At 50.6% G+C, this 57,435-nt stretch carries 60 protein-coding genes (2 of these 60 running past the window's edge); 41 read left to right on the top strand and 19 right to left on the bottom strand.

All coding sequences use genetic code 11. The annotated features are described in order from the left end of the window. Together GUC46_RS19080 and fadE are read right to left on the bottom strand one after the other, a co-directional pair. Positions 1–662: the 5' portion of an amidohydrolase gene (locus tag GUC46_RS19080; RefSeq protein ID WP_160180616.1), read on the bottom strand. The gene continues 106 nt to the left of window position 1, outside the view; the window shows 662 of its 768 coding nt (coding positions 1–662); the start codon lies at positions 660–662; the stop codon falls past the left edge of the window. 110 nt (positions 663–772) lie between these two features. Continuing rightward, the gene (gene fadE / locus GUC46_RS19075) at positions 773–3,217 is read right to left on the bottom strand and encodes an acyl-CoA dehydrogenase FadE (protein ID WP_003031392.1); all 2,445 of its coding nucleotides are present in this window, start codon (positions 3,215–3,217) and stop codon (positions 773–775) included. Positions 3,218–3,456: 239 nt separating this feature from the next. On the opposite strand from fadE, the gene lpcA reads away from it, so the two are divergent. Then, a complete protein-coding gene (gene lpcA, locus GUC46_RS19070) occupies positions 3,457–4,038 on the top strand; it encodes a D-sedoheptulose 7-phosphate isomerase (protein ID WP_003031390.1) in 582 nt (193 codons plus the stop codon). 111 nt (positions 4,039–4,149) lie between these two features. Next, positions 4,150–4,917: a class II glutamine amidotransferase gene (locus tag GUC46_RS19065; RefSeq protein ID WP_003031388.1), complete on the top strand. Its 768-nt coding sequence runs from the start codon at positions 4,150–4,152 to the stop codon at positions 4,915–4,917. Here GUC46_RS19065 and dpaA read toward each other — a convergent pair. Then, positions 4,888–5,628 carry a peptidoglycan meso-diaminopimelic acid protein amidase gene (gene dpaA, locus GUC46_RS19060; RefSeq protein ID WP_003843847.1) on the bottom strand — a complete coding sequence of 247 codons (741 nt, stop codon included), beginning with the start codon at positions 5,626–5,628 and terminating at the stop codon, positions 4,888–4,890. The two genes, GUC46_RS19065 and dpaA, sit on opposite strands and share 30 nt — an antisense overlap. Positions 5,629–5,976: 348 nt before the next feature. Here dpaA and GUC46_RS19055 point away from each other — a divergent pair, with 348 nt between their 5' ends. Next, positions 5,977–6,738, top strand: a complete 762-nt coding sequence (locus GUC46_RS19055) for a C40 family peptidase (protein WP_032948591.1) — start codon at positions 5,977–5,979, stop codon at positions 6,736–6,738. Between the two features lie 37 nt (positions 6,739–6,775). Here GUC46_RS19055 and flhA read toward each other — a convergent pair whose 3' ends face one another. Genes flhA through GUC46_RS19020 form a run of 7 tightly spaced genes read right to left on the bottom strand, consistent with a single transcriptional unit; the run spans position 6,776 to position 13,033 of the window. Then, positions 6,776–8,869 (bottom strand): flagellar biosynthesis protein FlhA, encoded by a 2,094-nt coding sequence (gene flhA / locus GUC46_RS19050; RefSeq protein ID WP_160180614.1) that lies wholly within the window; start codon positions 8,867–8,869, stop codon positions 6,776–6,778. Then, the gene (flhB, locus tag GUC46_RS19045) at positions 8,853–9,992 is read right to left on the bottom strand and encodes a flagellar biosynthesis protein FlhB (RefSeq protein WP_044714316.1); all 1,140 of its coding nucleotides are present in this window, start codon (positions 9,990–9,992) and stop codon (positions 8,853–8,855) included. The genes flhA and flhB overlap by 17 nt, the downstream gene beginning before the upstream one ends. Further along, positions 9,982–10,764 (bottom strand): flagellar biosynthetic protein FliR, encoded by a 783-nt coding sequence (locus tag GUC46_RS19040; protein ID WP_130714968.1) that lies wholly within the window; start codon positions 10,762–10,764, stop codon positions 9,982–9,984. Before GUC46_RS19040 ends, flhB begins: the two co-directional genes overlap by 11 nt. A 1-nt stretch (position 10,765) precedes the next feature. After that, a complete protein-coding gene (locus GUC46_RS19035; RefSeq protein WP_003838859.1) occupies positions 10,766–11,038 on the bottom strand; it encodes a flagellar biosynthetic protein FliQ in 273 nt (90 codons plus the stop codon). 12 nt (positions 11,039–11,050) lie between these two features. Then, complete coding sequence (gene fliP / locus GUC46_RS19030; RefSeq protein WP_049001917.1) at positions 11,051–11,809, bottom strand: flagellar type III secretion system pore protein FliP; 759 nt, start codon at positions 11,807–11,809, stop codon at positions 11,051–11,053. Continuing rightward, a complete protein-coding gene (locus GUC46_RS19025) occupies positions 11,806–12,177 on the bottom strand; it encodes a FliM/FliN family flagellar motor switch protein (protein ID WP_003838856.1) in 372 nt (123 codons plus the stop codon). Before GUC46_RS19025 ends, fliP begins: the two co-directional genes overlap by 4 nt. Further along, complete coding sequence (locus tag GUC46_RS19020) at positions 12,170–13,033, bottom strand: FliM/FliN family flagellar motor switch protein (RefSeq protein WP_003838855.1); 864 nt, start codon at positions 13,031–13,033, stop codon at positions 12,170–12,172. The genes GUC46_RS19025 and GUC46_RS19020 overlap by 8 nt, the downstream gene beginning before the upstream one ends. Before the next feature lie 593 nt (positions 13,034–13,626). Here GUC46_RS19020 and GUC46_RS19015 point away from each other — a divergent pair. From GUC46_RS19015 to GUC46_RS23965, 10 genes are read left to right on the top strand one after another with little or no spacing between them, the layout of a single operon-like run. Continuing rightward, the gene (locus GUC46_RS19015) at positions 13,627–14,613 is read left to right on the top strand and encodes a sigma-54-dependent Fis family transcriptional regulator (protein WP_160180612.1); all 987 of its coding nucleotides are present in this window, start codon (positions 13,627–13,629) and stop codon (positions 14,611–14,613) included. A gap of 47 nt (positions 14,614–14,660) precedes the next feature. Continuing rightward, positions 14,661–15,023 (top strand): flagellar hook-basal body complex protein FliE, encoded by a 363-nt coding sequence (locus GUC46_RS19010; protein WP_032939102.1) that lies wholly within the window; start codon positions 14,661–14,663, stop codon positions 15,021–15,023. A 4-nt stretch (positions 15,024–15,027) separates the two neighbouring features. Beyond that, positions 15,028–16,707 (top strand): flagellar basal-body MS-ring/collar protein FliF, encoded by a 1,680-nt coding sequence (gene fliF / locus GUC46_RS19005; RefSeq protein WP_160180610.1) that lies wholly within the window; start codon positions 15,028–15,030, stop codon positions 16,705–16,707. Then, positions 16,685–17,701, top strand: a complete 1,017-nt coding sequence (locus GUC46_RS19000) for a flagellar motor switch protein FliG (RefSeq protein ID WP_003838846.1) — start codon at positions 16,685–16,687, stop codon at positions 17,699–17,701. Before fliF ends, GUC46_RS19000 begins: the two co-directional genes overlap by 23 nt. A 3-nt stretch (positions 17,702–17,704) precedes the next feature. Then, entirely contained in the window at positions 17,705–18,415 is a 711-nt protein-coding gene (gene fliH, locus GUC46_RS18995; RefSeq protein ID WP_088902706.1) for a flagellar assembly protein FliH, read from the top strand. Then, the gene (gene fliI / locus GUC46_RS18990; RefSeq protein WP_003843825.1) at positions 18,408–19,748 is read left to right on the top strand and encodes a flagellar protein export ATPase FliI; all 1,341 of its coding nucleotides are present in this window, start codon (positions 18,408–18,410) and stop codon (positions 19,746–19,748) included. The genes fliH and fliI overlap by 8 nt, the downstream gene beginning before the upstream one ends. Before the next feature lie 2 nt (positions 19,749–19,750). Next, entirely contained in the window at positions 19,751–20,194 is a 444-nt protein-coding gene (gene fliJ, locus GUC46_RS18985; RefSeq protein ID WP_003838841.1) for a flagellar export protein FliJ, read from the top strand. Next, positions 20,191–20,595: an adenylyltransferase/cytidyltransferase family protein gene (locus GUC46_RS18980; protein ID WP_003838838.1), complete on the top strand. Its 405-nt coding sequence runs from the start codon at positions 20,191–20,193 to the stop codon at positions 20,593–20,595. The genes fliJ and GUC46_RS18980 overlap by 4 nt, the downstream gene beginning before the upstream one ends. Before the next feature lie 6 nt (positions 20,596–20,601). After that, positions 20,602–22,692, top strand: coding sequence for a glycosyltransferase family 9 protein (locus GUC46_RS18975; protein WP_236654158.1), 2,091 nt, complete (start codon positions 20,602–20,604; stop codon positions 22,690–22,692). A 32-nt stretch (positions 22,693–22,724) separates the two neighbouring features. Then, on the top strand, positions 22,725–23,981 hold the full coding sequence (locus GUC46_RS23965) for a class I SAM-dependent methyltransferase (RefSeq protein ID WP_003843821.1): 1,257 nt from the start codon (positions 22,725–22,727) through the stop codon (positions 23,979–23,981). A gap of 53 nt (positions 23,982–24,034) precedes the next feature. On the opposite strand, the gene GUC46_RS18965 is transcribed toward GUC46_RS23965, so the two are convergent. The 5 genes from GUC46_RS18965 to flgA form a co-directional block, all read right to left on the bottom strand. Further along, a complete protein-coding gene (locus GUC46_RS18965) occupies positions 24,035–26,596 on the bottom strand; it encodes a glycosyltransferase (RefSeq protein ID WP_130714965.1) in 2,562 nt (853 codons plus the stop codon). A gap of 56 nt (positions 26,597–26,652) precedes the next feature. Next, the gene (locus GUC46_RS18960; protein WP_061549357.1) at positions 26,653–27,597 is read right to left on the bottom strand and encodes a hypothetical protein; all 945 of its coding nucleotides are present in this window, start codon (positions 27,595–27,597) and stop codon (positions 26,653–26,655) included. Between the two features lie 134 nt (positions 27,598–27,731). Beyond that, complete coding sequence (gene flgN, locus GUC46_RS18955; protein WP_061549358.1) at positions 27,732–28,160, bottom strand: flagellar protein FlgN; 429 nt, start codon at positions 28,158–28,160, stop codon at positions 27,732–27,734. 12 nt (positions 28,161–28,172) lie between these two features. Continuing rightward, on the bottom strand, positions 28,173–28,460 hold the full coding sequence (gene flgM / locus GUC46_RS18950; protein ID WP_003838827.1) for a flagellar biosynthesis anti-sigma factor FlgM: 288 nt from the start codon (positions 28,458–28,460) through the stop codon (positions 28,173–28,175). Positions 28,461–28,556: 96 nt separating this feature from the next. Further along, positions 28,557–29,327 (bottom strand): flagellar basal body P-ring formation chaperone FlgA, encoded by a 771-nt coding sequence (flgA, locus tag GUC46_RS18945; protein ID WP_130714964.1) that lies wholly within the window; start codon positions 29,325–29,327, stop codon positions 28,557–28,559. 82 nt (positions 29,328–29,409) lie between these two features. Between flgA and flgB the strand changes: the two genes are divergently transcribed. From flgB to GUC46_RS18885, 12 genes are all read left to right on the top strand, one after another. Beyond that, complete coding sequence (flgB, locus tag GUC46_RS18940; protein ID WP_003838822.1) at positions 29,410–29,757, top strand: flagellar basal body rod protein FlgB; 348 nt, start codon at positions 29,410–29,412, stop codon at positions 29,755–29,757. Positions 29,758–29,759: 2 nt separating this feature from the next. Continuing rightward, the gene (gene flgC / locus GUC46_RS18935; RefSeq protein ID WP_003843812.1) at positions 29,760–30,191 is read left to right on the top strand and encodes a flagellar basal body rod protein FlgC; all 432 of its coding nucleotides are present in this window, start codon (positions 29,760–29,762) and stop codon (positions 30,189–30,191) included. Next, positions 30,191–31,057, top strand: a complete 867-nt coding sequence (locus tag GUC46_RS18930) for a flagellar hook capping FlgD N-terminal domain-containing protein (RefSeq protein ID WP_061549360.1) — start codon at positions 30,191–30,193, stop codon at positions 31,055–31,057. Before flgC ends, GUC46_RS18930 begins: the two co-directional genes overlap by 1 nt. A 26-nt stretch (positions 31,058–31,083) precedes the next feature. Then, positions 31,084–32,286, top strand: a complete 1,203-nt coding sequence (flgE, locus tag GUC46_RS18925; protein WP_044714333.1) for a flagellar hook protein FlgE — start codon at positions 31,084–31,086, stop codon at positions 32,284–32,286. Between the two features lie 9 nt (positions 32,287–32,295). Then, positions 32,296–33,033, top strand: a complete 738-nt coding sequence (locus tag GUC46_RS18920; RefSeq protein WP_003838815.1) for a flagellar basal body rod protein FlgF — start codon at positions 32,296–32,298, stop codon at positions 33,031–33,033. Between the two features lie 30 nt (positions 33,034–33,063). Beyond that, positions 33,064–33,849 (top strand): flagellar basal-body rod protein FlgG, encoded by a 786-nt coding sequence (flgG, locus tag GUC46_RS18915; protein WP_003838810.1) that lies wholly within the window; start codon positions 33,064–33,066, stop codon positions 33,847–33,849. 56 nt (positions 33,850–33,905) lie between these two features. Further along, entirely contained in the window at positions 33,906–34,571 is a 666-nt protein-coding gene (flgH, locus tag GUC46_RS18910; RefSeq protein WP_003838808.1) for a flagellar basal body L-ring protein FlgH, read from the top strand. Between the two features lie 14 nt (positions 34,572–34,585). Next, positions 34,586–35,707, top strand: a complete 1,122-nt coding sequence (locus tag GUC46_RS18905) for a flagellar basal body P-ring protein FlgI (protein WP_003843806.1) — start codon at positions 34,586–34,588, stop codon at positions 35,705–35,707. A gap of 8 nt (positions 35,708–35,715) precedes the next feature. Beyond that, the gene (locus tag GUC46_RS18900) at positions 35,716–36,018 is read left to right on the top strand and encodes a rod-binding protein (RefSeq protein WP_029139422.1); all 303 of its coding nucleotides are present in this window, start codon (positions 35,716–35,718) and stop codon (positions 36,016–36,018) included. A 98-nt stretch (positions 36,019–36,116) separates the two neighbouring features. Beyond that, entirely contained in the window at positions 36,117–37,493 is a 1,377-nt protein-coding gene (gene flgK / locus GUC46_RS18895) for a flagellar hook-associated protein FlgK (protein WP_046669755.1), read from the top strand. Between the two features lie 17 nt (positions 37,494–37,510). Then, a complete protein-coding gene (gene flgL / locus GUC46_RS18890; protein ID WP_003843804.1) occupies positions 37,511–38,440 on the top strand; it encodes a flagellar hook-associated protein FlgL in 930 nt (309 codons plus the stop codon). A gap of 25 nt (positions 38,441–38,465) precedes the next feature. Further along, positions 38,466–39,467 carry a flagellar hook-associated protein gene (locus GUC46_RS18885; protein ID WP_130714962.1) on the top strand — a complete coding sequence of 334 codons (1,002 nt, stop codon included), beginning with the start codon at positions 38,466–38,468 and terminating at the stop codon, positions 39,465–39,467. Here GUC46_RS18885 and GUC46_RS18880 read toward each other — a convergent pair. Together GUC46_RS18880 and GUC46_RS18875 are read right to left on the bottom strand one after the other, a co-directional pair. Continuing rightward, a complete protein-coding gene (locus GUC46_RS18880) occupies positions 39,464–39,943 on the bottom strand; it encodes a hypothetical protein (RefSeq protein WP_057101172.1) in 480 nt (159 codons plus the stop codon). The two genes, GUC46_RS18885 and GUC46_RS18880, sit on opposite strands and share 4 nt — an antisense overlap. Further along, entirely contained in the window at positions 39,921–40,871 is a 951-nt protein-coding gene (locus GUC46_RS18875) for a transcriptional regulator (protein ID WP_049001958.1), read from the bottom strand. Before GUC46_RS18875 ends, GUC46_RS18880 begins: the two co-directional genes overlap by 23 nt. 553 nt (positions 40,872–41,424) lie before the next feature. Between GUC46_RS18875 and lafA the strand changes: the two genes are divergently transcribed. The 11 genes from lafA (at position 41,425) to dinB (ending at position 50,676) form a co-directional block, all read left to right on the top strand. Continuing rightward, entirely contained in the window at positions 41,425–42,327 is a 903-nt protein-coding gene (lafA, locus tag GUC46_RS18870; protein WP_003843798.1) for a lateral flagellin LafA, read from the top strand. Between the two features lie 201 nt (positions 42,328–42,528). Continuing rightward, positions 42,529–43,830: a flagellar filament capping protein FliD gene (gene fliD / locus GUC46_RS18865; protein WP_160180607.1), complete on the top strand. Its 1,302-nt coding sequence runs from the start codon at positions 42,529–42,531 to the stop codon at positions 43,828–43,830. Positions 43,831–43,863: 33 nt separating this feature from the next. After that, the gene (gene fliS / locus GUC46_RS18860) at positions 43,864–44,256 is read left to right on the top strand and encodes a flagellar export chaperone FliS (protein ID WP_003843794.1); all 393 of its coding nucleotides are present in this window, start codon (positions 43,864–43,866) and stop codon (positions 44,254–44,256) included. Between the two features lie 4 nt (positions 44,257–44,260). Continuing rightward, positions 44,261–44,578 carry a hypothetical protein gene (locus tag GUC46_RS18855; protein ID WP_003843792.1) on the top strand — a complete coding sequence of 106 codons (318 nt, stop codon included), beginning with the start codon at positions 44,261–44,263 and terminating at the stop codon, positions 44,576–44,578. Continuing rightward, positions 44,575–45,747 carry a flagellar hook-length control protein FliK gene (locus tag GUC46_RS18850; RefSeq protein WP_160180605.1) on the top strand — a complete coding sequence of 391 codons (1,173 nt, stop codon included), beginning with the start codon at positions 44,575–44,577 and terminating at the stop codon, positions 45,745–45,747. The genes GUC46_RS18855 and GUC46_RS18850 overlap by 4 nt, the downstream gene beginning before the upstream one ends. Before the next feature lie 7 nt (positions 45,748–45,754). Then, positions 45,755–46,225, top strand: a complete 471-nt coding sequence (gene fliL, locus GUC46_RS18845; protein WP_003843790.1) for a flagellar basal body-associated protein FliL — start codon at positions 45,755–45,757, stop codon at positions 46,223–46,225. A 20-nt stretch (positions 46,226–46,245) separates the two neighbouring features. Further along, positions 46,246–46,962 carry a FliA/WhiG family RNA polymerase sigma factor gene (locus GUC46_RS18840; RefSeq protein WP_016149617.1) on the top strand — a complete coding sequence of 239 codons (717 nt, stop codon included), beginning with the start codon at positions 46,246–46,248 and terminating at the stop codon, positions 46,960–46,962. Positions 46,963–46,991: 29 nt separating this feature from the next. Then, positions 46,992–47,855: a flagellar motor stator protein MotA gene (motA, locus tag GUC46_RS18835; RefSeq protein WP_003843786.1), complete on the top strand. Its 864-nt coding sequence runs from the start codon at positions 46,992–46,994 to the stop codon at positions 47,853–47,855. 2 nt (positions 47,856–47,857) lie between these two features. Then, positions 47,858–48,856, top strand: a complete 999-nt coding sequence (gene lafU, locus GUC46_RS18830) for a putative lateral flagellar export/assembly protein LafU (RefSeq protein ID WP_044714350.1) — start codon at positions 47,858–47,860, stop codon at positions 48,854–48,856. Positions 48,857–48,912: 56 nt separating this feature from the next. Continuing rightward, positions 48,913–49,554: a hypothetical protein gene (locus tag GUC46_RS18825; RefSeq protein WP_003838789.1), complete on the top strand. Its 642-nt coding sequence runs from the start codon at positions 48,913–48,915 to the stop codon at positions 49,552–49,554. A gap of 66 nt (positions 49,555–49,620) precedes the next feature. Beyond that, positions 49,621–50,676 (top strand): DNA polymerase IV, encoded by a 1,056-nt coding sequence (dinB, locus tag GUC46_RS18820; protein ID WP_130714956.1) that lies wholly within the window; start codon positions 49,621–49,623, stop codon positions 50,674–50,676. A 100-nt stretch (positions 50,677–50,776) separates the two neighbouring features. Here dinB and pepD read toward each other — a convergent pair whose 3' ends face one another. After that, on the bottom strand, positions 50,777–52,234 hold the full coding sequence (gene pepD, locus GUC46_RS18815) for a cytosol nonspecific dipeptidase (RefSeq protein ID WP_003031381.1): 1,458 nt from the start codon (positions 52,232–52,234) through the stop codon (positions 50,777–50,779). Between the two features lie 261 nt (positions 52,235–52,495). Between pepD and gpt the strand changes: the two genes are divergently transcribed. The 3 genes from gpt (at position 52,496) to crl (ending at position 54,758) form a co-directional block, all read left to right on the top strand. Continuing rightward, positions 52,496–52,954, top strand: coding sequence for a xanthine phosphoribosyltransferase (gene gpt / locus GUC46_RS18810; protein WP_003031380.1), 459 nt, complete (start codon positions 52,496–52,498; stop codon positions 52,952–52,954). Between the two features lie 100 nt (positions 52,955–53,054). Further along, positions 53,055–54,299, top strand: coding sequence for an esterase FrsA (frsA, locus tag GUC46_RS18805; RefSeq protein WP_044702502.1), 1,245 nt, complete (start codon positions 53,055–53,057; stop codon positions 54,297–54,299). Positions 54,300–54,356: 57 nt separating this feature from the next. Continuing rightward, positions 54,357–54,758: a sigma factor-binding protein Crl gene (crl, locus tag GUC46_RS18800; RefSeq protein WP_003031376.1), complete on the top strand. Its 402-nt coding sequence runs from the start codon at positions 54,357–54,359 to the stop codon at positions 54,756–54,758. Positions 54,759–54,814: 56 nt separating this feature from the next. On the opposite strand, the gene phoE is transcribed toward crl, so the two are convergent. After that, positions 54,815–55,870, bottom strand: a complete 1,056-nt coding sequence (phoE, locus tag GUC46_RS18795; protein ID WP_003843783.1) for a phosphoporin PhoE — start codon at positions 55,868–55,870, stop codon at positions 54,815–54,817. Between the two features lie 289 nt (positions 55,871–56,159). On the opposite strand from phoE, the gene proB reads away from it, so the two are divergent. Further along, positions 56,160–57,263, top strand: coding sequence for a glutamate 5-kinase (gene proB, locus GUC46_RS18790; protein ID WP_003031373.1), 1,104 nt, complete (start codon positions 56,160–56,162; stop codon positions 57,261–57,263). Positions 57,264–57,274: 11 nt separating this feature from the next. After that, positions 57,275–57,435, top strand: the beginning of a protein-coding gene (gene proA, locus GUC46_RS18785) for a glutamate-5-semialdehyde dehydrogenase (protein ID WP_003031370.1). 1,093 nt of this gene lie beyond the right edge of the window; the window shows 161 of its 1,254 coding nt (coding positions 1–161); the start codon lies at positions 57,275–57,277; the stop codon falls past the right edge of the window.

Here is a 57,435-nt window from a genome sequence, read left to right as displayed (position 1 = left end):
TCGGCGGTGGCAATAATCTCACCCTGCGGATTAATCACCCGGCTGTCACCGCGATAATGATGCCCGTTACCGTCAGTGCCCACGCGGTTACATCCTGCTACATAAGCCTGGTTCTCAATCGCCCGTGCGGCAAGCAGAACCTGCCAGTGCAGAGAACGCGGCGCAGGCCAATTGGCAACATACAACGCAAGGTCGTAATCGTTGCGATTGCGCGACCATACCGGAAAACGCAGGTCATAACAGACCAACGGCAGAATGCGCCAGTCGCGCCATTCAACAATAACGCGCGCGTCACCCGCCTGGTAATGCTGGTGCTCATCCGCCATGCGGAACAGATGGCGCTTGTCGTAGAAATGCACATTACCTTCGGGTTCAACCAGCAAAAAACGATTCACCGGCCCCCGTTCAGACTGTATCGCCGCGCTACCTGCTATCAGGGCATTTGTCTGCTGCGCTTTGCTACGCATCCAGCTTACAACTTCTTCTTGCGGCAACGATTTATTTGCCGCTTCCATGGCAAATCCGCTGGTAAACATCTCAGGCAATACAATGACATCACGTCCGGCGACGGTTTCCAGTTGTCGGTCAAAATGGCGCAGGTTGGCCGGACCATCCATCCAGATCAATGGTTGTTGCAGCAGAGTAATTTTCAAACCAGGCACGATCGAGGCTCCTCGTTGAACAATATTTTGACACTGTAGCATGAGCATTAATGAAAATGTGGCAATAAAAAGCCCCGCATTAAGCGGGGCTAAACGTCGTGCGAGTGTCGTTATGCGGCTTCGACTTTACGCACTTTCTCTGGCAGCTTTACCGGCTGAGTCGCCAGCTCCTCGGGTTCAAAGTCATCCACGTTGATACTGCGCAGGCGGCTCGCTTCGGCTTTCACCAGAATCGCGGCTTCATCTTTATCAATCAGCCCTTTCGCCAGCGCATTGTGCGCCAGTTCGTCGAGACGGGTAAATGGCAGGTTTTTACCCAACTCTTTACAGATCCGCTGGTGGATTGGGTCGGCTGCAATCACGTCCAGCAGCGCCTCTTCCAGCAAACCAACCGGGTTATGCTCGCTTGGCGTCAGATATTGACCGCGACCAATACGAGAACGAGTAGCGCTCGGAACCTGCAAAATCTTCGCGACTTTATGATCCAATTTGTCAGACGGTGCATGGTAGTGGCGACCGGTAGGGAAGATAACCACATTCAGCAAGCCCGCGACCAGACGGTTCGGGAAGTTCTTCAGCAGATCGTCCATCGCCTGTTCCGCTTTGTACAACGCATCCTGAACGCCCCAGTGAACCAACGGCAGGTCCGCTTCATGACGGCCTTCGTCGTCATAACGCTTCAGCACCGCGGAGGCCAGATACAGCTGACTTAACACATCGCCCAGACGTGCGGAGATACGTTCACGACGCTTCAGACTACCGCCCAGTACAGCCATCGACACATCTGAAAGTAGGGCCAGGTTGGCGCTCAGACGGTTCAGGTGCTGGTAGTAACGTTTGGTCGCATCGCCAGTTGGCGTGCTGCTGGTTAAACCACGCGTCAGGCCAAGCCAGAAGCTACGCACTTTGTTACTGCCGACGTGACCGATGTGTTTGAACAGCAGCTTGTCGAACGCATTCACATCGTTACTCTGTGCCGCAGCCATCTCTTCCAGAACATACGGATGGCAGCGAATCGCACCCTGACCGAAGATCATCATGCTACGGGTCAGAATGTTGGCACCTTCAACGGTAATAGCGATTGGCGCACCTTGATAAGCACGGGCGAGGAAGTTGCTTTCGCCAAGCATAATGCCTTTACCGCCAGTGATATCCATCGCATCGATGATTGACTGCTGTCCGCGGTGGGTGCAGTGATATTTCACGATGGCCGACAACACCGCCGGTTTTTCACCCAGCATAATGCCGTAGGTAATCAGTGATGCTGCAGCGTCCATCACGTAGGCGTTACCGGCAATACGTGCCAACGGCTCTTCAATACCTTCCATCTTGCCGATAGAGATTTTGAACTGGCGACGAATGTGCGCATACGCGCCGGTGGCCATCGCGACCGATTTCACGCCGCCCGTCGAGTTAGATGGCAGGGTAATACCACGTCCCACAGACAGGCATTCCACCAGCATGCGCCAGCCCTGACCGGCCATTTTCGGACCACCGATGATGTAATCAATTGGTACAAACACATCTTTGCCCAGTGTTGGACCGTTCTGGAACGGCACGTTCAGCGGGAAGTGACGACGCCCAATTTGTACACCTGGCGTTGAGGTTGGGATCAGCGCACAGGTAATGCCAAGATCTTCTTCGCCACCCAGCAGTTTTTCCGGGTCGGAGAGTTTAAATGCCAGACCCAGCACGGTAGCGATAGGCGCCAGCGTGATATAGCGTTTGTTCCAGGTCAGGCGCATACCCAGCACCTGCTGGCCCTGCCAGTCGCCCATACAAACCACGCCGGTATCAGGGATCGCGCCTGCGTCGGAGCCGGCTTCCGGGCTGGTCAGAGCAAAGCATGGGATCTCCTGACCGCGAGCCAGACGTGGCAGATAATGATTTTTCTGCTCTTCGGTGCCGTAATGTTGCAGCAGTTCGCCTGGGCCTAATGAGTTAGGCACGCCAACGGTGATCGCCAGGATCCCGGAAACGCCGGAGAGTTTCTGTAGAACGCGAGCCTGAGCATATGCTGAGAATTCCAGCCCGCCGTACTCTTTCTTAATGATCATCGCGAAGAAGCGGTGTTCTTTCAGATATGCCCACAGTTCCGGAGGCAGATCCGCGAGTTCGTGAGTGATCTGAAAGTCGTTCGCCATGCGGCACGCTTCTTCCACTGGACCATCAATAAACGCTTGCTCTTCAGCAGTCAGATGCGGCTGAGGATAGTTATGCAGTTTTTTCCAGTCAGGCTTGCCCTGGAACAGGTCACCTTCCCACCAGGTCGTACCGGCATCAATCGCTTCTTTCTCAGTACGCGACATCGGCGGCATGACTTTACGGAAACCGCGGAACACCGGTGCAGAGATCATAGATTTGCGCATCGGCGTAAAGTTAAACGGTACGAGAATAATGGCCAGAGGAACCAGCAGCCAGACTGACCACAGGCCAGCCACGCCAAGCGCGGCCGTCCAGGCGAGCAAAATTAAGCTGCTGAGGAATAAGCTCACGCGGTGATAAAACAGAACGCTGAGCAGAACAACCGTAGCGATAATACTCAAAATCATCATAACGAAAAGCTCCCTTGCTTGTAGGAGGTCTGACCACTTGTGATGATATGGTTGTAGTGGATGTAAATTCTTTTAGCAATGTGTTTACAAAATAATTACAACAAAGCTCACATTGTTGCTGTTTTAACCGGCACAAAAAATCAAAAGCCGTAGCCATTCCTGTGGCTTGTACTTCTCGCTGGTAGCGCTATCCGGTACACTGCACCTTGTCATTTACATTCATGCTGAAGGATATCCTCATGTACCAGGATCTTATTCGTAACGAACTGAGCGAAGCGGCGGAAACGCTGGCTAATTTTCTTAAAGATGACGCCAATATTCACGCCATTCAGCGCGCGGCGGTCCTGTTGGCAGACAGCTTTAAAGCCGGCGGTAAGGTACTTTCTTGCGGTAACGGCGGTTCCCATTGCGACGCGATGCACTTTGCCGAAGAGCTGACCGGACGCTATCGTGAAAACCGTCCTGGTTACCCTGCTATCGCTATCTCTGACGTCAGCCATATCTCCTGCGTCAGCAACGATTTCGGTTACGATTATGTGTTCTCTCGCTACGTAGAAGCCGTGGGTCGTGAGGGAGATGTCCTGTTAGGCATCTCGACTTCGGGTAATTCCGGTAACGTAATTAAAGCGATTGCCGCAGCGCGTGAGAAAGGGATGAAAGTTATCACCCTGACCGGTAAAGATGGCGGCAAAATGGCGGGCAGCGCGGATATCGAAATTCGCGTGCCGCACTTTGGCTACGCTGATCGTATTCAGGAAATTCATATCAAAGTGATTCATATCCTGATCCAGTTGATCGAAAAAGAGATGGTTAAACCATAAGAAGACGATTGCCGGATGGTGGCTGAAGTCGTATCCGGCCTACATGAGCGCCACGTAGGCCTGATAAGCGTAGCTCCATCAGGCAGTTCACGGTTTTAAGGTAGGTGATGTATGTGCGAACTGCTCGGGATGAGCGCCAATGTGCCAACCGATATCTGCTTTAGCTTCACCGGGCTGGTCCAGCGCGGCGGAGGTACCGGGCCGCACAAAGACGGCTGGGGTATTACGTTTTATGAAGGTAAGGGCTGCCGTACGTTTAAAGATCCGCAACCCAGCTTTAATTCGCCTATCGCCAAACTGGTACAAGACTATCCCATCAAATCCTGTTCCGTGATTGCCCATATTCGTCAGGCGAATCGTGGAGAAGTAGCGCTGGAAAATACCCATCCATTTACCCGTGAACTATGGGGACGTAACTGGACGTATGCCCATAACGGGCAACTCAGCGGTTATAAATCACTGGAGACCGGTAATTTCCGCCCGGTCGGTGAAACCGACAGCGAAAAAGCCTTCTGCTGGCTGCTCCACAAGCTGACGGAGCGTTATCCGCGCACGCCTGGCAATATGACGGCGGTGTTTAAATATATCGCGATGCTGGCAGGAGAACTGCGGGAGAAGGGCGTCTTCAACATGCTGTTGTCTGACGGACGTTATGTGATGGCCTTCTGCTCGACCAATTTGTTTTGGATCACGCGGCGTGCGCCGTTTGGCGTGGCGACATTGCTGGATCAGGATGTGGAGATTGATTTTAGCTCAGAGACCACACCCAATGATGTGGTCACCGTGATTGCCACTCAACCGTTAACAGGCAATGAAACCTGGCAAAAGATTATGCCAGGCGAGTGGGCATTATTTTGTCTCGGGGAGCGCGTAGTTTGATGCCAGTTGCGGCTGAACCACTTCGTGACTCAACGGCTTGCTGATAACGTAACGGCCATCGACGACGGAAACGGTCGGTGGCTTACGCGTTTGTTCGAAGTAATCGTATCCCGGTTTTAGCTGCGACCAGAACTCTTTGTAATACGAGAACTTATGGCGCTGCATGTTGGCATCGGTCATGCGGAACGGGTAAATGCTAACCTGTACGCTGGACTGCCCGAACACCAGCGCGCCGGTGACAAACTGGAAAATCTCATCAATGCCGTTGTCGGTCATCGCATAGCAGCCGACGGAAACGCAGGCGCCGTGGATCATCAGGTATTTACCTTCATAACCGTGTGCGCGATCGTAGGCATTAGGGAAACCAATGTTAATCGCTTTATAGAAGCGGCTATCCGGTTTCAGCTGTCCACGCTGAACGCTGTAAAATCCTTCCGGACTTTTGAAATCACCCTGACGCTGTTTCGGCCCTAAGCCACCGGAATAATTACAGATCTTATAACTGTCGAGCAATTGATACTGTTCGCCCATCTTGACGTACAGATCCAACGTTCGCTCTTCTTTGAAGATCTGGATATAAACGGGGGAGCCCATTAATTGCTGCTTATATTCTTTGCTGACAGGCGTAGTCGGGCTGCTGCTGCTCAGCAAACCGGCAAATGAAACGCACGGCAATAAAAGCATCGCAAGAAAAAATGCGATTTTACGCATACTGCTTATTCCTTGATAAAACGATCACACACGCCAGGACGGCAAAAGAGTCCCCAAATCGGATAAATCTGGATCTGGAGCGCTCACATTATCACCCAGAGAGTTTTTCGCAAGTCTCTCTTGCTGCGTTTACACTTTAGATTTTCTTTATACGGATAATTGTGCTTAAAGTCTGTCAGACACTGGCGTATTTTGCGGGTGAGCGACCGTCATTGAGCCCTATTAGTGCAAAATTCCTAATGTATTGAATTTAAAAAATTAATACTTTAATAATCAAATATTAAAATGGAATACCCGGTAATAGCGGTAGACTGCGCGGAACGTGTTTGATTAGGTATTTATGTTTTCATGTCTTTTGTCTCTGCACCCCGACGCTTTTTGCCGGGTCTGCTGTCTTTGTGTGTTGTATTGTCCTCACCGTCTGTCGCCAAAGTTCAGCCCCTCTTATCTGACGCCCATGTAAGCTATGCGGCGCAAATTCGCATGCGTAATCGAGCCCGGCTGCTGAAGCAGTATCACGCACAGGTAAAAAAGCAGGCAAGCTACGTGGTGGAAGGCAACGCAGAAAGTAAAAGCGCGCTGCGCCAGCAGAACCGGGCGCTGATTAAACAGCACCCGGAGTGGTTCCCTGGCCCACTAAAAGCCAGCGACCATCGCTGGCAGGAACTGGCTGAGAATGATCATTTTCTCAGTAGCGATCATCTACACAATATCACTGAAGTGGCCATCCACCGACTTGAGCAACAGCTCGGTAAACCCTATTTGTGGGGCGGTACCGATCCGGATGAAGGGTTTGACTGTAGCGGGCTGATTTTTTATGCCTACAACAAAATCCTGGCGGCAAAATTGCCCCGGACAGCGAATGAAATGTATCACTATCGACGGGCTACTATTGTCGCTAACCGCGATCTTCGCCGTGGTGATTTAGTGTTCTTTCAAATTCACAGCCGGGATATTGCCGATCATATGGGCGTCTATTTGGGGCAGGGACAATTTATTGAATCACCACGGACAGGAGAAACAATTCGGGTGAGCAATTTATCCGATGACTTCTGGCAGGATCATTATCTAGGCGCTCGTCGTATTCTTACGGAAAATACGATTCTGTAATCAAAAAGGCGGTGTAATGACACCGCCTCGTCAGGCGTTAACTTAACGCCCCCATGATCTTTAATTCCAGTTCATCCGGAACTTCGTTATAAGACAACACCTGTAGGCCCGGGGCAAACAGGCGCGCATAGCGCGCGAGCAAAGGACGTAACTGCGGCGCGACCAGCAGCACAGGCTCTTTCCCCGCCGCTTTCATCTGTTCTTTTATCTGCGGCATATTGGTCTGAAACTGATTCAGCATATTGGGATCGACCGGCACGCTATCCAGCACCACTTTTCCACTTTGCTGAGCCTGATTCACCGCATTCGCCAGCAGATTCTCCAGTTCACTGTTCAGCGTATATACGGCCAGCTCATCTTTGCGCACAAACGGGTGGGTAATGCTGCGACGGAGCGCCAGACGCACATCCGCCGTTAACAAAATATGATCTTTGGTCACGGTGCTACTGGCGACAAGTACGGTGGCTATGGTGACGATATCGCGCAATGACACACCTTCGATAAGCAGCGCCCGGTACACTTTCAAGAGCTGGCTGTAATTCAGCGCTGCGCTCAAATCTTCCGCCAGACGTGGCGCCATAGAAGAGAGGCGGTTATGCAACTGCGTAATGTCATCGTAATTAAACAGGTCTGGAATATAGTTACGAATGATCTTATTCACATGCGTCGCAATGACGCTGGCACTATCAATAACCTGGTACCCCATATTTAACGCTTTAGCTTTTTGCGCCGGAACAATCCAGGTGACCGGCATACCATAGGCCGGATCGTGGCCTAAAACACCGTCGATCTCGCCATAGGTTTCACTGGAGGGCAGCGCCATCAGCTTATCTGCGGGAATATCGGCTTCATCGGCCTTGATCCCATTGATAAAAATGGCGTACTGGGTGGGTTTAAGGCGGAAGTTTTCGCGAATGCGAATTTCCGGTAACAACACGCCGTTGCTGTCTGAGATCACCTGTCGCACACCGCGAATGCGTTGAGTGAGCGGATTCCCTTTGGATTTATCGACCAACGACACCAGCTTATATCCCAGGCTCAGGCTGATAGGTTCTATTAAGGGGATAGTTTCCCAACTGACCTGTTGCTCGGTGGTTTCAGCGATGGTTTTGGTCAGCGTTTCGAGATTTTTCTCTTCGGTCTCAGCCACCTTCGGTCGCTTGCTCATGCGCCAGGCGGTGAATCCCAGCAGGGCGCTGAAAATCAGGAAGGGGAAATGCGGCATCCCCGGCACCACTGCCAGCACAAACATAATGCTGGTGGCGGTATAAAGCACGGAGGGGCTGGCCAGCAGTTGGCTACGTACGTCCGTGGCAATATCGCCGCTGTCGCTTACGCGGGTGACGATGATCGCTGCTGCTGTCGACAACAGCAGAGAAGGGATCTGGGCGACCAGGCCGTCACCGATGGTCATCAGTACGTATTGCTGGAAGGCGGCTTCGGCGCTTAAATCGTATTTAAAGATCCCGATACAGACGCCGCCGATCAGGTTGATAGCCAGGATCATCATCCCGGCGATGGCATCGCCGCGCACGAACTTTGACGCACCATCCATCGCGCCATAGAAATCCGCTTCGCCCGCTACGTCTTTACGTCGCGCTTGCGCCTGCGCCTGATTAATCAGTCCTGCGTTCAGATCGGCGTCGATCGCCATCTGCTTACCGGGCATGGCGTCCAGCGTAAAGCGGGCAGAAACTTCGGAGATACGCTCCGCACCTTTGGTCACCACGATAAAGTTAATGATCATCAGAATGATGAACACCACAAAACCGACGACAAAGTTACCGCCGATCACCACCTGACCGAAAGACTCAATCACCTTACCGGCAGCGCCTGCGCCCATATGCCCATGCAGTAACACCACGCGTGTTGACGCCACGTTCAGCGTCAAGCGCATTAAGGTGGTGATCAGCAAAATGGTCGGGAACAGACTGAATTCGAGCGGGCGTTTTGCGGAAACGGCCACCAGCAGCACCATCACCGCCAGCACGATGTTAAAGGTGAACAGAATATCCAGCAGGGCCGGTGGTAACGGCAGGATCACCATCGCCAGGATACACAGTATGACCAGCGGAATGCCGATGTTACCGTTACGCAGCAGCGCGAGGAATTGTTTAGTTGTTTTCGGCATCCAGTTTAAGAACCTCTTTTGGAATGGAAATATGTCTGTTCAGAGAAGGGCGGGTTTGGGAACCATCACGCCAGTGTTTCATTTGCAGTACATAGGTCAGGACGTGTGCAATCGCCCGATACAGTTGAAATGGGATCTGTTGATTCACCTGGGTGGTGTAATAAACGGAGCGTGCCAGCTTAGGAAACTCAACGATTTCAATATTGCTTTCTGCCGCTACCTGCCTGATATACAGCGCGATTTCATCGGTGCCTTTGGCAACCACGAAAGGCGCTGCGGCGCGTGACTGGTCGTACTGTAGCGCCACGGCATAGTGGGTTGGGTTGGTGATCACCACATCGGCTTTTGGCACAACTTTGCGAATTTGCCCCATCGCCATTTGCCGTTGCAGGCGACGGATCCTGGCCTTAACCTCTGGTTTACCTTCCTGATTTTTATACTCTTCTTTCACTTCCTGTTTCGTCATCTTCAGCCCTTTGGTGAACATTTTTTTCGCCAGAGGGACATCGATCAACGCAAAGAAAACAAACAGGATGACAAAGTTGCGCATGATGCTGCTGTACAGCGCCAGACCATCGCTGATGGCCTGTTTGAAATGAAGCTCTTGTAAGCCGAGAAACGCGGCAACGTTATTGCGTACGCTGATCCATAGCATCACCAGCAGCACTATCGCTTTGAGCGTCATCTTGCCGGTATCCACCAGATGATCGGTAGAAAACAGGCGACCAATCCCTTTGAGCGGGCTTAATTTGCTAAAGTCCGGCAAAATTTTCTTCGGCAGGAATAGCCAGCCTCCCGGAACCAGTGAGGCAAACAGCGCGGCAACCGGCATGGGTAACAGCGTCAGGATGAATTTCCCCAGAATCAGCAGATGGTGTTCAAGGAACTGACCGATGATGTCCGGGTCATTAATGTTCTGCGCGTACTGATGCACGCTGATAAAGCTTTCACGCACGAAATCTTCGTACCAGGGAAAGCTGCTGGAGATCACCATAAACGCGGCAAACAGACTGGCGGCAAGCCCCATATCTTTTGAACGCGGTATTTGTCCCTCTTGTCTGGCCTTGCGAAGTTTTTGCGCCGAGGGTTTTTCTGTTTTTTCTTCGCTACTGTTATCCGCCATAGTGCCCCTTCAGCGCGTCAAGCTGCTGTAAGACGAAATTCGCCAGGTGCAAATAGTGGTCGGGCAGGTTGTAAAGCAGAGTCGCAAAGCAGATCAGGCCCGCCAGCATGTTAATGGGAAAACCTAATGAGTACAGATTGAGCGGCGGCGCAATACGGTTTAGCAGACCAAAGCAGCCCTGAACAATCAGCATGATAAAGGTTGTCGGCAGCGCCAGCAGCGTGGCGGCAGCGAATACCCAGCCCAGCGCCAGAGAAATCGTGCGCAGAGATTGCGGATGCAACGCATTGCCAATCGGCCAGTAAGTAAAGCCTTTGAATAAAATGCTCACCAGCAGCAGATGCCCGTCCATGGCAAAAAACAGTATCACCGCGTAGATGTTGATCATTTCCGCCAGTACCGTCGTTGACGCGCCGCTGCTGGGGTCGTTCATCACCGCCATGCTCATCCCCATATTAAAAGAGAGGATTTGGCCCGCCAGTTGTAGCGCTAAAAATAAAAACTGCAGCATCAGGCCGAAAAGCATTCCCCACAGAAACTGCTCCGTGGTCAAAATAATACTGTTCATCGACAGCAGGCTGGTGGGCACCGGGTGGGAGATAAGCGGCGTAATGATAAAGGCCAACGCCAGTGACAAAATAATGCGTATACGTATGGTCAGCGCGGCATTATCCAGTACTGGTGCGTAGTGAATAAACGCCATAATGCGTACGAAGGGAAACCACATTCCCAGTATCAGATTACTTAACTGTGTAATATCGGTTTCGCGCATGTTAGTGCACCAGAATGGCGGCCTGAGTGAACAGATGCACGCAGAGATCGCTCAACTGGACGATCATCCATTTTCCGCAAATACCCAATACCGCGAGGGTGACGATTAGCCTGGGTAAAAAACTAAGCGTTTGTTCGTTAATCTGCGTCACAGCCTGAAAAATGCTGACCAACATACCGACCAGTAGGCTGGGAACGACCAACACACAGACTAAAATGATTACAACTTTTATACCGCTGGCAACGATGTCTGCGGCTACATCAATGGTTAGCATGTCTGATCTCCGTTAACCCAGTCCCAGACCGCGAATGCTGGAGGTTAGCGTCCCAACGGTCAGCGCCCAGCCATCAATAAGCACAAACAGCATTAGCTTAAAGGGCAGCGAAACGATCAGCGGTGACAGCATCATCATCCCCATCGCCATCAGTACGCTGGCGACGATCAGGTCGATCACCAGGAACGGAATGTAAATCATAAAACCTATCTGGAAGGCGGTTTTGAGTTCGCTTAGCACATAGGCGGGAACGATAATGGAGAGATCCTGATCGACTGCATTCCCTTTCGCGTTGGCGATCTCCATGATCTGCGCAATCGCTTTTTTATTGGTCTGCGCCAGCATAAAGCGCTTCAACGGCGAGGCGGCAGTGCTTAGCGCGTCGGGGAGCGTGATTTGATCGTTTTCAAAAGGGACAACGGCATGATCGTAAATATTGAGCCAGATTGGGCGCATCACCAGCATGGTTAACGACAGCGCAATGCCAATCAATATGCGGTTCGGCGGCGTTTGTTGCAGCCCTAACGCCTGACGCAGCAGGGAAAGAACAATAATAAAACGGGTAAAACAGGTCATCATCAGCACCAGGGTAGGCAGAATGCCCACCAGGGTCATCAGGATCAGGACCTGGATTTTTACGCTGTACTCTTGGCTATTTCCGTGCGAAATCACATTCAGCAACGGGATATCTCCCCCTTGCGCGCAGGCAAAGGGAGAAAGGATGAGTAACGAGATACCCAGTAAGAGCGTGAGTGTTGGCGCGCGTTTCATGGTGCAAGGTCGTTGATTTCATGCGTGTTGAATTCAAGGACGCGCAGGCCATATTTCTCGTTGACCACAACCACTTCAGCCTTACCTAGCAGGATATTATTGACCTTAATATCCAGCGGTTCACCGGCGAGTTTATCCATCTCAATGACGGTGTCGTCATCAATGTTCAGCAGGTCGGCCAGCATCACCTCCACGGACGAAACTTCCAGCGTTAGCGTGACCGGAATACGTTTGAGTAATGACATCGACTCGGAAAAACGGTCTTCTAAACGCGCCACCAGCTTTTCTGTAACAGACGGCGCGGGTGGTGTAGTCGCTTCGGGGGCTAACTCGAAACCTTGCTCTAAAATATCTTCTGGCTTACTCATAGGATTTCTCCGTCTTGCTCGTTAATTCGGACAAAAACAGTTTGTCTTTATCCTCTACGATCAGGGCATTAAATAATTCGGATTTCCCGATATACACAGGGAAAGTATCAGGCATCGCAATCGGTAAAATATCGCCGGGTTTAATCGTCGTCAGGTCGGCAACATTCAGCGGAATTTCTGCAATCTTCACGTTCATGGTCAGCGGCAGCGTATGGATAATTTCTTTAATCAGCGTTTTTTTACGCGTCTCAGCGCTGGCTTTATCAATCTGCTTTTTTTTCTCGCCGTGCTCGCTATGGCGGATTAAATTCAGAATGTAATCGGTATGCGAATCGTCCAGTAAGATGCGGAAACTGCAATTCTCATCATCACCTAATACAAATGTAAGCTGATAAGCCCAGTGGGTTTGTATGGTGCTGCTGTCGGGTTTGAGTGTCAGTGGAATACCGGATATATTTTTATTAAAAATGGTATTACAAATATCCAGCGCCAGTCTGCTTCGCAACCGGATTTCTGTTTTGGTTGGTAAATCATCCTGTGACTTCTCGTCGGCGAGAGATGATGCCAATCCATAAAAGTTACCTAATAACATTAACAATAATGCGCGGTCGATATCAAAGGCCAGATGCCCAACCTGAGAAACTAATAATTCCGCACTTTTATTGATAACATCCATCTCACAGTGTATTTTTTTAAGTGTTATATTTGTGCGATGTTTTTTCAGGAAGTAGTTTCCAAGATGTGATTCAATTGTATCAAAACTTCCCGTAAACATAGTCGGCAGACGATGATATGGACGTCCAAGCCGGTTTCCTTCAAGTTTAAAGATTCCGGGCGTTTGACTATATTTCAGCATGGTACGCTTTCTCAGCTGTAATTTCTGGGGCGGTTGAATTGATATCAAATCCCGCGGTTATCAAAAGAAATACAAATTCGTTTAATTTATTGTTCATCCTTGACGCTATTCTCATAGTGTTGAAGTCCATTAGATACGAAATACCGTACCCACTCACGTCTATGGAGTAGGGCTGGATATTAGATATTTTACCCCTCTCCTCTGCAAGTTATTAATGGCGTTAGGTTGTAATTAAAAAATAATTAATTACATATACGTGATGTTTCTCGCTTACTGCTTGTCGCAGATTAGGCTTCCCCCTTATGTCTATTTTTTATGCTATCACTAACGTAATGTATTGTTTTTAAATGAATAATGTTTTTATTATCTTTTAATTTGAGATTGTTAATGGTACTGGTGTTAGTATTTTTTAGGAAAAACCCTATTTGAAAATAGTCTTCAATAGGGCTGCCCTTTGATGGGGTGGTAAAACATGAGCAAGGATGGGATTAAGACATGGCACGGGCGATATCTATTATTCGATGATTGTGCTTTGGAATGATTTGTATATTTCTCGTAACGGATGTTAACTTTACTTCTAAGTGTAAATAATCATGTTTGAACTTATTGCCGAAGCAGCCTCAAGCATTAATGTTTTTTCAATGGCAAGGCGTATTGCTGCTTTTAATGTTCCTGTACTTATCCATGGCGAAACCGGTACGGGTAAAGAATGTATCGCCAAATTTATCCACTCGATTGCATTTGCGCAGGAGGCTTCAGCGCCTTATATCGGTGTGAACTGCGCAGCTATTCCTGAAAATATGCTTGAAGCAACGCTCTTTGGTTATGATAAAGGGGCGTTTACCGGGGCGGTGGCCACCGTACCGGGAAAGATGGAATTAGCCAATAATGGTACATTACTGCTGGATGAGATCGGTGACATGCCTTTGGCGCTACAGGCCAAAATACTGCGTGTATTACAGGAACAACAGGTTGAGCGTTTAGGCAGTAACCGTATAATCAAACTGAATTTCCGTTTAATCGCCTGCACCAATAAGAATCTTGAAGAAGAGGTTGCCGCAGGACGCTTCAGAGAAGATCTCTATTATCGCATGTCAGTGATTCCGTTGACCATGCCGCCTTTGCGCGAGCGTATGGAAGACATTATTCCGCTGGCGGAATCCTTTATTAAAAAATACTCCACGGTGCTGGTAAAAAATATCAAGCTTTCTGAATCGTCACGCCGGGCGTTACTGAGCTATGCGTGGCCGGGTAATGTTCGCCAACTGGAGAACGCCATTCAACGAGGAATGATCCTTAATCGTGATGGCGTCATTTATCCCGATACGTTAGGCCTGCCATCCATTGAGTCCGATTCCTGGAGCGAGCCGCAATGGCAGCCAAAACCCACTGCGCAAATCACCACCAGCGACAATCTGGGCCAGCATGGTCGCAGCGCGCAATATCAATATATCGCTGACCTGATGCGCAAATATCAGGGTAATAAAACCAAAATCGCTGATTTATTAGGAATTACCCCACGTGCGCTTCGTTATCGTCTGGCATCAATGCGAAAACAGGGAATAGAAATCTTTTCCTGAATCAGTCTGTGGTACCGAGAACGCTTTTCTAATTTTAAGAGTAGGTCATGAGCATAAATACGATAGCCCCAGCCAGTACGATGCAGACGCAAATGATGCAGGACATGCAGCAGATGAAAGCGGTCGCACAAGCCCCTGTCCTTTCGCCGATGCAGATTAACGCCGTGGGTGCGCAGTCTGCATCATCTCCGGTTTCGTTTGACCGTGTTATGCAGGGCGCGCTCAACCATGTTGATCAATTTCAGCAGAGTGCAGAGCAAAAACAAACGGCCATCGAGATGGGGAAAAGCGATGACCTGGCGGGGGCGATGATCGCCAGTCAGCAGGCATCGTTATCGTTTTCCGCGCTGGTGCAGGTACGTAATAAAGTCGCTTCCGGATTCAACGACCTGATGAGCATGTCAGTCTAACGCTATGAATGAACTAATAAAAAAAGTAACTCAGTTTTTACCCTCGTTCTCTTTCAGGCTGGATGGTAATAAACGCCTGGCATTACTGGCGGCAGCGGCTATTGCGGCCACCGCCATTATTGTCAGCGTGTTGTGGAATGGCAACCACGGCTATGTTTCGCTTTACGGTAGCCAGGAGAATATCCCGGTTTCGCAGATAGTCACCGTGCTGGATGGTGAAAAACTGGAATATCGCATCGATCCGCAAAGCGGACAAATTCTGGTTCCGGAAGAGACTTTGTCTAAAACGCGAATGACGCTGGCGGCGAAAGGCGTGCAGGCCATGCTGCCCAGCGGCTATGAGCTGATGGACAAAGACGAAGTGCTGGGCGCCAGCCAGTTTGTGCAGAACATTCGCTATAAGCGGAGCCTGGAAGGCGAACTGGCGCAAAGCATTATGACGCTGGATGCTGTAGAGAGCGCCCGAGTGCATCTGGCGCTCAATGAAGAGAGTTCCTTTGTCGTCAGCGACGAGCCGCAAAACAGCGCCTCGGTGGTGGTGCGTCTGCATTATGGCAGCAAGCTGGATCTCGACCAGGTGAATGCCATCGTGCACCTGGTATCCGGCAGCGTGCCTGATTTGAAAGCTGCGCAGGTCAGCGTTGTCGACCAGGCGGGGAATTTGCTGTCCGATGGTATTGGCGCGGGTGAAGCGGTTTCTGCGGCGACGCGTAAGCGCGACCAGATCCTCAAAGATATTCAGGATAAGACCCGCGCCAGTCTCGCAAATGTTCTCGACTCGCTGGTCGGAACCGGTAACTACCGGGTAAGCGTGATGCCGGATCTCGATCTGAGCAATATCGACGAAACCCAGGAGCATTACGGTGACACACCGAAGGTGAACCGTGAAGAAACGGTGCTGGATAGCGATACCAACCAGATCGCTATGGGGATCCCTGGCTCGCTGAGTAACCGTCCTCCGTTGGCGGCAAATCAGGTGGCGAATGGCACCAATGGAACCGCGCCAGAGGAGTCTCACCAGCCAGCCGCACTGTCAAAGCACAGTGAGAACAAGCGCGACTACTCGTGGGATCGTAGCGTTGAGCATATCCAGCATCCTGGTTTCGACATTAAACGTTTAAATGTGGCCGTGGTACTTAACCAGAGCGCGCCTGCGTTGAAGAACTGGAAACCGGAACAAACCACGCAATTGACGGCGCTGTTAAATAACGCCGCCGGGATTGATGCCAGGCGTGGCGACAATCTGTCCTTATCGCTGCTTAATTTTGTACCGCAGTCGATCCCCGTCGAGCCAGTGGTCCCCTTATGGAAGGATGACAGCGTCCTGGCCTGGGTGCGTCTGATTGGTTGCGGCCTGCTGGCTCTGCTGTTGCTGCTGTTTGTTGTTCGTCCGGTCATGAAACGGTTGACCGCCGAACGTCGCCGGACGTCGACGCCAGAGCTGGCGCTGGACGCCGCACCGATCGCGATTCCTGCGGACAAACCCCATTTTGCGGCCGCTGAAGATGAGCGCAAAAATATCGAACTGCCTTCTTTCCCTGGTGACGACAGCCTGCCTTCGCAGAGCTCCGGTCTGGAGGTGAAGCTGGAGTTCCTGCAAAAACTGGCGATGAGCGACACCGATCGCGTAGCTGAAGTTCTCAGACAATGGATTACCAGCAATGAGCGAATTGACAATAAATAACGGCAGCAACAACAGCTACCTGGAACAGGCCGCAATTTTATTGCTGTGTCTGGGCGAGGAGGCGGCAGCTACGGTGATGCAAAAACTCAGCCGCGAAGAGGTGGTTCGCCTGAGTGAAAACATGGCGCGTCTGTCTGGGGTAAAAACCAGCATGGCCAAAAAAGTGATCAATAACTTTTTTGATGAATTCCGTGAGCAGAGTGGTATCAACGGCGCATCGCGTTCCATGCTGCAAGGGATCCTCAATAAAGCGCTGGGCACAGAAATCGCCAGTAGCGTGATCAACGGGATTTACGGCGATGAGATCCGTTCGCGGATGGCGCGTTTACAGTGGGTGGAACCGCGCCAACTGGCGATACTGATCTCAGAAGAGCATTTGCAGTTACAGGCCGTATTCCTTGCCTTCCTGACGCCAGAGATCTCGGCCACGGTACTGTCTTACATGAATGAGTCGGTGCAAAACGAGATCCTTTATCGGGTTGCCAAACTCAACGATGTAAACCGCGACGTGGTGGATGAGCTGGATCGTTTGATCGAGCGTGGGCTGTCGGTGCTTTCCGAACATGGTTCGAAAGTGAAAGGGATCAAGCAGGCCGCGGATATCGTTAACCGCTTCCAGGGGAACCAACAGGTGATCCTCGATCAACTGCGCGAACGCGATGAAGATGTTCTCGAACAGTTGCAGGACGAAATGTACGACTTCTTTATTCTGAGCCGCCAAAGTGACGAAGTGCGCCGTCGTCTGCTCGACGAAGTGCCGATGGAAGACTGGGCGGTGGCGCTGAAAGGTACCGAAGCGTTGTTGCGTCGTTCGATTTATGCCGTGATGCCTAAGCGTCAGGTACAACAGCTGGAGGCGATAACGTCGCGTCTGGGGCCGGTTCCGGTGAGTCGTATTGAACAGATACGCCGTGAAATCATGGGAATTGCCCGCGAGCTTGAGGAAGCGGGTGAAATTCAGTTGCAGCTGTTTGCTGAACAGACGGCGGAGTAACACATGGCGATTGAAACCATTCGTGGTCGTTACCGGCTGCATCGTTTTCCCCCTCGCCAGCGCCATTTGCAGACTGAACAGCTTACGCCGGGGATCACACCGGCGGATTATCAGCGCCAACTGATGGACGGTTTCCAGGAAGGGCTGCAAAAAGGTTTTGAACAAGGGATGACCGAAGGCCAGGAGCAGGGCTTTCAGGAAGGTCATTTGAAGGGGCACGATGAAGGCCGTCGTCAGGGATACACTGAAGGCAGCCTGGCCGGGCAGCAGGAAGGGCGCAAGCAATTCGAGCAGGCTGCCCAGCCGCTGGAGGCTATCTCCGGCAAAGTGAATGACTATCTGGCGCACGTTCAGCGTAAACAGCGGGAAGACCTGTTACAGCTGGTTGAAAAGGTTACCCGCCAGGTGATTCGTTGTGAGCTGGCGCTGCAACCGACGCAGCTATTATCGCTGGTCGAAGAGGCTATTTCGGCCTTTCCGGCAATGCCTGAGTCGTTACAGGTGCTGCTGAGTAACGAAGAATTTAACCGCATTAAGGATGCCGCTCCTGAGAAGGTCGCTGCATGGGGACTGACGCCATCTCCCGATCTGCAGGCGGGCGAATGCCGGGTGATTACCGATAAATCCGAGCTGGATATTGGCTGCGAGCATCGACTCGAGCAATGTATGTCGGCACTCAAAGAGTCGCTGCTGCCGGAGCCGACGGGTGAGTGATCTTTCCAGCTTCGACAACGCGCTGCGTTCCATTGAGTCGATCCCTTTAGCTCGGGTAGCCGGGCGACTGGTGCGCGTGAACGGTATTTTGCTGGAGAGCGTGGGTTGCCCGTTGGTAACGGGCCAGTTATGCCGCGTTGAAAGCGCCAACCATACGCTGATCGACGCGCAGGCGGTGGGATTTAATCGTGATATCACCTACCTGATGCCCTTCAAACACCCCGTCGGACTGATGGCGGGCGCGCGCGTTTTCCCCGAGGAAAAAGCTCAGGAGATCCTGATTAGCGAAAGCTGGCTGGGGCGGGTGGTCAATGGCCTGGGCGAGCCGCTGGATGCCAAAGGGCGCCTGACCGGCAATGATGTGCTGCCGCCGCAGGCACCGTCTATCAACCCCCTCACGCGTCGGTCGGTGAATCAACCGCTGGATGTGGGTGTAAAAGCAATCAACGGGTTGTTAACTATCGGCAAAGGTCAGCGCGTGGGATTGATGGCCGGCAGCGGCGTGGGAAAAAGCGTGTTGTTGGGGATGATCACCCGCCAGACTAAGGCCGACATCGTGGTGGTGGGGTTAATTGGTGAGCGTGGCCGCGAGGTGAAAGAGTTTATCGATCATTCACTGGGCGCGGAAGGGTTGGCAAAGTCTATCGTTGTCGCGGCTCCGGCGGATGAGTCGCCATTGATGCGTTTGAAAGCCACCGAGTTGTGCCACTCTATCGCCGCCTGGTTTCGCGATCGCGGACATCACGTTTTACTGCTGGTGGATTCGTTAACCCGTTATGCCATGGCGCAGCGCGAGATTGCGTTGTCATTAGGGGAACCTCCGGCGACGAAAGGCTATCCGCCATCGGCGTTCGGCATGATCCCTAAACTTGTGGAAAGCGCCGGCAACAGCGAAAGCGAAGGCTCAATGACCGCCATTTACACGGTGCTGGCGGAAGGAGACGATCAGCAGGATCCGATCGTTGACTGCGCGCGCGCGGTGTTGGATGGACATATCGTTCTTACCCGTAAGCTGGCGGAAGCCGGGCATTATCCAGCTATCGATATTGGGCAGTCGATCAGTCGATGCATGACGCAGGTTACGCCCAACGAACACCAACAGTCGGCTCGTCTGCTAAAACAAAACTACGCCGCTTATATGGAAATTAAGCCGCTGATCCCGTTGGGGGGCTATGTTGCCGGAGCCGATCCCGGCGTTGATAAAGCTGTCAAAGCGTTCCCCGCTATCGAGCGTTTCCTGCGTCAGGAGGTGAGTGAACCCGCCTCACTTGAGCTGGTGCAAAGTCGCTTACAGGCCCTTTTCCCCCAGGCAAAGAAAACGGAGGGTAAATAATCATGCGACAAATTATTGATACCCTGGCGCAGTTGCAGCGCCTGCGGGATAAATCAGTCAAAGACATGACGGTCCAGCTGGCTAAACAGCAGCAGGTCTGTACCGGCTTTGACAATAACATCAAAGCACTGGGCTACCTGATTCAAAAAACCGGCACTGGCGTAGAGGTCCCTTCCGTTGAGTCGCTCAAAAATGTGACCGGATATAAAGGCACGTTACGCACGGTTATTGCCTGGCAAGAGCAGGAGAAAACGCTGGCTAAAATCAAAGAGCAGCGTATTCAAAAAAATCTGGTTGCCGCGGCTTGCGAAGAGAAAATTGTCTCTATGACGTTGGCAGATAAGCGTTACGCGCTGAGCAATGAAGCGCAGGTAAAAGAGCAAAAAGCCGTTGATGAAATTGCTACGCAGTGCTGGTTAAGGCAGAAGACGCTGGGAGTGGTATGAAAACGATCATTACGTTCGGCACGTTTGATGTTTTTCATATCGGGCATCTGCGTATTCTGCAACGTGCCGGGCAGTTGGGGGATCGACTGATTGTCGGTATCTCTTCGGATGCACTAAATATGCAGAAAAAAGGCCGAGTGCCGGTTTACAGCCAAAGCGATCGCATGGGGATTATTGCCGGACTGAAATGTGTGGACAGCGTGTTTCTCGAAGAGTCGCTGGAGCAAAAAGCGGACTATATTCGCCAGTTTAACGCCGATACGCTGGTGATGGGCGATGACTGGGCAGGGCGCTTTGATAGTTTGTCGTATCTGTGCGAGGTGGTCTATTTCCCCAGAACACCATCTATATCCACCACCTCGATTATTGAGGTAATTACCAACCAAAATTCAAATCTATAAAATAATATGAAAATAAGACTATTCATTGAAACTAAAGAGGTTACGCTGCCGCTTCAAATGTCTAATTTTATTCAAGGTATGGATGGAGTGGTTAATATATTATTTACTTGTTCTGATAAATTGAGTGGGAAATGGCTGGGAGAGAATTCAAATCTTGTTCTTAAATATAATGAATCAACTTTACTGTCTGCGCTGGATAAAATATCGCAAGTGCTCATTAAACACTCGCCAACGACACTAGATATCCATGTTGCACTGGCTGAAAGCTATAATTTACTTATTCCGTTATTAATGAGGTTAAATGCTCTTCGGTCGTTAATCCATCTTCATGTTTATGAAGGAGAGATGGCTGAACTCGTTGCTGCTTCTGCACTTGAAAAAATCCCTTTAAATGTATTAGATAAATTAACTTCTGGGTATGCTAATGCTATAAATATTGCGTTAAATAAAAACCATCATATACCAAAAGAGGATTGGAATATTGCTGCCGGGTATGCATGGCATAAAGTATTAACAACAACATATTATCTACAGGAGAATAGCGCATTTAAAAAATCAATGAAGTTGCCTTGTAGTAATGTGCCGATAGTTGATGAGCGTAAAATAACGGATTTTCTGGAGCTATTCAAGATACCATTTAGTATTTATTCTCAATTAAGAAAAATAAGCTCGTCATCTCTACTATTACTCAGCACTTCGCCTCGCTTTCCCTCTATGAAAAAACAACATCAGGAAGCGCTTGTAGAAGTTATCCTTCATGCAATAAATGAATGTGCAATTACTAAAGATAAAATTATACTCTTTCGTGAACAAAAAGATGGGGAAGTTGATAGTGAAATATTACGTCGGTTAGGCTACATGGTGATCAAGCTCCCAGATTTAATCACCGTCAATTTATTAAAGGTTTTACAAATATTACCTGTAACCGTTGCCGGATGTTTTTCCGACGAACTGTATCAAGTGCCAGAGCAAAATATTCTCTTTTTGCTAACAACAAACTTACCAAAGGAGACTGATAAATACGTTAGTCAGATTAATCTCGATAGTAAAAAAAATTATTATGTAAATGAGTTGGGGGGTGTTAAAACCGGCTCGTTTAAAAAAAGGCTGTTCTATTGTCCTGGATCTATGGGGGATGCGATCTACGCTTTAGGTTGCCTGACTGCATTTAGAGAACATTATGATGAGGAATTTATCTTTATTGCACATAAATTATATCATGATCTCATCATTTCAAGTCCTATGGTTTCCCAATATTGGGATGCTAATGCATTGACAGAAGAAAATATTATTGATGCTGAGATAGCGCGTCAGGAAGATAAATTTCATTTTCTTGGCCGCTGGGAAGATATTGTTGCATCTCGACATATGACGGATGCATTTATCGGTGATGATATTCAAAACCATTCCTTGAGCAATAAACAGCCTATTATATCATTGGTATCATTAGATAAGAGCAATGTTGATGATTTTATTCAGGTTAATGGATTGCAGAAAGAAAAAATAGTTTTATTGCATCCTAATATTGGTTCTCCGAATAGGACGTGGACCGAAAAAGGATGGAATCAGCTCGCGAAATATTTTATTGCTGCAGGCTGGAAAGTTATCATTATTGGCAGCGATAATAATAAGTATCAGGAGAAGAAGATGATGGATATAGATATCCCAGAGGCTATCGATTGCATTAATCAGTTCTCTATGCTTGAGATGATTTATCTGATGGAACGCTGTCAGTTGCTGGTTGCGTGCGACTCTGGCCCAGTTGCGCTTGCTGGACTCACATCAATCGCAATTTGTGGGTTGTACTCCATTATTCCGGCCAGATACCGATTGCCTTACAGGAATGGAAAGTATGGATGGAATGCTATGGGTATTGATACGGGATGCCAGTATGGTCAATGCGGACACCTGATCATGAGTCCGCAATTCTTTAAAAACAAACTAGGTAAAGAATTTATGCCACCACGAGGTGATGAGTTTTCTATCTGGTGTCCAAATGATAAAAAATATCGATGTTTGAAGAAAATTACTGCTGAATATTTTTGGCATCAGATTCAATTGTTTTTGAACTCTGATAGTTATGTGGGCAATTTTTAGATGTTTAATTAACTACATTATATGGAGTAATTATGGGTTTTTTAGGGCGATTTCCTTTACACAGAATTGTTGAAGAGCACCAGGTGACACATCTAATTGAAACTGGATACGGTATTGGGAATTCATGTCGAATGGCATTATCAGCTGGTTTCAATCATGCGCTATCTTGTGAGATCTATCAACCATTATATGAAAAAGCATTACAAGAAAAAAATGACAGCATTACGATTTTTCCCGATGATAGTTTATCATTTCTGAATTTGGAGCAAGTCAATGGGATTTTGAAAAATCATCGTAGTCTTGTCTTTTTGGATGCGCATTATCCTGGTTCTGATTACTGCAACGAAAAATATCATAGCGACGAATGGGATAAAGATATTCGCTTGCCGCTTATTAACGAGTTGCGAGTGCTGAGAGGTAAAATTGACAATGCAATCGTTATTATTGATGATTGTAGAATATATCTAAAAGATTTTGCAGTAACAAGTGGTTCTTTACCCGAATATGCCGATCATGGGTTCGATAATGCCAGTGAGTTTATTGAATTATTAGAAAGTTTTGCCGATACACACGCCTTATACTGGTATGCTGAAGACACCGGATACGCTGTTTTATGGCCACATGCTTTAGCCGGGGAAGTGATCAAACCTCTAATTTTACCTGGCGATATTACCAGTCAATTTCTGATTAATCGGGGGGTTGTGGGTACGACCAGTATGTCTGTAAATCGCCGACTCATGGATGCCCGGTTTACTTCTCGTTGGTTTGTAGGTGCTGGATTGGATATCGGTGGTGGGCCTGACAGTATTGGTATTTACCGATCGCTTTTCCCACTAATGAGAACTGTGACTGTTTATGACTTACCACAAGGTGATGCCCAATATTTAGACAATGTTAGTGATGATAGTTTTGACTTTGTGTATTCTGCACATTGCCTGGAACATGTGGTTGACCCGTTTGTCGCTATCAATAATTGGATGCGAGTACTTAAACCAAATGGTCATCTCATTATAACAATTCCTGATGAAGATATGTATGAGCAAAAAGTTTGGCCATCGACTTTTAACTCCGACCACAAGCATACTTTCAGTATTTTCAAGAAAAATAGTTGGTCACCCGTTTCGATAAATGTATTGGAATTGATTCAGGCGATAACTACAAAGCATGATGTTCAAAAAATAGAATTGCTTAACCATAGCTACTTAGCAGGGCTTCCTCGATTTGATCAGACACGCACACCATTTGCGGAAAGCGGTATCGAGATTGTTATAAAAAAAACGCCCCAGTAAAATAAAAAACCACCGATTTAACGGTGGTTTTAATAGCTGGTTTATATCAGGAATTAGTTAAACAGTTTTTTCTGTAAACTATGTAAGAGAGCATTTGTATGGACACTATCTGCTTCCGTAAGTAATGCCACGATCTCTTTAGCGGCCCTTTGCCCTGCCTGGCCATCCATAAACGCATCACAATAATGGTGGCGAATTTCGGCTAACGGTGCTTCAAGCGCAGTCCAGTCAAATGCATCAGACAGCGCACTGCGCAACGCCTGTATATCCTGGGCTACCGGGAGAACGTCGCGGATACGTTGATCGGCGCTGTCTGGGGTCGAGAAACTTTGTTGGCCATCCAGCAGCGAGGTCATCTCTGGCCAGCTCAGTAAAATGACGCGTTTATTCATATGAATGGCATCAAAAATAAAGCCGCTGCTGTCCGTCAGGACGTAATCTGCCTGCGCCATAAGCGCCAGCAGGTGCTGCGGATCGTCAATTCGGTTTTTTAAGTAGCGCTGCGCCAGCACCAGCGAGGCACTTTCTTCCGGCCTGTGCAGAGTGCCATGGTGCAGTTTGGTGACGACGTTGTATTCATGGCTTAATCGGCTGAGCTGTTGTGCCCAATGGGGGAGCGAGCTTAGCGCGCCATAGGTTGGCGCATACAGGATGGTCTGCTTTTTCGCATTTAGCTTCACGCTTTTTGGCAGTGCGGTATCGTAAGTATGGTTATGCCATTCATCGAAACGGGGATTACCCACCACTTTGGCGCTGCCGCCAATATCAACCGCGTGCTGGCTATAGTGGCTGTAGCAGAGAATTCGATGATAAAAGGTATTCCACCAGGCATGATTCCATGCTTCTTTCGCCAGTCCATACATCGTCCGTACATGGGTATCCGCCAGCCCGTTCAGTAACGGGGTGTAATAAGGGCTGACAAGACATTTGAAGCGTTGACGTTTCTCAATCACCACAGAAAGACGCGTTCCGCCCAATAGGGGATCGTTAATGGTTTTAATTGTTGCGGTCATTTCATCCAGAAACGACGCGTGTATTTTGTCGCTGACCAATAGAGAGCAGGTGTGCCCCATCGCCTGTAGCGCGGTTATGATCGGGCGATAGACCGCGTAGTGCAGCGACGTTTCCATATAGAAACCAATAGCATCTGTTCGGGTGGCAGTAGAAGGGAGCGGGGCATCAGTCAGTGCGTTGACGGCATCGGGTTTCTTATTGATTTTATTGAAGTAGTAGCCAATATTATCGGTTTCTTTTTTCTCGATATCGCTATAACCTGGGCGCTGATAGCAGATACTCGGATAGCAGGAAAGCCATTTTCCGTCACGTAGCAGCGGCTGCCACTGTCCTTCGAGGGTCTCTGAAAGGTCATATTCCATTTGCTGAGCCAGAACCGGGTAATAGCTGTTGTTAACCAGATAGGCGCACACCTTATTGCAATCGCGGGCATGAATCATCCCAGTCAGGCTTTTTAATATGCTTCCGCGTTTAATTTCGCCGCCGAGAAGAATGACCTCCCACGGAAATTTAGGCAGGGCATTAAGCAGCGAGCTAAGTACCCGAATATGTTTTTCTTGTTTCAGAATAACGGCGTCATCTTCAAGCAGCAGATAATTTTTCCATCCCATTTGTTGTGCCAACTTGAGTGCCCGAAGATGGGATTGACGGCGACCAATCTGGCCGTTAGTGGCAACTGACGCGGCAATGCGGGTGATCTTTTCCTCTGGGAAATTGAGAAACCCCAGCTCTTGTTGGATGTGCGCTAAACGATCCGGGCGTGAGTCCAGGTTTACGATCACCACCTGATCGATATAATCCCACTGGATCGGTTGATGATGAGTAGCGTTATGCAGGCTTTGATACCAGTTTTTCAGTATCGGGTCGGTAATCGCCTGCGCCAGCGGGGTTTCCAGTGGCTCGCTGCTTCCCAACACAAAGTCTTTGTCGAACGTATTTTGGCTGTGTGAGATACAAATAATGGTACGTTCACCCGGCAATTGCAGCGGGTTCGCGGTGAACTGGTTAGTGAATCCCTTTTCTTCACCTAAATTACACTCATCATCATAGCGGTGGTTCTTCAGGTAATTACGATGGTAACAGAAAGTGCCGTTGAGAATATTTTGTGGGCCAAAGCTGCGTGTTTTGAATATCCGGTTGATGTGGCTGTACCAGATGGGGATTTGATCGGAACCTGAAATCAACGCCCGGTGGCGCTGCATCATGTCGATGGTGTAAGAGATTTTATCCGCTGGATAATAGTCATCATCATCCATACAGAGAATATATTCACCTACCGCCAGCGCATTGAGCATATTGCGCTTTTTACCCAGATCGAGCTTTTCCGGGTGGTAGATATAACGAATATTATATTTCTCTGGGTGGTTTTGCGTTAGCCGGTCAATGATCGACTGATGGCTTTGCGGAGAATCATCCAGGATCACCAGTTCCCGCCGGTCAGCAGGGTAGTCCTGATAACGGAACATATACAGCAAATAAGGTAAGAAAACGCCGCGGTTCCATGTTGGCGTGATAACGCTGACAAACGGTTTTTCGCGGCCAGTGTCGAGCGTTTTAACGATGCCAGTCAGGGCGGAACGTGCTTTAGAGGATTCAGACATGGTGATGTGTATTCGCGGTTCGAAAAAGGACCGGGCATTCGCCCGGCCAACAGGCACTAACGTGTAATCAGGGAGAACGCCGAGAGCAGTGGATCTCCCGGAAGCATTTCCAGAATATGCTGACGTAACGAGTGGGCGCTCTCGCTGTTGCGCCACGCTTCAAACAACGCGAAAAGGGCGTAAATTTCGTCATGGTTTAGCGCAGAATCATCCATCGTCCACAGGCAAAACAGAGTGCGAATCATAAAGACGTCAGCCGCCAGCCAGAAGAAACGCTGCAGTGTGCTTTCACTCTCATGCTGCGGGAAGGTGTCGTGGTACAAGCGATAAATCAGATAGTTGCTGAAAATCCATGCTTCTTGAGCGAAATGGCGCTCCCAGGTCTGCAGCCACTGATCCTGTAACTGCTGCTGAAGCATGGCTTCACTGTTTGCATCCTGCAGCATCAGCAGGCTGACCTGCAGAGGTAATGTGAGTTTACGCGTACTTTCCGGCAGCAGATCCCAATTGAATTCACAACTGCCCATACGGGTAATTAATTCACGCTGTAGCTGGGGCAGGCTGGGCAGTTGCGCAAATTGCTCCTGCAGTTTTCCTTCCTGTACATGGCCTGCGAGGATCTGTGGCAACGATGCCAGCTTTTCCAGCACCGCTTCACTATCGCCTGGGCATTTTTCGGAAAAAGAGAGCATGATCCCCAGCGCATACAGGCGCAGCTCCGGCGATAAACCTGGAAGTGTGATGGTATGCAGAGCGGATTGATTCAGTACCTGATCGCGTGGGGATAGCGCCGGGCTGTCCGGGTTGGCCGCACATTTTGAATGATGCAAGACAAAGGTATTGGGAGCGCCTAATGCAGCCTGACAGCTGGCCGGATCGGTTAAGACCAGACTCTGACGCACTTCCGTTTTCCAGCACAGGTTAACCCGTAAAGCGGAATCCGGATGGCGGGATAAAAACAACCGGACAAAGTCAGGTTCATAACAATCAATCATACTCATAATCTGTTCTCAGCAATCCCAATATTCAAAATCTGTTTATGACGTTGCAATATCCATGCCTGAATTTTAATTTCATTTATATCAATTGGTTAGGTGAAGCGCGGAAAGCGGGTTTCCGCGTCAGGGAAGGGCGTTTAGCGCTGGTAAATAAAATCCGGCTCGGTACCTAAAAAAGCCTGAATAAATTCATACTGGCGGATCAGCAGATCGCCGTTTTTTTCGTTGTACATCTTGCAGCGTTCCGCTTTTTGCTCAAGGCTTTGCCACCAGCCCTCTGCGGCAGTTTTTTGCACGCCCGGCAACCAGCTAAAGACCTGCTCTATCCCTGCACGATTGACGCTTACGCCCAGCAGTTGCAGGATCGAACGGCGCTGTTGGCTGCTGTTTTGCAACTGCTCATAATGCTGTTGAATAAGTTCATTGATGGCCAGCAGCTCGTCGCTGTCGCGACGGATCATACACAGACGTTGTTGTTCCAACTGGTGTCTGAGCGCGTCATACCGCGTTCCGTCTTCACGAATGCCCTGAAGCAGAGTTTTCACCTGCTGTAGCCTGGTGCTCACTGTTGTAGCCTCTTATTTCTGGAAAAAGCTGAGCATGTCCCCAGCCAGTTGATCGGTATCAACCTGCAAATCGCCTGAGGCCAGCATGGCCTGCATTTGCGCCACTTTGTCGTAATCAACGTCACTTTGCGTATCACTGTTCAGCGTTTGCTGCGCCGTTTGTAATCCCGCCTGAGTAATATCATCGGCGGAAAGCGATGCGGAACTGGACGTGCTCGTCTGCACGCTGCTCTTGTCTGCACGTGCCTGTTCGGTTGTCGATGCAGGGCGATTGCCAGGCAGACTCGGGGTAATTTTCATAGCAACCTCGTACATATTCCGTTGGGTTGGTTATCTGTTATTGACTAAAAGCGGCGGCAATAGAGGAAAACTTTAATCCCATCACAAAAAATCCCTTCACTGCTCAGCCGTTAACGTGGTGACCATGCCGGTATCGTCCACCACGCCGCTGATGATCCGCTGGCTGCTGCTATTACGAATTTTTATCACATCCCCTTTACGACCATTCTTCAACGCCACGCCCGGCATTGAGGCGGTAATGCCAGCCATATGGGAGACGATCATCACTGGCTGGTCGCGTTTAACCAATACGGGCTGAACCAGCTCGCTACGGGTAATCGGTTTACCCGGTTGCAGGGCGCGCTTGCTGGTGAGGCCAATTGCTTCATCCATATTTGTTATCAACCCTTCCCGCTGGTTGCTGATATTGAATTTTTTAAGCTGCAGGTCGTCGGCTGTAATCACCGCATCTCGGGCAATCAACGACTTTGGCATCACTACCGGCACCGACACGTCGGGGCGCACTGCAACGTTATATTTCCAGCCCGCATTGCCTGGGCAGGTCACCATAAAGTTCATTCGTGACAAGGCCATCTCTGGGGAGGCACTGGAGGTGATCTGTGGCGCCGACGCGCATAGCGCGCTGGTACTCACGGCTGAGGGGATATAGATATTGAACGTGTAGCGATAGTCCTGCCACTGCTGTTTGTGCGCCAGTGCGTCGATTTCATGACCGGCGGCAGTCAGAACCAGTGCGTTGATCTGTTCCCGGGCGCTGTGCTGAATGGGATGGACGGCGGCATGTACGGGTAAGACGCAGCATAAAGCCAGCATTATCTCCGCGGCAAAGGGGAAAGAAGGTTTCCTTACGTAGGAGGGTAGTTTCATAAAGTCATTTCTCATCAATCACTTAAAGGTTGGCATAGTTATTGCTAGTAATAGCGATATCTACGCAGGAGTGATGCAAGAAATGGGAATCAGTTTTCAGCAGGCATTGGGTGTACATCCGCAGGCAGTGAAGTTACGTCTTGAGAGGACCGAGCTACTGACTGCGAATCTGGCAAACGTCGATACACCAAATTTCAAAGCCAAAGATATTGATTTTGCCGCTGAGATGCAACGGGCAAGTCACACAAATGTTTTGCCTGAGGCTGACGTGAAATACCGGGTGCCGATGCAGCCCTCAGAGGATGGCAATACCGTAGAACTGAATACCGAGCAGGCCCGGTTTTCACAAAATAGTATGGATTATCAAAGCAGTCTGACTTTTTTGAATCTGCAACTTAGCGGAATCAAAGAAGCCATCGAAGGAAAATAACCATGTCGTTTACTGATATTTACCAGATTTCCGGCTCGGCGATGACGGCGCAAACCATCCGTCTGAATACCGTCGCCAGCAACATGGCGAATGCGGAATCTCCTGCCAGCAGCGAGGCGCAGGCCTATAAAGCGCGCAGCCCGGTTTTTGCTGCGGTTTACAACAATAGCCTGATTGGCGCAAACAACCGTCACGGCATTGATGGCGCCAGCGTGCAAGTGCAGGACGTGATGCAAAGCGGCGGGGCGGTGAAACGTTATGAGCCGCATCACCCAATGGCGGATCAGAACGGTTTTGTCTGGTACCCGGACGTCAACGTGGTCGAGCAAATGGCCGACATGATGTCCGCGTCACGTGATTTTGAAACCGACGTTGATGTGCTGAATAACGTCAAAAGTATGCAGCAAAGCTTACTCAAACTGGGAGAAGTGTAATGAATACCCTGGCTCTGTATGCCCAATCTCAGGCGCTGGCTTCTTCTCAGGAGAAGACGGCGGTGGCTGAAAATACTGTGAACGCCACGGCGCAAAGCAACAACCTGGGGGATAGCAGCTCTTCCTCTACCTCGTCAACCACCGATACCAGTGGAACCAGCGGCACACCGACGACGACAACGTCCACGGAAACGTCCGCGGTCGACACGTTTCTGACGCTGTTCGTAGCCGAAATTGAAAACCAGGATCCTACCGATCCGACCGACCCAACGGCCTATATCGACCAGCTTTCTTCCATGGCGCAGGTAGCGATGATGGAAGAGATGAGCGTTCAGGCCAATACCAACGCCGTGCTGATGAGCAACATTCAGGTGATGGCGCTGGGGAATATGGTCGGCGACGACATTATGGTGCAAACCACCTCGCTGGATATCGAAGATAACAGCAAGGACATTCAGGGCCGCATCACGCTGGATGACAGCTGTACCGATGTGGATTTGCACTTTACCGATGAAGCGGGTGATGACTACACCGTGTCGCTGATTCCGGAAGGTGAAACCTCCGTCGGACCCGGCCAGGTGGATTTCGACATCAATCCTGCGGATTACGGCATCCCGCCGGGTGATTACAGCGTGTCCGTGGTGACCAATACCGGGGAAGAAGAAGTGCCGATTGAGGTGACGGGCAAAGTGGAAGATGTGCGTATTCCGCTCGATGGCAGCACGCCGGTGCTCAACGTTGACGGCGTTGGCGAAGTGCCATTCACCATGATCACCCAGTTTGGCGTACCGGACAGCACCGATGACACCACGCCGCCTGACACTGACGACGGCAGCGATAACGCCGACAGCAATACAGTGCTCTGATTTAGTTTATATTACAGGAAGAAACAATGAGTTATGAAATTGCAGCGACGGGGCTAAACGCCGTCAACGAACAACTGGACGGAATCAGTAACAACATCGCGAACTCCGGGACGGTCGGTTATAAATCAATGACTACCCAGTTTTCCGCGATGTACGCTGGGACGCAGGCGATGGGCGTGAGCGTGGCGGGTTCCGCACAAAGCATCTCCACCGGCGGCTCAATGGTTTCTACCGGCAATGCGCTGGATCTGGCGATCAACGACGATGGTTTTTTTGTTATGTGCGACAGCGCGGGCAACATTTCCTATACGCGCGCGGGTTCTTTCGTCACCGATAAAAACGGCTATATCGTCAATGCGTCCGGTGATTATCTGCAAGGCTATCCGGTGGATGACAGCGGCACGCTGCAAACCGGTACCGTGACCGATATCCAGATTAAAACTGGCAACATCCCGGCGCAGGCTACCGACAGCATGACCTTCACGGCCAACTTTGACGCCAGTGATGAAACGATCGATCGCTCAAGCGTGCCGTTTGATGCCAACAACAGCGATACCTATACCGACAGCTACACCACCACCGTGTATGACTCTCTGGGTAACGAGCACTCGGTCAGCCAGTATTTTACCAAAACCGCGGATAACACCTGGGAAGTGCAGTACACCTTTGATGGTGAAGCGCAGACTGGTGTACCGCCAACCACGCTAACCTTCGATCCGAATACCGGCAAGCTGACCTCTCCGACCACGCCGCAAACCATCACCTTCACCACCAATGAAGCCGCGCCGATCTCGATGACCGTCGACTACTCCGACTGTACTCAGTACGGCTCTGATTTCTCGGTGACCACCAACTCCGCGACCGGTTACGCCTCCGCAACGCAAAACGGCGTGCAGGTGGATGACGACGGCAAAGTGTACGCCACCTACAGCAACGGAGAACGTATGCTGCAGGGCCAGGTTGTACTCGCCACCTTCCCGGACGAAAACGGGCTGGAAGCGGTAAGCGGTACCGCGTGGGTGCAGACCGGTGAATCCGGTACGCCGCTGATTGGCACGCCTGGCTCTGGCTCATGTGGCACGCTCTCCTCCGGCATGCTCGAAAGCTCCAACGTGGATATCACCAACGAACTGGTCAACCTGATGACCGCCCAGCGTAACTATCAGGCGAACACCAAGGTGATTTCGACCAGTACGCAGTTGGACCAGGCACTCTTCCAGGCGATGTAAGGCTAAGAAATGGATCGGTTGATTTATACCGCACTAAGCGGCGCCACCCAGACGCTGCTGGAGCAGCAAATTAGCGCCAACAACCTCGCCAACGTCAACACCAATGGTTTTCGTGCGGATATGGCGATGGCGAGTAATGACAAAGTCAAAGGCGGTGGCTTCGACACGCGTTTTATGGCGAAAGAGAGTCCCAGCGGCGTCAATGACAGCACCGGCGTGGCGGAAAAAACCGAGCGTCCGCTCGATGTCGCCATTCAGGGAACCGGCTATATCGCCGTGCAGGATAAAGCAGGAAACGAAGTTTATACCCGCAACGGCAATATCCAGCAGGACGATCAGGGTCAACTGACCATCGACGGCAACATTGTTCTCGGGGATAACGGCCCGATTATTTTACCGCCGAATGCGATTGCCTCTTTCGGTAGCGACGGCACGCTCTCCGTCACACCTGACGATGGCGATGTCACTGCCACGATGGATATCGATCGTCTGAAGCTGGTGGATATTCCGGTCGCCAATCTGGCGAAAAATAGCGAGGGAATGCTGGTGACGGCGGACGGCGTACCGGCACAACGCGATGAGAACATCAAAGTGAGCGGCGGCTTTCTGGAAGGCAGTAACGTGTCTGCGGTGAGCGAAATGATGTCGTCCATTGCGATGAACCGTCAGTTCGAAGCGCAAATCAAGATGATGAAAACGGCTGAAGATCTCAGCGACTCAGGCAACAGGCTGCTACGCGGCTCCTGAGCCGTAGTCTTTAATCAGGGATAAAGTGTTATGAACGCAGCGTTATGGATCAGTAAAACCGGCCTGTCGGCGCAGGATGCTGAGATGAGTGCGATTGCCAACAACATCGCTAACGTCAATACCACGGGCTTTAAGCGCGACCGCGTGATGTTCCAGGATCTGTTTTATCAGACTCAGGAAGCGCCGGGCGCCATGCTCGATCAAAACAACATCATGCCGACCGGAATGCAGTTCGGTAGCGGTGTACGCATTGTCGGTACGCAGAAAACCTTCACCGAAGGGAATGTGGAAACCACCGACAATACGATGAACGTGGCCATCATGGGGCAGGGATTTTGGCAGGTGCAAAAGGCGAACGGGGATATTGCGTATACCCGTGACGGCAATATGCAGGTTAACGCCGACGGCGTGCTGACTAACTCCGAAGGTTTACCTCTGCAACCGGAAATCGACGTTCCGTCCGGCGCGACTAATGTGGCTTTTGGCGAAGACGGCACCGTGACGGCAATCCTGCCCGGCGACAGTGACCCTACCGAACTGGGGCAACTAACGCTGGTGAACTTCGCTAACCCGGCCGGGCTTTCAGCGGAAGGCGACAACCTGTATCTGGAAACCGCAGCCAGTGGTCAACCGACGGAAGGTATTCCCGGGGAAGATGGTCTGGGGACTTTGCAGGACAGCGCTCTGGAAGGCTCAAACGTGGATATCGTCAACGAAATGGTGGCGATGATCAACGTGCAGCGCGCCTATGAGATGAACGCCAAAATGGTCTCTGCGGCAGACGATATGCTGCAGTTTATTAGTCAGACGCTGTAACTCAAGAATGTGAAATGCCGGATGGTACAGCTCCATCCGGCAGAAATAGGCAGAACGTGAAAAATTATCTCTGGCTGATGGTACTGCTTCCCCTGTTAAGCGGGTGCGAATCGCAGGCTCTCCTGGTCAAAAAAAATGACGAATTCTTTGCTCCGCCCAAAACCGAGGCACCGCCAACGGCGGATGGCCGCGCGGGAGGGGTGTTCGAAACGGGTTACAAGTGGTCGCTGACAGCGGATCGCCGCGCCTATCGGGTGGGGGATATCCTGACCGTGATGCTGGAAGAATCTACCCAGTCGAGCAAACAGGCGAAAACCAATTTCGGTAAGAACAATACCGTGGATATTGGCGCGCCGACCCTCTTTGGGCATACCAAAGATAACCTTTCCGCGTCCGTGGACGCCAATCGTGACTTCAACGGGACGGCGACCTCGCAGCAGCAAAACAGTTTACGTGGCGAAATTACGGTGTCGGTACACTCGGTACAGTCGAACGGTATCCTGGAAATTCGCGGTGAAAAATGGCTCACCCTCAACCAGGGTGATGAGTACATTCGCCTGAGCGGCCTGGTGCGCGCCGATGACATTCAGAACGACAACTCCGTCTCATCGCAGCGTATTGCCGATGCGCGTATCTCCTATGCGGGTCGTGGCGCATTGAGCGATGCCAATGCGGCGGGCTGGCTGACGCGTCTGTTTAACCATCCTCTCTTCCCGATCTAATGCAGGATTTTACTATGCAACACTTAAGCGGGCGCTGGATGAAGGCGTTAAACGGCATCGTTATTGCCCTGAGTCTGGCGCTGCCTGGCGCGGCGCAGGCGCGATCTCTGGAGTCGCTGGTCAACGTCCAGGGCGTCAGGGAAAACCAACTTGTCGGCTACAGTCTGGTGGTGGGGCTGGACGGAACCGGGGATAAAAACCAGGTTAAATTCACCAACCAGACTATCACCAACATGCTGCGTCAGTTCGGCGTTCAGTTGCCGAGCAAAATCGACCCGAAGGTGAAGAACGTTGCGGCGGTGGCGGTCAGCGCGATGCTGCCGCCCATGTACTCTCGTGGGCAAACCATTGACGTCACGGTCTCGTCGATCGGCGATGCCAAAAGCCTGCGCGGCGGTACATTACTGCTCACCCAATTACACGGTGCTGACGGAGAAGTTTACGCCCTTGCACAAGGGAGCGTGGTGGTCGGCGGGATGAACGCCACCGGGGCCAGCGGCTCCAGCGTCACTGTGAATACCCCCACCGCCGGGTTGATACCGAATGGGGCATCCGTGGAGCGGGAAATTCCCAGTGATTTCCAGATGGGCGATACCATCACGCTTAATCTGAAACGTCCTTCTTTCAAAGATGCCAACAATATTGCGGCGGCGATCAACGCGTCGTTTGGCGGCATTGCGACGGCGCAAAGCTCGACCAACGTCAGCGTCCGCGCGCCAACCAGTCCAGGGGCGCGCGTCGCCTTTATGTCTCAGTTGGATGACGTCCAGGTGCAGGCGGAAAAAGTGCGTGCCCGCGTGGTATTTAACTCGCGTACCGGCACAGTGGTGATGGGCGATGGCATTGCCCTGCACGCGGCGGCGGTATCGCATGGCAGCCTGACGGTGTCCATCAATGAAAGCAGCAACGTCAGCCAGCCGAATGCGTTTGCTGGTGGTCGTACGGCGGTAACGCCGCAGAGCAATATTTCGGTGAATCATGCCCGCCCGGGAATGATCAGTCTGCCAGAGTCCAGCAGTCTGAAAACGTTGGTTAACGCCCTTAACAGCCTGGGCGCCACGCCGGACGACATTATGTCGATTTTGCAGGCCCTGCATGAAGCCGGAGCGCTTGACGCCGATCTGGAGGTGATTTAATGGCCGACATCAAAGTGAATCATAGCGGGGGCATTGACGGCAGCGATGCGTTAATGGGCCCGAAAATTAAAGATAACGATTTACAGAAAGCCGCTCAGCAGTTTGAAGCCATTTTCTTACGCAACATGCTGAAAGAGATGCGTAAAACCAATGAGATCTTCGACTCAAAAGACAACCCGTTTAACAGCGACTCGGTACGCATGATGCAGGGATTTTATGACGATCAGCTGTGCAACAGTCTTGCCCAACAACACGGCATTGGCATTGCGGCGATGATCGTCAAACAACTCTCCCCTCATCACAAAGGATAAAGGTTGCGCGGCGGCTTAAGAACTGTGGTTTTTTCGCCGCTCTTAATCGGCAAGGTTGTTAACGACAGACCGGGTGACTGACCGGCGAGGACTCTTTGATGGACATGATTAATATTGGCTACAGCGGCGCATCGACGGCGCAGGTGGAGCTTAATGTAACCGCGCAAAACACGGCTAACGCCATGACCGACGGTTATACCCGGCAGGTTGCCATCACCAGTACCATTGGCGCCAGCTCCGGTTCAGCCAACAGCGCAGGTAACGGTGTGCAGGTGGACAGTATTCGCCGCGTTTCTAACCAGTATCAGGTGAACCAGGTGTGGTATGCCGCCAGTGATTACGGCTATTACAACACCCAGCAGGAGTATTTAACGCAACTGGAAACCGTGCTCAGCGACGATAACAGTAGCCTGAGCGGCGGTTTTGACAACTTTTTTGCCGCGCTAAACGAAGCTACCACCAGCCCGGATGATTCCGCCCTGCGTGAACAGGTGATCAGCGAGTCCGGCGCGCTGGCGCTGCGTGTGGATAACACGCTGGACTACATCGACTCGCAAAGCAGTGAGATCGTCAGCCAGGAGCAGGCGATGGTGGCGCAGGTGAACACCCTGACTACCGGTATTGCCAGTTATAACCAGCAAATTGCGGAAGCTGAAGCCAACGGCGATAACGCCTCGGCGCTGTACGATGCTCGCGATCAGATGGTGGAGCAACTGAGCGGCATCATGGACGTGCAGGTCAATATTGATGATGAAGGTAACTACAACGTTACGCTGCAAAACGGTCAACCGTTGGTCAGCGGGCAGGAGAGTTCCACCATCGAACTGGATACCAACGCCGACGGCACGCAGAGCATGTCGCTGACATTTGCCGGAACTACGTCATCGATGAACACCGATACCGGCGGCTCGCTGGGGGCGCTGTTTGATTATCAGAATCAGGTGCTGACGCCGCTGACAGGGACGATTAACAGCATGGCGGAGCAATTTGCCGATGCGGTTAACACCCAGCTTGCACAGGGCTACGACCTGAACGGAAATCCCGGCGAACCGCTGTTTATTTATGATGAAAATTCATCTGACGGCCCGCTGGAGGTGAACCCTGATATCACCGCCGACGAGCTGGCGTTTTCCAGTTCGCCGGATGAAAGCGGTAACAGCGATAACCTGCAGGCGCTGATCAATATTTCTACCGAACCGTTGGATATAGAGGGGCTTGGTAGCGTAACCGTGGGTGAAGCCTGTTCGTCGATCATCAGTAATATTGGTATCTACAGCCAGCAGAACCAGACCGAAGCGGAAGCGGCGGCCAACGTCTACTCCGAAGCGCAGAACCAGCAGAGCAGCGTCAGCGGCGTCAGCATGGATGAAGAAGCGGTGAACCTCATTACCTACCAGCAAATTTACGAGGCCAACCTCAAAGTTATCTCAACGGGCGCAGATATTTTCGATTCTGTGCTGGAAATGTGTAGCTAACCTGGAGAGGAATGAATATGCGTGTATCTACTCAGCAATCTTATGTGTCCATGACGCAGAGTTTTAACGATCTCTCCAGCGATCTGTCCCATGTCGTTGAGCAAATGGCGACCGGGAAAAGTATTCTGCTGCCGTCTGACGATCCGATCGCGGCGACCCGTATTACGCAACTTAACCGCCAGCAATCGGCCCTCGACCAGTATCAGAGCAATATTGACTCCGCGACGGCGGGCATGAGTCAGCAGGAGTCGATCCTTGATGGCGTGAATAACGATCTGTTGGCGATTCGCGACGATCTGCTGGAAGCGGCGAACGGCACCAATACCGCCGATTCGTTAGCCAGCCTGGGGCAAGATATCCAGTCGATGACCGAAGCGATGGTCTCGGCATTAAATTACCAGGATGAAGACGGGCACTATGTGTTTGGCGGCACGGTCAACGATCGGCCGCCGATTGTCGCCGTGGACGACGACGGTGATGGCGTCACCGACAGCTATACCTACCAGGGGAACGGCGATCATCGCCAGACCACGGTTTCCAATGGCGTGGAAGTCGATACCAACGTGGCGGTCAGTGATTTCTTCGGCGATAGCCTGGACGTGCTGAACACCCTGACGTCGCTGTCGAAAGAGCTACAGGATCCGTCGGTTGACCCAGCCGACCCGCAGGTGCAAAGCGATATTGAAAATGCCATCAATACGGTGGATGACGCTTCCGACTCGCTCAATGCTTCTATTGCCACCATCGGTGAAACGCAAAATACGATGAGTATGCTGAGCGGCGCGCAAACGGATATCGCCACCTCTAACGATCAGCTGATTGGTCAACTGAGCGATCTGGATTACGGCCCGGCTTCCATAACCTTTACCGGTCTGGAAATGGCGATGGAAGCCACTTTAAAAACCTACTCCAAAGTGAGTGAGTTGAACCTTTTCAGTGTGATTTAACAGCGAGCAGTAGCCCAGGAATAGTATGCAGGTCGGTTTAAATACAACATCACTCTCCGGTAGCGGAGCGCTTAATCCTTCTGTACAACAGCATAGCGTTGCGCAGAATGTCCCTGTCCGTCAAAAGTTACCCGCAACGGCGAGTGATTACCCGGCCTCACCGCTTATTACCACCCGGCCTCAGCGCTACAGTGTGCAGCTCAACGATCAGCTCACCACGCTGCAGCAGGCCGATCACTACCTGGGGCAACTGGAACAGCATTTGCTGGATTATCGCCATGCCTCGCGCCGTGGCGGGCAGACGCAGCAGCAAAAGGGAGCTGAGCTTACCCAGTGGCTGGATAAACGAACGGCATTATCCGGCGGCGCGGTTGACCGGCAGCTGCGTCCGGTTCTGCAAGGTGAAGCGCGAGTGACCTTTCACTCACCCGAGCTGGCACAGATGCTGCAAAAAAATGCCATAAGCTCGCGCATGTTTAGTGTCTCTGACGGACGGCAAACGCAGCACTCTGCGGTGGTGGTCGGTGAAGATCTGGATCCCGGTCAGTACAAAATGATGATGAGCAACGCGCTGCGTCGTGTCGGTGTACAGGTGCACGATCGGCAGGGCGCGCTGAGCTTTTCCACCTCGGAAAAGCAGTGGCCGCAGATTGAACAAACCCTGAGCGTACGTGATATGGACGCAAAGTCATCAACGTTTACTCCGCTCAAGACATTCGTCGATCCCTCGCGTTCAGAAGAGCTGCTGCAACAGCTATCTCAGGGGAGTAACCGCCCTCAGGATGCTTTACAGCAGGCGCTGGATGCGATTGGCGATCAGCGTGCGCAAATGGCCGCCCAACAGGAAAAGGCGCGGCAACTGATTGACGGGATGGCGCGTTTTCCGCAGGCCGAAAGTGCGGTTAAAGCTTCTGAGTCACTCGGTGGAGTACTGGATCATGCTAATCACAATTATCAGGTATTAGCGCAGGCGGTAAATGGACAAGCCCGGCTTTCCAGCCAGACTGTCCGGAGCTTATTAAGCTAATTTATATGGCATGCTTTTGTTGAAAAAGTAAATGTAGCGGGGTCTGTAACTAACAGACCTCCAACATCCTGAGTAAAGAGCAAATTTTGCTGCGGGTTTAAATGAATCCACCACGTATGCAAGTTGTGCTCAGAGACAAACACCCCGAAATTAGCCAGCCGAGAATCGTTTTGATCGGTTTTGGTAGTGCTAAAGTGAAACTCCCCCTGTTTAGATAAACCTGCAGAATGATTTATACACGATGCGATCTTAAACGTTGATGACATTTTGTTATTTTGCTCCAACGGGATGAGAGTGACGGTCATGTTTTTGTTCAGTGGACTCGTAATGAGTTCATAATGTACGTTTTTGCCAGTATTAAGATCGTAATTGGCAATAACCGTATTTTCAATGTGGGCATGCGCGATAAAAGTGAAAAATAGCGTTAAAACAGACAGGCCAGGGAAAAAGAAATTATTTGCATTTTGGTATTTCATTTAACATTTTCTCCACTTCTTTAATTAAAATACCATTCATTTCATTATCTTTATTTAGCCAGTTGTCAAAGCTTAGGGCTAACTGCCATTTGTCATTGCATTGATTGCTAAGCACAATATCAAGGGCAAGTTTGTTCAGTGAGACCCGATAATACAAAGTCATCGAGGCGTCATGGCTTACCAACAGTGGGTTGAGTTGCTCTATACCGGGAAGAATATGCGGTGAAACAAACGATGACGATTTCTTATTCTCTCCTGAGTCGTAAAGTTGATATACGGTAACACGGTTGGCATTTTCAAGCGTCTCTTTAACCAGTTGTGGAGCTTCTTCCATTTTAGTGACAGACGGTGCTTTAAAATAAGAGATTAAAATAAACAACGACAGCGCGATAACGATAACGGGTAAGGTAATCAGAACGGCTCGGTAAGGATGCCGTCTGATGGTCATTTTTCTCTGGTTTCTTGTTAGTAGTTGACTGTTAAGTAAGGGTATTTCCCCATAGGCTGTTGATGGAGATGTTTCATCAAGCACAAGGGTCTCAACAACCTCGGTACGTTTCTCAGTTTCATCAATGGGACAGTCATTCACCACTGGTTCATTATAGTCAATAGTTTCAGTCAGGTAGTTTTTATTAAATAAATACCCTTTTTTTGGGATGGTTTTTATAATTTCCTGCTGCTTGCCGTCATCATCGATAGCAACACGTAGGGCATGAACCGCTGTTGGTAGGCTATTTCCACCGACGATACGATTCTTCCACACTGCGCTCATTAAATACGACCGAGATAAAACCACATCGGCATTTTTCGCTAATGTCTCTAAAAGAATAAAATGGTATTCGCCCAGGCGACGTATCTCGCCTGTTTCACAATGGATTAGCGCGTTAAGCGAGGAATCCATCCGCCAGTTGTTGACTACGATACTCATCGTTTTGTGTACCCGTGCAAGATTTTATATCCCTGGTATCACACCGTTAAAAATCAGTGCATTAAAATTCTGGAAAAATTGAAGTGTCTTTCTGGCTGTGAAGCTGTAGCCGAATCGCTGTTGAGTGTTTTTTATGCTGTTCAAAAAGGATTTGAAATGTAACGAAAGTGTCCGAGACTCACAATATAAAAATACAGGCTATTTGCAACTAAATGTAAGATAAACATTGGGCGTAGCACCTAAAAAGATTTGCAGATAAGTATAATCTTATTTTTATCATAAAGTTAACCTTGAAAGTGTGTAATCAATCAACCCATGATTAGATGTTTCTAATAATCTTTTAATTAAATTATGGGTGAGTTCTTGCTTAAGTGATGCCTTTTAGAGTGCTTAAGCACGGAAAGCTAAAATAGATGGGCGGGATGTTTGTCTCTTTAGCTAATGAAGTTGTGGGCTCATAAAAATTTTTTCCGCAGCGCTTTAAGTTTTCCGAACGGGTGGTCGTTTTTACTGAGTATCGAAACGAAAACGATTATTCCCAAGGAGCAGTACCATGTTATCGATTAATACTAATACCGCATCAATGGCAGCTGTAAACGCTATCAACAAAAGCAGCGCATCTCTGTCTACTTCGATGGAACGTCTGGCGACAGGTAACCGCATTAACTCTTCTGCTGACGATGCTGCAGGCAAACAGATTGCCAGCCGCCTGAGCGCACAATCCGACGGTATGGGCGTTGCACTGAGCAACATTCAGGACGCAACCGCAATGCTGCAGACCGCAGATAGCATGTTTGACGAAATGACCGACGTGCTGGGTCGCATGAAAGACCTGTCCACGCAGGCAGCGAACGGAACCTACAACAGCGACGACCTGCAGGCGATGCAGGATGAATACGACGAACTGGGCCAGCAGATGTCTGACATGCTGCAGAACACCACCTACGGTGGTACTAACCTGTTCGGTACGGCATCTGGCAGTAATACCGGTGTTTCTGGTCTGTTCCAGAGCGCAGTCACCTTCCAGGTGGGTGCTGAGTCTTCTGACACCATGACCGTGGACATCTCCAGCCAGCTGGGTGATCTGGTGAACGATCTGACAGATGTCAGTGCTGCTTTCTCTTCTGATCAGGCTGGTACTGGTGTTTCTGGTGGTACTGAGCTGACCGCTTCTGGTTCTGCTAACGGTATGATCAGCACTATCCAGACCGCAATGGACGATGTGTCCAAGATCCAGTCCAAACTGGGCGCGTCTATCAACCGTCTGAACGACACCGCAAACAACCTGACCAGCATGCAGGACAACACTAACGTAGCGATCGGTAACATTATGGATACCGACTACGCGACGGAAGCCTCCAACATGACGCAACAGCAGGTGCTGATGCAAACTGGCATCACCATGCTGAAGCAGTCCAACAGCATGTCCAGCATGGTGTCCAGCCTGCTGCAGTAATTCTGTTCTGTGGTGAAATTGCGCCATTCACAACACCGCCGACTGGCGGTGTTGTGCTTTCAGCGGTCGAGACTATTTCAGGAAACCTTCCTGAATAAGGGAAAATTCATTTCCTCTCATAATTTAACTTGCTGAATTTAAAATATAAAAATATTGGCATGTATTTTGCTATCACATCGATAACGTCGCACGGAGTTATTCATGATCAACCCAAGAACTATGGCGAAAGCCGCAGCTTATGCCGATATCGCCACGCAGAGCGCCAACCTGCAACAACAGCAGGCAGAGTTAGATGCTGAGAGTAGCGGGCTGGATTCGCTGAGCACGGCATTAACCGATTTCCAGTCGGCTATTGATGCCTTGAACAGTGATACAGACGGTCCACTGACCTTTTCGGCGACATCGAATAACGACTCTGCGACGGTTTCTGCCAACTCGGAAGCGCAGGCGGGAACGTACTCATTTTATGTCAGCAAGTTGGCACAGGGTCAGCAGTCTACGTTCCAGATGACAGACAATTTTTATGAGGCGACCGGTACGTTTGATCTGACCATGGAAGATGGCAGCAGCATGGAGATCGATCTTTCTACGGCCGATAGCGACGGTGATGGCTATATCGATGCTACCGGGCTGGTAGATGCTATCAATAGTAGTGACGACAACCCGGGTGTTTCGGCTGCGCTGGTGAAAACAGATGGCCAGACAACCATTATGCTGACGTCTGACACTACCGGCGCACAAAGTGGTTTCACGGCGACAGTTAATGGCACGGTCATTGCCAGTCCGGAAACTGCGATGACGACTCCACAAGATGCTGTAATTAATCTGGGAGGTAAGGATGGGCCGGCCATCACCAGCAGCAGTAATACCTTCGATGATGTGATTCCCGGTGTGACCATGACCTTTACGGAGGTCAGCGATCCAGACGATACCAGCGATGTCACGACGATTACCGTGGCAGAAGACTCCAGCGCCTCACAGGCAAAAGTACAAACCTTTGTTGATGCCTATAACACCCTTGTCGACACAGTAGATTCATTAACCAGCAATGGCGGTGATGGTTCTAATCCTGGTGTTTTTGCGGGTGACGCCGGGCTCAGTTCATTAACCAACCAACTTGACGATATCGCCCACTCTTACTATGACGGCGTATCGATTGTTGATTATGGCATCTCGCTCGATTCCGACGGCCATTTAGAAATTGACTCCGATAAGTTTAACGAAGCGATGGAAGCGAACCCGGATGGTCTGACGTCAATTTTTGTCGGTGATGACAGCATGGTCGCGCAGATGGATAACCTGATGGACAGCTATCTGGACTCTAGTACCGGCATCATCACTATGCGTGAAGACAACATTGAGGATCAGCAGAGCAAAATCCAGGACGAAAGCGATCAGCTTACTGAAACCTATAACACCAATTACGAACGCTACCTGGAAGAGTACACCAATACGCTGATTGAAACGTACACCATGAAAGTGAGTATGGCCGCGTTTATGTAAGCGACCGGTTTAGTAAAAGAATAGAGAGTCAATATGTACGACACGCAGGATGGTTATTCGCAATACAAAGAGATGGATCTTGCTGCCCGTACGGCAGCTGCATCGCCTTTAGAACTGGTGCTGGTGCTGTTTTCCGGTTTGATGGATGAACTGGAACGCGCCAAAAGCCACATTGAGAACAAACGCTATGAGCGTAAAGCGCAGAGCATTAATAAATGCATCGATATTCTCAACGCCTTAACCAGCTCGCTGGAGTTTGAAACCGGCGGTGAGCTGGTGGTGAATCTCTCCCGACTTTATGACCACTGCGTCTATCGCCTGTATGAAGCCAGTGGTGAATTGTCGTTAGAAAAAATTGATGAAGTGATCCTGATCCTGACGAATCTGCGCACAGGTTGGGAAGGTCTGTCGGCAAAACTGGGGTAAGGCGATGGAAAGAGAGCGCCAGCAACAACAGCTTTATGCCCTGGTAAAAGAGATGAATGACGCCCTCGATCAAAAGCGTTGGCGGCGGCTACCCAGCTTGCATCAGCAGGTAATGCGTGTTTTTCATGAATATGAAGCCTGGGAAACGGATGTCAGCGCGTTGCGCAAGGTTAAAGACAACATGCTTTCGGCATTTGAAGCGCTGATTGCGCGACGAACTCAGCGTGCGGAAGAACTTAAAGCGCGAATGGATAAACATCAGCAAAACCAGGAAGGAATGTTGGCGTATTCAATGGTTAATTTAATTTCGGAGAAGGCATGAATCCTGTATTACTGGCCTCGGTCAGTGCGTCGGCAGAGGCCACACCGGAAAAGGCGACTGTTTCGGCGTCGGCGGCCCCTGCAAGCAGCGGCACATTTTCTTTACCCCAGTCGGGGCTTAACGCCGCGGCTGAGCGGCTGATTGGAGCAAAACTGAGTCATCAGCAGACATCGGCGGCTGCACATAAACCAGACGACGCGAATCCGGCAGCCATGCAGGCATTGCTGGCGATGCTATTGGCGCAACCGACTCAGGCAGCCCCGGCCGATTTACAAAAGCAGCCTGATGGCGACATGTTGAGAATGCTGGCGCAGGTGCAAACCACCCATTCTGGGTCATCACTGTTGCGCCAACTGGCGAGCGCCATGGCCCAGCCGGAAAAAACGTCCACGCCATCTGCTGAGCAGCATACAACTGACTTAAAGTCACTGCCGCCTAAGCTGCAAACGTTATTGGCGTCACTCAGCGAGGATTTGCCGCCAGCAACTCCGGATCAACAGGCTAAGCTGGCGACGTTTTCCGCCCAGGATCTGCGTGCGATTGCGCCGGAGCCTGCGTCACTCTCGACCACCCAACAAATTTCTGCTCGGGTGAAAGCAACCCAGAACGCCAGTCCTCGCCCGGTGGTGGAGAGGAAAAACGCTGGAGTGACGGTTAACCCGGCGCTCTCTACGCAAAGTTTGCTCAATACCGCGGCGCAGGGAAATCAGCCGGTGAATCCGCTGATTGACCATAACATCGTGTCGACGCAAGCGTCCTCGCCAGTGACGATGTCAACGGAGGAGCTCGGGGAGAAACTCACCGCGCTGCTTAAAGACAGAATTCAGTTCCAGATTGGTCAGCAACAGCAGGTGTCGACCATTCGTCTTGATCCCCCTTCGCTGGGCAAACTTGAAATTGCCGTGCAACTGGATGCAGGCAAGCTGATGGTTCACATCGGCGCAAATCAGAGTGATGTCTGCCGCTCATTGCAACAATTTAGCGAGAACCTACGCCAGCACCTGACGGCGCAGAACTTCATGGAAGTCAATGTTCAGGTCTCTTCAGAGGGGCAATCGCAGCAGCAAAAACAGCAGTCAGGTCATCAACAGGATGAGGTGACGTCGGCATTAGTGCTCAATGATGAACCTCAATTTCAACGGAATGAATCCGTTCTGATCAAAGTGTAAAAGTAAAATGAAGAAAATTGTTATCGCGTGTGTGATCAGCTCCGTTGTGGCTCTGGGTATTGCGGGGGGCGCAGGATGGGGCATTTATCATTCTATGAATAAGCGAACTACGGCTGCAGCAGAGGTTCCTGCCCATGAAGCGGAAGACAGCCAGGATGAATCCAGCAGTATTTTTGTCTCCCTGCCGGAAACGGTGGTTACGCTGCATGATGATGAAGGGAGCGATCGCTATATGGTCGCTGAGCTGGTAATGGTCGTTGATTCAGAGAAAGATGCTGAAAAAATTAAGAAGGACGAACCGCTCTATCAAAGTATTACCGTAGATGAGCTTTCGAATATGAAATATGAAGATATTCGGGCGCTGAAGATCTCCGATATCAGAAAGAAAGTATTTGAGAATCTGAAAGTCGAATTAGCGAAACGCAAAATGGCGACACCTTATAAGGACATATTGGTGAAAAAAGTCGTGTTCCAATAAGCGACAAGCCAGGAAATAACATGATACAGGATGCTTACGAGTCAGAAGACTTTAATGCGACGCCCGTGCTCACGCCAAAGCAAGAGAGCCATTATTTACAGGCTTATCTACCTTTGGTGCGCAAAGTGGTGCGTCAACTTGCGCCGCAATGTACCTGCGTTATGGACAGGCAGGATATGGAACAAACGGCGCTGATGGGATTGCTGAACGCGATTCGCCGCTACGGTCAGCCAGACGAAGGTTTTGCCGGTTATGCTGTTCACCGCATACGTGGCGCAATTCTGGATGAGCTGCGCAGTCTCGACTGGCGGCCTCGCCAGTTACGGCAAAAATACCATCAGATTAAAGATTTGATTCGTGATGCGCGCACACAGCTTGGGCATGAACCCTCATGGGAGGAGTTGTCCCGGCTGGGATTATCGTCTGAGGATTATCAGGAATATCAACAGTTGGAAGGCGCCGAAACGCTGGCCAGTCTGGATGAATTACTGAATGGCGATATGCCGATTGCACCGCTCGAAGGGCGGGGGCTTGAGGAGCAATTCGTCACCCAGGAAATGTTGAGTTACGCCCTGAGCCAACTCAGCGAAAAAGAGAGCCTCGTGCTCTCAATGTATTACCAACACGATATGAATTTAAAAGAGATCGCGCTGGTATTAGGGCTGACCGAAGCCCGAATTTGTCAAATGAATAAAAAAATCACGCACAAGATTCGTGATTGTTTATATCCAGATTAACAATTCCGAATCAACATGCGGAGGACGTAATGCAAAAGATTTTTGGTTTATTAGTGGTTTTGGGCTGCGTATTTGGCGGCTACTTTGAGGCTGGTGGGCAGTTAATTGCTATTTGGCAGCCAGCAGAAATTATTATTATCGTCGGTGCTGGTCTGGGGGCGATGATTATTGGTAACCCGGTACATGTACTGAAAGAGATCGTCCACCAGATCAAAGGGGTAATCAGTAAAAAGAAAATGGGGCCGGAGTTTCAGCGTCAGCTACTGATGTGCCTGTATGAGCTGCTGGAAATGGTGCAAAACGGCGGTCTGCGTATGCTGGATCAGCATATCGAGCAGCCGGAAGAAAGCACCATTTTCCAGAAATACCCGCTGGTGCTGACTCAGAAGCGACTGGTGACATTTATCGCCGATAACTTCCGTCTAATGGCGATGGGTAAAATCGATGCCCATGAACTGGAAGGGATCCTCGATCAGGAACTGGATACCGCGGAAGAATCTTTGTTAACCCCTTCGCGCTCCTTGCAGCGTACCGCAGAGGCGATGCCTGGATTCGGCATTTGTGCTGCGGTATTGGGCATTATCATCACCATGCAGTCCATCGATGGCTCCATTGCGCTTATCGGTTTGAAAGTGGCGGCGGCGTTGGTGGGGACATTCTTAGGGGTATTCATCTGTTATTGTCTGATGGACCCGCTGGCAAACGCCATGGAACAGCAGGCGCGGGCAGAGCATTCGCTGCTCGAATGCGTACGTACCGTGCTGGTGGCGCAAGCGGGCGGTAAACCGACGCTACTGGCGGTCGATGCTGGCCGTAAGCTTCTCCATCTGGCCTCTAAACCCACTTTCGCCAATCTGGATGCATGGGTTAATGCGATGCTGGAGCAGGAATAAGCATGAGGAAGGGGCCAAATCGTCGCGATCGCGGCGCGAAAACCACCATTATCCGCCGACAAATTAAAAAGCATCATGCAGGTCATCATGGCGGGGCGTGGAAGGTCGCCTTTGCTGACTTTACGCTGGCGATGATGGCGCTGTTTATGACGCTGTGGATTGTGAACAGCGTCAGCAAGGCTGACCGAGAAAATATTGTGGCGGCGCTGCACGGCCAGTCAATCTTTAACGGTGGCGGTATGGCACCTTTAAACAAGCTGGGCAAGCAGCCGATAGCGCCGGGTGCTCAGAAGAAAAACGTCACGCGCAACAAGCTGGATAAAACGGTTACCCCGCAAGAGACGGCGAAGATAACAGAAGATAACGCCAAAAAAGCGCTGGATGTAAATGAAAAAGCGGTGTTGCTGAAGCAAAAATCAGCGCGTGAATTGGGCGAGCTGGCGACCGATATTAACGTCATTGCCCGCAACGCACATATGGAAACCAACCTCGAGATGGAGATTGTTCCTCAGGGGTTGCGCGTACTGATTAAAGATGACCAGAACCGGAATATGTTTGAACGCGGCAGCGCCAAAATTATGCCGTTCTTTAAATCGCTGCTGGTTGAGCTGACCCCCGTGTTTGACTCGCTGGACAACAAGCTCATCATTACCGGACATACGGATGCGATGAGCTATAAGAGCAACATTTACAACAACTGGAATCTCTCCGGCGACCGTGCTTTGTCAGCACGACGCGTGCTGGAAGATGCCGGCATGCCGCAGGATAAAGTCATGCAGGTTAGCGCCATGGCGGACCAAATGCTGCTGGATGCGAAAAACCCGGAAAGCGCAGGCAACCGCCGTATTGAGATCATGGTGTTAACGCAAAGTGCTTCCGATACGCTGTATCAATATTTTGGTCAGCACGGCGAGAAAGTGGTTCAGCCACTGGTTGATAAGCTGGACAAACAAAAGCAGGTGACTTCTTTACGTCAGCCCTCTGTTCCCGTCACTCATTAATTCTGTTTTCCGCCCCCCACGCAACGTGGGGGCAAATTATCCCTCAGGAAGGTAATGTGATAGATGTAACCCATATTATTCCATTGGATATTCATACTGATAATGTCACTGATGGGGCTTGTCAGGGCGCGCATTTCGACCCGGTTTCAGGTATCTGGTACACCGAACCTCATGTGTTAAATGAGGGGCTTCGTGACTATGTCTACAACACCGACAGTTTTAACATCGTTGCGCCGTACTATCTGGTGATTACCTCGAAGATGCACTGCTGGAGCTGCCACCAGCTCACCCATATTCACGGGGTGATGTTTACCCGCTTTATCAGAAAAGATCAGGATGGCAAAGGCTGGCAATCTATTCGACGGAATACCTTTCTGTTCCACATTAATTCTCTGCCTGAAGAGATACAAAAGAACATCAAAGCCAGCAATTACTATCTGGATAAAAGTAAAACTACCGGGCTACGTTACTGGATGAATCATTGTGAAATTTGTGGAGAACGTCTGGGCGACTATGAGCTTTTCTGCGTGGAAAATGATGCATTTCGCCTGATGACGATCGAAAAATTGCTGCGGGCAAAGATTCGCAAAGTGAATAAACTTTTTGTCAGTACGGCGGGTAATCCAGCAGAACATAAGATCACGGACATCGTGCGTTACCTGTGCGATGCACGCTTCGTCATGAATGGTCCGGCGTAAGGCATAAACAGACTTCTCACAACATAAAAATACTGTATACTTAAACAGTGTTGTGAGAGGTGAGTCATGCGCAAAATCATACATGTCGATATGGACTGCTTTTTCGCGGCGGTGGAAATGCGCGACAACCCCGCCTTGCGTGATATTCCCATTGCTATTGGCGGCAGTCGTGAACGTCGGGGAGTCATCAGCACGGCCAATTACCCGGCGCGCAAATTTGGTGTGCGTAGCGCAATGCCGACCGGAATGGCGTTAAAACTGTGTCCGCATCTCACGTTATTACCTGGTCGTTACGAGGCCTATAAAGAAGCCTCCCGCCAGATTCAGGCTATTTTCTCCCGCTATACCTCGCTGATAGAACCGCTTTCGCTGGATGAAGCCTATCTGGATGTGACTGACAGCACTCACTGCCATGGCTCAGCTACGCTGATCGCTCAGGAGATCCGCCAGACAATTTTTGCCGAGCTACAGTTAACCGCCTCTGCCGGAATTGCGCCGGTCAAATTTCTGGCAAAAATAGCCTCCGATCTCAACAAACCCAATGGGCAATATGTGATTACCCCTGCCGATGTTCCTGAATTTCTCAGAACATTACCGTTAGGCAAAATTCCCGGCGTTGGCAAAGTCTCTGCCGCTAAGCTGGAAGCGATGGGGTTGCGAACCTGCGAGGATGTTCAGAAATACGACCTGGCCATGTTGCTCAAACGTTTTGGTAAGTTTGGTCGCGTGTTGTGGGAACGCAGCCAGGGCATTGATGAACGCGACGTCAACAATGACAGACTGCGCAAATCAGTCGGCGTCGAGCGTACTTTGGCAGAAGATATTCATGAGTGGGCTGAATGTGAGGAGATTATTGAGCGGCTATATCCCGAACTGGAACGACGTCTGGCCAACGTAAAACCGGATCTGTTGATCGCCCGGCAGGGAGTAAAACTCAAGTTTAATGATTTTCAGCAAACCACGCAGGAGCACGTCTGGCCGCGCTTAAGTAAAGATGACTTAATTGCGACGGCGCGCAAAACCTGGAATGAACGTCGGGGAGGGCGGGGCGTAAGGCTGGTGGGATTACACGTCACGCTGTTGGATCCACAGCTGGAAAGGCAACTACTGTTGGGGCTGTGATGTTGATGTATTGCCGGATGGCTGCGTAAAAACTATATCCGGCCTACAAATCAGCATGTAGGCCGGATAAGCACAGCGCCATCCGGCGTTTAGCGCAGACTTACTTCGCCGGAATAGACTTCAGCAGTTCAGTCAGCAGCGTCCAGTAATGGCCGACGCTTTCGATATGAACCTGTTCATCCGGGGAGTGCGGGCCGGTGATGGTTGGCCCGATGGAAACCATGTCCATATCTGGATACGGTTTCTTGAACAGACCACATTCCAGACCGGCGTGGATGATTTGGATGTTAGGCGTTTTGTTGAACAGACGCTGATAGGTTTCACGAACCAGGTGCATAACCGGAGAGTTGGCATCCGGCTGCCAGCCAGGGTATCCGCCTTTTGCCTGGGTTTTCGCGCCAGCCAGTTTACCCAGTGAATCCAGCATGCTCACCACGTAGTCTTTACCGCTGTCGATCAGAGAACGAATGAGGCAGTGAATTTCAACGTTGTCGTCAGTCATGGTTACAACGCCGACGTTCAGGGAAGTTTCTACCACGCCTTTGGCGACGTCGGAGTTGCGGATAACACCGTTCGGGGTGGCGTTTAGCAGACGCACAAAGCTGTCACGAGACTCAGCGGTCAGCGCGGCTTTGTCTTGAGTAACGGCATCCAGCAGCAGAGCCAGGTTCTTCTCTTTGGCTTCCAGTTCGTTTTTCAGGATTTCCTGATAGGTGTTGACCAGCGCTTTTAACGCATCAACTTTATCTGCAGCCACGGCCAGGGTGGCAAAGGCTTCACGCGGAATTGCGTTACGCAGCGTACCGCCGTTGAAATCAACCAGACGCAGATCCAGCTCTTCAGCGTGGCCCGCCAGGAAGCGTACCAGCAGCTTGTTCGCGTTACCGAGACCCACGTGGATTTCGCCGCCGGAGTGGCCGCCTTTCAGGCCTTTTAACGTCAGCTTAAAGCTCTGGAAGCCAGCAGGGATTGCTTCACGGGACAGCGGCAGGTTGGAGGTAAAGTCGATACCGCCTGCGCAACCCATGTAGATCTCACCTTCTTCTTCTGAGTCGGTGTTGATCAGGATATCTGCCTGTAGCCAGTTAGCCTGCAGACCAAACGCGCCATCCATACCTGCTTCTTCGGTCATGGTCAGCAGCACTTCCAGAGGACCATGTACCACGCTGTCATCAGCCAGAACGGCCAGCGCGGACGCCATACCGATACCGTTATCCGCACCCAGCGTGGTGCCACGGGCTTTTACCCATTCGCCATCAATATAAGGTTGGATAGGATCTTTGGTGAAGTCGTGCACGGTGTCGTTGTTTTTCTGCGGGACCATATCCAGGTGCGCCTGCAGAACGACCGGTTTGCGGTTTTCCATGCCTGCGGTAGCGGGTTTGCGAATCAGGATATTACCGACTTGATCGCGCTCGACGTGGAAACCTTTTTCCTGGGCCCAGCTCAGAATGTGTTCAGCGAGCTGCTCTTCATGATAGGACGGATGAGGAATAGAACAGATTTTGGCAAAAATATCCCATAGCGGTTGCGGGGATAATTGAGACAGTTCAGACACGTTGAGTCTCCTTGGCGATGTCCTACAAAACTTGCTTGCAGGCCACGGGGTTAGCAGAATTAAAAACACCACAAGTCAGGCTTGCGCGATGCGATTGAGAATACCACTTTCTCCGCTGACGGCTAGCATAAAGCATGCAAAAAGAGGCGCGGATTCCGCGAAACACTGGTTTTTAGTGCGTCAGATCTCTATAATCTCGCGCAACCTATTTCCCCCTCGAACACTTTTTAAGCCGTAGATAAACAGGCTGGGACACTTCACATGAGCGAAAAATACGTCGTCACCTGGGACATGTTGCAGATCCATGCACGTAAACTGGCAAGCCGCCTGATGCCTTCTGAACAATGGAAAGGCATTATTGCCGTTAGCCGTGGTGGTCTGGTACCGGGCGCATTGCTGGCGCGTGAATTGGGTATTCGTCATGTCGATACCGTATGCATCTCCAGCTACGATCACGACAACCAGCGCGAACTGAAAGTGCTGAAACGTGCCGAAGGCGACGGTGAAGGTTTCATCGTAATCGATGACCTGGTTGACACCGGTGGTACCGCCGTTGCGATCCGCGAAATGTATCCTAAAGCGCATTTCGTTACTATCTTCGCTAAGCCGGCAGGTCGCCCGCTGGTGAATGATTATGTTGTTGATATCCCTCAGGATACCTGGATTGAACAGCCGTGGGATATGGGCGTGGTGTTCGTCCCGCCGATCTCTGGTCGCTAATCTAAAAAGTTTTCAGCGCCTGGCAACTGCCGGGCGTTGTTCTTTTTGTGCAGTGTCAGGTTACACTATGCCTTAGTGAGTACTCATGGAGGCTGCAATCATGTCACAGGCTAACCTCAGCGAAGTCCTGTTTAAACCCCGCTTCAAACACCCTGAAACGTCAACGCTGGTTCGTCGTTTTAATCACGGCGCGCAGCCGTCCGTACAATCTGCCCTGGATGGTAAAACCATTCCCCACTGGTATCGCATGGTGAATCGTCTGATGTGGATCTGGCGTGGCGTCGACCCGCGTGAAATCCTTGAGGTGCAGGCACGTATCGTGATGAGCGAAGCCGAACGTACGGATAAAGAACTCTACGATACGGTTATCGGCTATCGCGGTGGAAACTGGATCTATGAGTGGGCGAAGCAGGCGATGGACTGGCAACAGAAAGCGTCTATGGAAGAGGATCCGCAGGTGAGCGGACGCCACTGGCTACATGCGTCTACGTTGTACAACATTGCCGCTTACCCACACCTGAAAGGCGATGAGCTGGCAGAACAGGCACAGGCTTTGGCCAATCGCGCCTATGAAGAGGCCGCGCAGCGACTGCCGGGGACATTGCGCGAGATGGAATTTGCCGTTACCGGCGGCGCGCCAATCACTGGATTCCTGCATATGCCAAAAGGCGACGGTCCGTTCCCGACGGTGCTGATGTGCGGTGGCCTCGATTCCATGCAAACGGATTATTACAGTCTGTATGAGCGCTACTTTGCTCCACGTGGCATTGCCATGCTGACGCTGGATATGCCGTCGGTTGGGTTCTCATCAAAATGGAAACTGACTCAGGATTCCAGCCTGCTGCATCAGCACGTATTAAAAGCGCTGCCTAATGTTCCCTGGGTGGATCACACTCGCGTGGCGGCCTTCGGTTTCCGCTTTGGCGCTAACGTAGCGGTACGTCTGGCATATCTGGAATCATCACGTCTGAAGGCGGTGGCCTGTCTGGGACCAGTGGTTCATTCGCTGCTTAGTGACCCGCAGCGTCAGGCGAGCGTCCCGGAAATGTATCTTGATGTACTGGCTAGCCGCCTGGGGATGCATGACGCCTCCGATGAAGCGCTGCGCGTTGAGCTTAATCGCTATTCATTAAAAGTGCAGGGCCTGCTGGGGCGACGCTGCCCGACGCCAATGCTTTCGGGGTTCTGGAAGAACGACCCGTTTAGCCCGGAAGAAGAGTCACGTTTAATCACATCTTCATCTTCAGACGGTAAGCTACTGGAGATCCCCTTCAATCCGGTGTATCGCAATTTTGACAAAGGGTTGCAGGAAATAACCAGTTGGATCAATCAGAGATTGTGTTAAAAGTTTGCTAAATTTTATCGATTTGGTAAAACAGGTGCTTCACCTAAGGAGATCGTAATGACGTTACCGAGTGGGCATCCGAAAAGTAGATTGATCAAGAAATTCACCGCGCTTGGCCCGTACATCCGGGAAGGGCAGTGCGAAGATAATCGATTTTTTTTCGATTGTCTGGCTGTTTGCGTCAACGTGAAACCAGCCCCTGAGAAACGCGAGTTCTGGGGCTGGTGGATGGAACTGGAGGCGCAGGAAAAACGCTTCACGTATAGTTATCAGTTTGGTTTGTTTGATAAAGACGGTAACTGGACTGCGGTGCCGGTGAAAGAGACTGAAGTGGTAGAGCGACTGGAATACACCTTACGTGAATTCCATGAAAAATTACTTGGCTTGTTAACGACGCTGAATCTGGCGCTGGAACCTGCTGACGACTTTAAGGATGAACCGGTTAAGTTAACGGCATAATGAACAGTGAAAAGCCGGATGGCGGCGCAACCCCATCCGGCTTTTTTTATGCTATATCAAAACTGGTAGACCATACCGACGGCAACGATATTATCATCGTTGATGCCCAGCTTATTATCGCTATCGAGCTGGTTGATTTTATAATCGACAAACGCGGACATATTTTTGTTGAAATAGTACGTTGCGCCGAGATCAATATAATTCACCAGATCTTCATTGCCGACGCCTTCAATATCTTTCCCTTTAGACAGCACATAACCCAGTGACGGACGCAGACCAAAGTCAAACTGGTACTGAACTACCGCTTCGAAGTTCTGTGTTTTATTAGCAAAGCCACCGGAAATTGGCGTCATATTGCGCGTTTCAGAATAGAACGTTGCAATATAAATATCGTTAGCATCATATTTTAAGCCAGTTGCCCAGGCTTCTGCTTTATCGCCTGTACCGCGAGTTTGCAGATTCTGCTGGTTAGTACGATCGGAGTTGGTATAAGCGCCGCTCACCGCAAAGTCGCTGCCGCCAAAGTCATAGGTAACGGAAGTACCAAAACCGTCGCCGTTCTGTTTTTTCACATCGCGGTCCTGGTTTTTACCCTGATATTGCAGGGTCAGATCCAGGCCATCCACGACCCCGAAGAAGTCGGTGTTACGGTAAGTTGCCAGGCCGCTGGCACGTTTGGTCATAAAGTTATCGGTTTGTGCGGAGGAGTCGCCGCCGAATTCCGGGAACATATCGGTCCATGCTTCCACGTCATACAGCGCACCCAGGTTACGACCATAATCAAACGAGCCAAAATCTTTTAATTTCACACCGGCGAAGGCCAGACGTGTTTTTTGTTGGTTAGAATCGCTTTCAGCTTTATTGCCGGCGAATTCAGCCTCCCAACGACCATAACCGGTCAGTTGATCGTTAATTTGCGTTTCGCCTTTAAAACCTAAACGGATATAGCTTTGGTCACCATCTTTGCTGTCATAATCCGTCATGTAATGCATGGCTTTTACTTTGCCGTATAAGTCCAGCTTATTACCGTTCTTGTTATACACTTCCGCTGCCTGTACGGATGCCGACGTAACAATTCCCATCACCACTAATGCCAGAGTGCTCTTTTTCATTTTCATTCCTGATTAAAAGTACGCGCTAATATTCACTGGGTGTGATCCCCGTTAAAAGACAGGAGGGTTTTTAACGTCTGGCAATGAACGTTTTATGACAAAGTAAGAATATTTTTAAAAAAGGATGTTTTTTTGTTTCTGTAATAAATGCGTCAAAATCTGCCGCTACGCTTGCTGATCCTGCGCAATAAAATTTCATGCTTTGTGCGCTGGTTGTTGGCAACCGGGGCCAGTCCTGCTAAAACGTTCGTTTGATATCATTTTCCCCAATTTTGAATGGCAGAGAATCATGAGTGACAGCCAGACGCTGGTGGTAAAACTTGGCACCAGTGTGTTAACGGGCGGATCCCGCCGCCTGAACCGCGCCCACATCGTAGAACTGGTTCGCCAGTGCGCGCAGCTCCATGCCGCAGGGCATCGTATTGTTATTGTTACCTCAGGCGCGATTGCCGCCGGACGTGAGCATCTTGGTTACCCTGAACTCCCGGCAACGATAGCCTCGAAACAGCTGTTGGCAGCGGTAGGGCAGAGCCGACTGATTCAACTATGGGAACAGCTTTTCTCGATTTACGGTATTCATATCGGGCAGATGCTGCTGACGCGTGCGGATATGGAAGACAGAGAGCGCTTCCTCAATGCCCGCGATACGCTGCGCGCGCTGCTGGATAACAACATCGTTCCGGTCATTAATGAGAACGATGCGGTGGCGACCGCTGAAATTAAAGTGGGTGATAACGACAACCTCTCAGCGCTGGCGGCAATTCTGGCTGGAGCCGATAAGCTGTTGCTGTTGACCGATCAGCAGGGGCTGTTCACCGCCGATCCGCGCACCAATCCGCAGGCGGAGCTGATTAAAGACGTGCACGGTATTGATGATGCGCTGCGCGCCATTGCCGGAGACAGCGTCTCGGGTCTGGGAACCGGCGGGATGGGAACAAAACTGCAGGCCGCCGATGTCGCGTGCCGCGCCGGGATCGACACCATAATTGCCGCAGGCAGCAAACCGGGCGTCATTGGCGACGTGATGGAAGGCGTTTCCGTTGGGACGCGTTTTCATGCTCAGGCATCTCCACTGGAGAACCGTAAACGCTGGATCTTCGGCGCGCCGCCTGCCGGAGAAATTACTGTTGATGAGGGCGCTACCGCAGCGATTCTGGAACGCGGCAGCTCATTATTGCCAAAAGGCATTAAAAGCGTGACAGGCAACTTCTCTCGTGGTGAAGTGATCCGCATCTGCAATCTCGAAGGGCGTGATATTGCCCACGGCGTCACCCGCTATAACAGCGATGCGCTGCGCCGTATTGCCGGACATCACTCACAACAGATCGACACCATCCTGGGCTACGAATACGGCCCGGTCGCTGTCCATCGTGACGACATGATCACCCGTTAAGGAACAGGCATATGCTGGAAAAAATGGGCATTGCTGCCAAAGCCGCGTCATATAAGCTGGCGCTGCTCTCTAGTCGCGAAAAAAATCGCGTACTGGAAACCATTGCTGATGAGCTGGAAGCGCAAACCGAAAGCATCCTCAGCGCGAACGTACAAGATGTTGAGCAGGCGCG

The organism is Citrobacter sp. LUTT5, from assembly GCF_009905315.1.
Lineage (GTDB): Bacteria > Pseudomonadota > Gammaproteobacteria > Enterobacterales > Enterobacteriaceae > Citrobacter > Citrobacter freundii.
Note: the sequence above shows the minus strand (reverse complement) of the source record. Positions and strands in the feature narration are given on the sequence as shown.

Bases quoted from the DNA above. Each gene is read 5' to 3' on its own strand.
- fadE (WP_003031392.1), bottom strand. From the start codon at position 3,217: ATGATGATTTTGAGTATTATCGCTACGGTTGTTCTGCTCAGCGTTCTG.
- lpcA (WP_003031390.1), top strand. From the start codon at position 3,457: ATGTACCAGGATCTTATTCGTAACGAACTGAGCGAAGCGGCGGAAACG.
- GUC46_RS19065 (WP_003031388.1), top strand. From the start codon at position 4,150: ATGTGCGAACTGCTCGGGATGAGCGCCAATGTGCCAACCGATATCTGC.
- dpaA (WP_003843847.1), bottom strand. From the start codon at position 5,628: ATGCGTAAAATCGCATTTTTTCTTGCGATGCTTTTATTGCCGTGCGTT.
- GUC46_RS19055 (WP_032948591.1), top strand. From the start codon at position 5,977: ATGTCTTTTGTCTCTGCACCCCGACGCTTTTTGCCGGGTCTGCTGTCT.
- flhA (WP_160180614.1), bottom strand. From the start codon at position 8,869: ATGCCGAAAACAACTAAACAATTCCTCGCGCTGCTGCGTAACGGTAAC.
- flhB (WP_044714316.1), bottom strand. From the start codon at position 9,992: ATGGCGGATAACAGTAGCGAAGAAAAAACAGAAAAACCCTCGGCGCAA.
- GUC46_RS19040 (WP_130714968.1), bottom strand. From the start codon at position 10,764: ATGCGCGAAACCGATATTACACAGTTAAGTAATCTGATACTGGGAATG.
- GUC46_RS19035 (WP_003838859.1), bottom strand. From the start codon at position 11,038: ATGCTAACCATTGATGTAGCCGCAGACATCGTTGCCAGCGGTATAAAA.
- fliP (WP_049001917.1), bottom strand. From the start codon at position 11,809: ATGAAACGCGCGCCAACACTCACGCTCTTACTGGGTATCTCGTTACTC.
- GUC46_RS19025 (WP_003838856.1), bottom strand. From the start codon at position 12,177: ATGAGTAAGCCAGAAGATATTTTAGAGCAAGGTTTCGAGTTAGCCCCC.
- GUC46_RS19020 (WP_003838855.1), bottom strand. From the start codon at position 13,033: ATGCTGAAATATAGTCAAACGCCCGGAATCTTTAAACTTGAAGGAAAC.
- GUC46_RS19015 (WP_160180612.1), top strand. From the start codon at position 13,627: ATGTTTGAACTTATTGCCGAAGCAGCCTCAAGCATTAATGTTTTTTCA.
- GUC46_RS19010 (WP_032939102.1), top strand. From the start codon at position 14,661: ATGAGCATAAATACGATAGCCCCAGCCAGTACGATGCAGACGCAAATG.
- fliF (WP_160180610.1), top strand. From the start codon at position 15,028: ATGAATGAACTAATAAAAAAAGTAACTCAGTTTTTACCCTCGTTCTCT.
- GUC46_RS19000 (WP_003838846.1), top strand. From the start codon at position 16,685: ATGAGCGAATTGACAATAAATAACGGCAGCAACAACAGCTACCTGGAA.
- fliH (WP_088902706.1), top strand. From the start codon at position 17,705: ATGGCGATTGAAACCATTCGTGGTCGTTACCGGCTGCATCGTTTTCCC.
- fliJ (WP_003838841.1), top strand. From the start codon at position 19,751: ATGCGACAAATTATTGATACCCTGGCGCAGTTGCAGCGCCTGCGGGAT.
- GUC46_RS18980 (WP_003838838.1), top strand. From the start codon at position 20,191: ATGAAAACGATCATTACGTTCGGCACGTTTGATGTTTTTCATATCGGG.
- GUC46_RS18975 (WP_236654158.1), top strand. From the start codon at position 20,602: ATGAAAATAAGACTATTCATTGAAACTAAAGAGGTTACGCTGCCGCTT.
- GUC46_RS23965 (WP_003843821.1), top strand. From the start codon at position 22,725: ATGGGTTTTTTAGGGCGATTTCCTTTACACAGAATTGTTGAAGAGCAC.
- GUC46_RS18965 (WP_130714965.1), bottom strand. From the start codon at position 26,596: ATGTCTGAATCCTCTAAAGCACGTTCCGCCCTGACTGGCATCGTTAAA.
- GUC46_RS18960 (WP_061549357.1), bottom strand. From the start codon at position 27,597: ATGAGTATGATTGATTGTTATGAACCTGACTTTGTCCGGTTGTTTTTA.
- flgM (WP_003838827.1), bottom strand. From the start codon at position 28,460: ATGAAAATTACCCCGAGTCTGCCTGGCAATCGCCCTGCATCGACAACC.
- flgA (WP_130714964.1), bottom strand. From the start codon at position 29,327: ATGAAACTACCCTCCTACGTAAGGAAACCTTCTTTCCCCTTTGCCGCG.
- flgB (WP_003838822.1), top strand. From the start codon at position 29,410: ATGGGAATCAGTTTTCAGCAGGCATTGGGTGTACATCCGCAGGCAGTG.
- flgC (WP_003843812.1), top strand. From the start codon at position 29,760: ATGTCGTTTACTGATATTTACCAGATTTCCGGCTCGGCGATGACGGCG.
- GUC46_RS18930 (WP_061549360.1), top strand. From the start codon at position 30,191: ATGAATACCCTGGCTCTGTATGCCCAATCTCAGGCGCTGGCTTCTTCT.
- flgE (WP_044714333.1), top strand. From the start codon at position 31,084: ATGAGTTATGAAATTGCAGCGACGGGGCTAAACGCCGTCAACGAACAA.
- GUC46_RS18920 (WP_003838815.1), top strand. From the start codon at position 32,296: ATGGATCGGTTGATTTATACCGCACTAAGCGGCGCCACCCAGACGCTG.
- flgG (WP_003838810.1), top strand. From the start codon at position 33,064: ATGAACGCAGCGTTATGGATCAGTAAAACCGGCCTGTCGGCGCAGGAT.
- GUC46_RS18905 (WP_003843806.1), top strand. From the start codon at position 34,586: ATGCAACACTTAAGCGGGCGCTGGATGAAGGCGTTAAACGGCATCGTT.
- flgK (WP_046669755.1), top strand. From the start codon at position 36,117: ATGGACATGATTAATATTGGCTACAGCGGCGCATCGACGGCGCAGGTG.
- flgL (WP_003843804.1), top strand. From the start codon at position 37,511: ATGCGTGTATCTACTCAGCAATCTTATGTGTCCATGACGCAGAGTTTT.
- GUC46_RS18885 (WP_130714962.1), top strand. From the start codon at position 38,466: ATGCAGGTCGGTTTAAATACAACATCACTCTCCGGTAGCGGAGCGCTT.
- GUC46_RS18880 (WP_057101172.1), bottom strand. From the start codon at position 39,943: ATGAAATACCAAAATGCAAATAATTTCTTTTTCCCTGGCCTGTCTGTT.
- GUC46_RS18875 (WP_049001958.1), bottom strand. From the start codon at position 40,871: ATGAGTATCGTAGTCAACAACTGGCGGATGGATTCCTCGCTTAACGCG.
- lafA (WP_003843798.1), top strand. From the start codon at position 41,425: ATGTTATCGATTAATACTAATACCGCATCAATGGCAGCTGTAAACGCT.
- fliD (WP_160180607.1), top strand. From the start codon at position 42,529: ATGATCAACCCAAGAACTATGGCGAAAGCCGCAGCTTATGCCGATATC.
- fliS (WP_003843794.1), top strand. From the start codon at position 43,864: ATGTACGACACGCAGGATGGTTATTCGCAATACAAAGAGATGGATCTT.
- GUC46_RS18855 (WP_003843792.1), top strand. From the start codon at position 44,261: ATGGAAAGAGAGCGCCAGCAACAACAGCTTTATGCCCTGGTAAAAGAG.
- GUC46_RS18850 (WP_160180605.1), top strand. From the start codon at position 44,575: ATGAATCCTGTATTACTGGCCTCGGTCAGTGCGTCGGCAGAGGCCACA.
- fliL (WP_003843790.1), top strand. From the start codon at position 45,755: ATGAAGAAAATTGTTATCGCGTGTGTGATCAGCTCCGTTGTGGCTCTG.
- GUC46_RS18840 (WP_016149617.1), top strand. From the start codon at position 46,246: ATGATACAGGATGCTTACGAGTCAGAAGACTTTAATGCGACGCCCGTG.
- motA (WP_003843786.1), top strand. From the start codon at position 46,992: ATGCAAAAGATTTTTGGTTTATTAGTGGTTTTGGGCTGCGTATTTGGC.
- lafU (WP_044714350.1), top strand. From the start codon at position 47,858: ATGAGGAAGGGGCCAAATCGTCGCGATCGCGGCGCGAAAACCACCATT.
- dinB (WP_130714956.1), top strand. From the start codon at position 49,621: ATGCGCAAAATCATACATGTCGATATGGACTGCTTTTTCGCGGCGGTG.
- gpt (WP_003031380.1), top strand. From the start codon at position 52,496: ATGAGCGAAAAATACGTCGTCACCTGGGACATGTTGCAGATCCATGCA.
- frsA (WP_044702502.1), top strand. From the start codon at position 53,055: ATGTCACAGGCTAACCTCAGCGAAGTCCTGTTTAAACCCCGCTTCAAA.
- crl (WP_003031376.1), top strand. From the start codon at position 54,357: ATGACGTTACCGAGTGGGCATCCGAAAAGTAGATTGATCAAGAAATTC.
- phoE (WP_003843783.1), bottom strand. From the start codon at position 55,870: ATGAAAAAGAGCACTCTGGCATTAGTGGTGATGGGAATTGTTACGTCG.
- proB (WP_003031373.1), top strand. From the start codon at position 56,160: ATGAGTGACAGCCAGACGCTGGTGGTAAAACTTGGCACCAGTGTGTTA.